General features: G+C 54.8%; 40 protein-coding genes and 1 rRNA gene (1 of these 41 running past the window's edge). 1 reads left to right on the plus strand and 40 read right to left on the minus strand.

Going from position 1 to position 57671, the window contains the following annotated elements:
• The 34 genes from DFP98_RS24115 to DFP98_RS24280 all read right to left on the minus strand — a co-directional run.
• Window positions 1-98: ribosomal RNA gene (locus tag DFP98_RS24115) — 16S ribosomal RNA — on the minus strand; the annotation flags it as partial.
• A 1196-nt stretch (window positions 99-1294) separates the two neighbouring features.
• Window positions 1295-2815 carry a lysine--tRNA ligase gene (lysS, locus tag DFP98_RS24120; protein WP_116063312.1) on the minus strand — a complete coding sequence of 507 codons (1521 nt, stop codon included), beginning with the start codon at window positions 2813-2815 and terminating at the stop codon, window positions 1295-1297.
• Between the two features lie 175 nt (window positions 2816-2990).
• Window positions 2991-3467: a transcription elongation factor GreA gene (gene greA / locus DFP98_RS24125; protein ID WP_116063186.1), complete on the minus strand. Its 477-nt coding sequence runs from the start codon at window positions 3465-3467 to the stop codon at window positions 2991-2993.
• 205 nt (window positions 3468-3672) lie between these two features.
• The gene (gene dusB, locus DFP98_RS24130; RefSeq protein ID WP_116063187.1) at window positions 3673-4701 is read right to left on the minus strand and encodes a tRNA dihydrouridine synthase DusB; all 1029 of its coding nucleotides are present in this window, start codon (window positions 4699-4701) and stop codon (window positions 3673-3675) included.
• Window positions 4695-5213, minus strand: coding sequence for a 2-amino-4-hydroxy-6-hydroxymethyldihydropteridine diphosphokinase (gene folK / locus DFP98_RS24135; RefSeq protein ID WP_116063188.1), 519 nt, complete (start codon window positions 5211-5213; stop codon window positions 4695-4697). Before folK ends, dusB begins: the two co-directional genes overlap by 7 nt.
• Window positions 5214-5219: 6 nt before the next feature.
• Window positions 5220-5612, minus strand: coding sequence for a dihydroneopterin aldolase (gene folB / locus DFP98_RS24140; RefSeq protein ID WP_116063189.1), 393 nt, complete (start codon window positions 5610-5612; stop codon window positions 5220-5222).
• Complete coding sequence (gene folP / locus DFP98_RS24145) at window positions 5605-6468, minus strand: dihydropteroate synthase (protein ID WP_116063190.1); 864 nt, start codon at window positions 6466-6468, stop codon at window positions 5605-5607. Before folP ends, folB begins: the two co-directional genes overlap by 8 nt.
• Window positions 6465-7346 carry an aminodeoxychorismate lyase gene (gene pabC, locus DFP98_RS24150; protein WP_116063191.1) on the minus strand — a complete coding sequence of 294 codons (882 nt, stop codon included), beginning with the start codon at window positions 7344-7346 and terminating at the stop codon, window positions 6465-6467. The genes folP and pabC overlap by 4 nt, the downstream gene beginning before the upstream one ends.
• On the minus strand, window positions 7343-7924 hold the full coding sequence (gene pabA, locus DFP98_RS24155) for an aminodeoxychorismate/anthranilate synthase component II (protein WP_116063192.1): 582 nt from the start codon (window positions 7922-7924) through the stop codon (window positions 7343-7345). Before pabA ends, pabC begins: the two co-directional genes overlap by 4 nt.
• Window positions 7921-9522, minus strand: coding sequence for an anthranilate synthase component I family protein (locus tag DFP98_RS24160; RefSeq protein ID WP_246016674.1), 1602 nt, complete (start codon window positions 9520-9522; stop codon window positions 7921-7923). The genes pabA and DFP98_RS24160 overlap by 4 nt, the downstream gene beginning before the upstream one ends.
• Before the next feature lie 233 nt (window positions 9523-9755).
• Window positions 9756-10019 (minus strand): hypothetical protein, encoded by a 264-nt coding sequence (locus DFP98_RS24165; RefSeq protein ID WP_116063193.1) that lies wholly within the window; start codon window positions 10017-10019, stop codon window positions 9756-9758.
• A gap of 147 nt (window positions 10020-10166) precedes the next feature.
• Window positions 10167-12221, minus strand: coding sequence for a hypothetical protein (locus tag DFP98_RS24170; protein ID WP_116063194.1), 2055 nt, complete (start codon window positions 12219-12221; stop codon window positions 10167-10169).
• 150 nt (window positions 12222-12371) lie between these two features.
• Window positions 12372-18548, minus strand: coding sequence for a DUF4838 domain-containing protein (locus DFP98_RS24175; RefSeq protein ID WP_116063195.1), 6177 nt, complete (start codon window positions 18546-18548; stop codon window positions 12372-12374).
• 87 nt (window positions 18549-18635) lie between these two features.
• Complete coding sequence (locus DFP98_RS24180; RefSeq protein WP_116063196.1) at window positions 18636-20618, minus strand: hypothetical protein; 1983 nt, start codon at window positions 20616-20618, stop codon at window positions 18636-18638.
• Window positions 20619-20638: 20 nt separating this feature from the next.
• A complete protein-coding gene (locus DFP98_RS24185) occupies window positions 20639-21526 on the minus strand; it encodes a carbohydrate ABC transporter permease (protein ID WP_116063197.1) in 888 nt (295 codons plus the stop codon).
• A 14-nt stretch (window positions 21527-21540) separates the two neighbouring features.
• Window positions 21541-22398, minus strand: coding sequence for an ABC transporter permease (locus DFP98_RS24190; RefSeq protein ID WP_116063198.1), 858 nt, complete (start codon window positions 22396-22398; stop codon window positions 21541-21543).
• Between the two features lie 105 nt (window positions 22399-22503).
• Window positions 22504-24192, minus strand: coding sequence for an extracellular solute-binding protein (locus DFP98_RS24195; RefSeq protein WP_116063199.1), 1689 nt, complete (start codon window positions 24190-24192; stop codon window positions 22504-22506).
• A 167-nt stretch (window positions 24193-24359) separates the two neighbouring features.
• Window positions 24360-26021 carry a response regulator gene (locus tag DFP98_RS24200; RefSeq protein WP_116063200.1) on the minus strand — a complete coding sequence of 554 codons (1662 nt, stop codon included), beginning with the start codon at window positions 26019-26021 and terminating at the stop codon, window positions 24360-24362.
• Entirely contained in the window at window positions 25996-27780 is a 1785-nt protein-coding gene (locus DFP98_RS24205; RefSeq protein ID WP_181917916.1) for a sensor histidine kinase, read from the minus strand. Before DFP98_RS24205 ends, DFP98_RS24200 begins: the two co-directional genes overlap by 26 nt.
• Before the next feature lie 238 nt (window positions 27781-28018).
• Window positions 28019-29038 carry an RpnC/YadD family protein gene (locus tag DFP98_RS39835; RefSeq protein ID WP_116063202.1) on the minus strand — a complete coding sequence of 340 codons (1020 nt, stop codon included), beginning with the start codon at window positions 29036-29038 and terminating at the stop codon, window positions 28019-28021.
• 155 nt (window positions 29039-29193) lie between these two features.
• Window positions 29194-32811, minus strand: a complete 3618-nt coding sequence (locus DFP98_RS24215; RefSeq protein ID WP_116063203.1) for a DUF4855 domain-containing protein — start codon at window positions 32809-32811, stop codon at window positions 29194-29196.
• A 37-nt stretch (window positions 32812-32848) separates the two neighbouring features.
• Entirely contained in the window at window positions 32849-37186 is a 4338-nt protein-coding gene (locus DFP98_RS24220) for an S-layer homology domain-containing protein (protein WP_116063204.1), read from the minus strand.
• A 239-nt stretch (window positions 37187-37425) separates the two neighbouring features.
• A complete protein-coding gene (gene cysK / locus DFP98_RS24225) occupies window positions 37426-38367 on the minus strand; it encodes a cysteine synthase A (protein ID WP_116063205.1) in 942 nt (313 codons plus the stop codon).
• 198 nt (window positions 38368-38565) lie between these two features.
• Window positions 38566-39513 (minus strand): peptidylprolyl isomerase, encoded by a 948-nt coding sequence (locus DFP98_RS24230; protein WP_116063206.1) that lies wholly within the window; start codon window positions 39511-39513, stop codon window positions 38566-38568.
• A gap of 17 nt (window positions 39514-39530) precedes the next feature.
• Window positions 39531-40418 (minus strand): Hsp33 family molecular chaperone HslO, encoded by an 888-nt coding sequence (gene hslO, locus DFP98_RS24235; RefSeq protein WP_116063207.1) that lies wholly within the window; start codon window positions 40416-40418, stop codon window positions 39531-39533.
• A gap of 51 nt (window positions 40419-40469) precedes the next feature.
• The gene (locus DFP98_RS24240; protein ID WP_116063208.1) at window positions 40470-41234 is read right to left on the minus strand and encodes a type III pantothenate kinase; all 765 of its coding nucleotides are present in this window, start codon (window positions 41232-41234) and stop codon (window positions 40470-40472) included.
• Window positions 41231-42130 (minus strand): carboxylating nicotinate-nucleotide diphosphorylase, encoded by a 900-nt coding sequence (nadC, locus tag DFP98_RS24245; RefSeq protein ID WP_116063209.1) that lies wholly within the window; start codon window positions 42128-42130, stop codon window positions 41231-41233. Before nadC ends, DFP98_RS24240 begins: the two co-directional genes overlap by 4 nt.
• On the minus strand, window positions 42123-43739 hold the full coding sequence (gene nadB / locus DFP98_RS24250; protein WP_116063314.1) for an L-aspartate oxidase: 1617 nt from the start codon (window positions 43737-43739) through the stop codon (window positions 42123-42125). The genes nadC and nadB overlap by 8 nt, the downstream gene beginning before the upstream one ends.
• 52 nt (window positions 43740-43791) lie before the next feature.
• Entirely contained in the window at window positions 43792-44730 is a 939-nt protein-coding gene (gene nadA / locus DFP98_RS24255) for a quinolinate synthase NadA (protein WP_116063210.1), read from the minus strand.
• 215 nt (window positions 44731-44945) lie between these two features.
• Window positions 44946-46949 carry an ATP-dependent zinc metalloprotease FtsH gene (gene ftsH / locus DFP98_RS24260; protein ID WP_116063211.1) on the minus strand — a complete coding sequence of 668 codons (2004 nt, stop codon included), beginning with the start codon at window positions 46947-46949 and terminating at the stop codon, window positions 44946-44948.
• 88 nt (window positions 46950-47037) lie between these two features.
• Window positions 47038-47577 (minus strand): hypoxanthine phosphoribosyltransferase, encoded by a 540-nt coding sequence (gene hpt, locus DFP98_RS24265; protein ID WP_116063212.1) that lies wholly within the window; start codon window positions 47575-47577, stop codon window positions 47038-47040.
• A gap of 59 nt (window positions 47578-47636) precedes the next feature.
• Window positions 47637-49052 carry a tRNA lysidine(34) synthetase TilS gene (gene tilS, locus DFP98_RS24270; protein ID WP_220377162.1) on the minus strand — a complete coding sequence of 472 codons (1416 nt, stop codon included), beginning with the start codon at window positions 49050-49052 and terminating at the stop codon, window positions 47637-47639.
• A gap of 14 nt (window positions 49053-49066) precedes the next feature.
• Complete coding sequence (locus tag DFP98_RS39510) at window positions 49067-49990, minus strand: serine/threonine protein kinase (RefSeq protein ID WP_246016675.1); 924 nt, start codon at window positions 49988-49990, stop codon at window positions 49067-49069.
• Window positions 49974-50729: a vWA domain-containing protein gene (locus DFP98_RS24280; protein ID WP_116063316.1), complete on the minus strand. Its 756-nt coding sequence runs from the start codon at window positions 50727-50729 to the stop codon at window positions 49974-49976. Before DFP98_RS24280 ends, DFP98_RS39510 begins: the two co-directional genes overlap by 17 nt.
• A 312-nt stretch (window positions 50730-51041) precedes the next feature.
• Between DFP98_RS24280 and DFP98_RS24285 the strand changes: the two genes are divergently transcribed.
• Window positions 51042-51410, plus strand: a complete 369-nt coding sequence (locus tag DFP98_RS24285; protein WP_116063214.1) for a hypothetical protein — start codon at window positions 51042-51044, stop codon at window positions 51408-51410.
• 253 nt (window positions 51411-51663) lie between these two features.
• Here the strand turns inward: DFP98_RS24285 and spoIIE are convergent, their stop codons facing one another.
• The 6 genes from spoIIE to DFP98_RS24320 form a co-directional block, all read right to left on the minus strand.
• Window positions 51664-54210, minus strand: a complete 2547-nt coding sequence (spoIIE, locus tag DFP98_RS24290; protein ID WP_116063215.1) for a stage II sporulation protein E — start codon at window positions 54208-54210, stop codon at window positions 51664-51666.
• Between the two features lie 420 nt (window positions 54211-54630).
• Window positions 54631-55077 (minus strand): S1 domain-containing RNA-binding protein, encoded by a 447-nt coding sequence (locus DFP98_RS24300; protein ID WP_116063217.1) that lies wholly within the window; start codon window positions 55075-55077, stop codon window positions 54631-54633.
• Between the two features lie 138 nt (window positions 55078-55215).
• Window positions 55216-55524, minus strand: coding sequence for an FtsB family cell division protein (locus tag DFP98_RS24305; RefSeq protein WP_181917919.1), 309 nt, complete (start codon window positions 55522-55524; stop codon window positions 55216-55218).
• Between the two features lie 151 nt (window positions 55525-55675).
• Window positions 55676-56269, minus strand: a complete 594-nt coding sequence (gene yabQ / locus DFP98_RS24310; protein WP_116063219.1) for a spore cortex biosynthesis protein YabQ — start codon at window positions 56267-56269, stop codon at window positions 55676-55678.
• The gene (gene yabP / locus DFP98_RS24315; protein WP_116063220.1) at window positions 56266-56550 is read right to left on the minus strand and encodes a sporulation protein YabP; all 285 of its coding nucleotides are present in this window, start codon (window positions 56548-56550) and stop codon (window positions 56266-56268) included. The genes yabQ and yabP overlap by 4 nt, the downstream gene beginning before the upstream one ends.
• A gap of 247 nt (window positions 56551-56797) precedes the next feature.
• Window positions 56798-57671, minus strand: the 3' portion of a protein-coding gene (locus tag DFP98_RS24320; protein WP_116063221.1) for a lactonase family protein. The gene runs 200 nt beyond the window's last position; only the last 874 of its 1074 coding nucleotides appear in the window; its start codon lies beyond the right edge, outside the window — the gene reads right to left on this strand; it ends in the stop codon at window positions 56798-56800.

Raw genomic sequence — 57671 nt, forward strand, 5'->3', positions numbered from 1 at the left:
CCTCATCAGGAGCAAGCTCCATCAGAGATCCGCTCGACTTGCATGTATTAGGCACGCCGCCAGCGTTCGTCCTGAGCCAGGATCAAACTCTCCATGAAAGGAGCTTTCACGGCAGGGCTTCCAGAGGAAGTCCCGAGAGTGAAAGTCTCCAACGCACAGAGCCTTTGAGGCTCATTCACTGCTGGTTTGCCTTCCGACGACCGAAGCCGTCTTCCGACGTTTTTGTTTCTTACGCTCAATGTTCAGTTTTCAAAGAACAATCGGTGTTTCTTTTTTCAGTGCCGCTCGAGGCGACTTAAATAATATAGCACAGCCCACAAACACTTGCAACCCCTTTTTCATATGAATTTTTCAGATTATCAAAAGATATTTCCGACACCCCTCAGAAGACCCATTCACTAATAATGCGATAAAGGAAACAACGCAAGCAAAATGCCGAAAACCTGCAAATCGACTGCGTCCAATTAGAACCGAGAAAGGGTTGTAAAGAAGATGTTCTCGTACGAGTAGGTTTTATGTGCTCTCAACCGGTTTGAATTCTAGCTGCAATGTTCTCCTGAGTTAGTTTATGTGAGAAAAAAAGGCGGCGCGAGAGCCAAGAAGGTACTTCAGCTGGACCGAGGCCGGGACGCGGAGGCCAAGAAAGTACCTTGGCGAGACCTAATAGAGCGATCCCGAAATAATGTAATGTATTCAGCTGACGATGTGTAAGACGACTGGACAAGCTTAGAGCGTCCAACCGCGATATCAAGTGGCTGCAAGCGTGCTGGACAAGCTTAGAGCGCCCAACCGCGACATCGAACGGCCGCAAGCGTGCTGGACAAGCTTAGAGCGTCCAACCGCAACATTAAGCGGCTGCAAGCGTGCTGGACAAGCTTAGAGCGCCCAACCGCGATATCGAACGGCCGCAAGCGTGCTGGACAAGCTTAGAGCATCCAACCGCAACATTAAGCGGCTGCAAGCGTGCTGGACAAGCTTAGAGCGCCCAACCGCGATATCGAACGGCCGCAAGCGTGCTGGACAAGCTTAGAGCATCCAACCGCAACATTAAGCGGCTGCAAGCGTGCTGGACAAGCTTAGAGCGTCCAACCGCGATATCGAACGGCCGCAAGCGTGGTGGACAAGCTTAAAGCGTCTTCGTTAAGTTATTTCCGAAGCCACGTACTAGGCCGGGGCGCGAAGACCAAGAAGGTGCCTTGGCGAGACCGAGAGCATCGCATCGCTATCCACCCCTAAGCGCAACAAAAAGCCGGCTGCCCGCCCATAAGGCGAACAACCGGCTCTTAACTACCTCTTATCCGTCGGAACGCTCCCGCATATGAGGGAACAGCAGAACGTCGCGGATCGACGGCGCATCTGTCAGCAGCATAACCAGACGGTCGACGCCGATGCCGAGTCCGCCCGTCGGCGGCATACCGTGCTCAAGAGCGCGGATGAAATCGTCGTCCATCTCGTGCGCTTCGTCGTTGCCCGCTTCCTTCTCTTCAAGCTGCGATTCAAAACGCTCCCGTTGATCGATCGGATCGTTCAGCTCGGTGAAGGCGTTGGCGTGCTCTCGGGCGACGATGAACAGCTCAAAACGGTCCGTAAACCGAGGATCGGCCTCGTTCTTCTTCGCCAGAGGAGAGATCGCCACCGGATGCCCTGTAACGAAAGTAGGCTGAATCAGCGTATGCTCGCAGAACGTCTCGAAGAAGGCGTTGACGATGTGGCCGAACGTCATATGCTTTTCGACCGGAACCTTATGCTCCTTGGCCAGCGCATGAGCATCCTCATCCGTCATCTGAGCCGTAAAGTCCACGCCTACCGTCTCGCGAATCAGCTCAGTCATCGAAACTCTGCGCCACGACGGAGTCAGGTCCACTTCCTGCCCTTGATAGGTGATCTTCGTCGTACCAAGTACCTCTTGAGCGATATGAGCAATCAACGACTCGGTCAGACGCATGATGTCTTCATAATCGGCATAAGCTTCGTACAGCTCGATCATCGTGAACTCGGGATTATGGCGCGTCGAGATGCCTTCATTCCGATAAACGCGTCCGATCTCGTACACCTTCTCCAATCCGCCGACGATCAGCCGCTTCAGATGAAGCTCAATCGCGATACGCATATAAAGCTGCATATCGAGCGCATTGTGGTGCGTAATGAAAGGACGAGCAGCAGCTCCGCCCGCAATCGAATGCAGCGTAGGCGTTTCGACTTCCAAATACCCGCGGTCGTCCAAATAGCGGCGCATCGACTGAATAATACGCGAGCGCGTAATGAACGTCTTCTGCACGTCCGGGTTAACGATCAAATCCACATAGCGCTGGCGATAGCGAGTCTCCACGTCCTTCAGGCCATGGAACTTGTCCGGCAGCGGAAGCAGCGACTTGGTCAGCACTTCAAGCTCCAGCACCTTGATCGACAGCTCGCCCGTTTTCGTTTTGAACAGAGTGCCCTTCACGCCGATCATATCGCCGATGTCAAGCAGGTCAAACGCCTTATACTTCTGCTCGGACAGAGCGTCCTGGCGAACGTAGATCTGAATTTTGCCGCTCAAATCTTGCAGATTGGCAAACGCAGCCTTGCCCATCCCCCGCTTCGTCATAATCCGGCCTGCTACGCTGACCGCAATCTCCTGCGCTTCCAGCTCTTCCTTCGATAGCTCCGAATAATTCGAAGCAAGATCGCCGGCATGATGAGTGCGTGCGAACTTAACGCCGAACGGATCGACGCCAAGCGCTCTCAGCTCGTCCAATTTTGCTCTGCGGATCTGTAGCAGTTCGCCTAATTCCGCCGCGTCCGTCTGATGCTCCTGCTCTGTGTGCTCCATAAATGTGTGCTCCTTCGCTCGTTCTGATTTATGCCGCTCGAACCGACGCAATTCAGGCAAACGTCCGCTAACAGGCAAAAAAGCTTCCGAAGGAAGCTTTTTTCTATCCCAGTCAATCGGCTTCTCCATCCTCCCGGACGGCGACTAACGTCTGAAATGCGGCAGGCCGCTTTTGCTACATTTTGATATCGACTATTTTGTATTGAATGATGCCCGCAGGAACGCTTACTTCAACGACAGTGCCTTTCTTTTTGCCGATGATTGCTTTGCCTACCGGACTTTCATTGGAGATTTTGTTGTTCAGCGGATCCGATTCGGCCGTTCCGACGATTGTATATTCCATCGTATCGCCATATTCCAAATCCTCTACGACAACCGTAGAACCGATGCTCACCGTCTCCAGATCGATTTCTTCGTGGTTGATGATCCGCGCGTTGCGGAGCATCTTCTCCAGCGTAATGATCCGGCCTTCGATGAAAGCCTGCTCGTTCTTAGCGTCCTCGTATTCCGAGTTCTCGCTGATGTCGCCGTATCCGATGGCTACTTTGATTCGTTCCGCGACTTCGCGGCGTTTGACGGATTTAAGGTTTTCGAGTTCATCTTCAAGCCTCTTAAGCCCATCTTGGGTTAGAAGCACTTCTTTGTCGCTCATCTCACCGATCTCCTGTCATGGAAAAGATTTTCGAGGTTGCTAACCAATATATGGTCGGTCATCGCCGTCATGACATCTTTATTCGATGTTACTCCTGCGATTTTCCTGATGCTTGGGCGAATATTGGTACGATTATATTGCAACCCCTTGAAAATGTCAATTCGCGGAAAGCACCCGGTAAAACGCCGGATGAAATCGCTTCCTTCTAGTGTACGAGGCTTTCGCCGGATTCAGAAGCTTGAGCGGCATCCCGCGCCAGCATTTCGTCGACCCGACTTACATATTCCTCGAGCACCGTCACGACTTCCGCCCGGGACTGCAGCTCCATGACCAAGTTTTTGGCGGCAGCGGAATCGGGAAGTCCTTTGAGGTACCATGCCAGATGCTTTCGCATCTCCCGCACGGCAACCCGCTCTCCTCTTAACTCGGCCAGACGATCCATATGCAGCATTGCGATCCGAATTTTCTCCTTTGGAGAAGGATCGGGCAGCAAATCTCCAGTCGTCAAGAAATGCACGGTACGGTAAAGCATCCAAGGGTTGCCCAGAGCTCCACGTCCGATCATTACGCCGTCGCAATTCGTATGCTCCAGCAAACGTTTAGCGTCCTCCGGAGTGAACACGTCGCCGTTGCCGATGACCGGAATGTTCACCGCCTGCTTCACGTCGCGCAGAATATCCCAATTGGCTTTGCCCGTATACAGCTGCTCCCGCGTTCTTCCGTGCACGCTGACGGCGGCGCCGCCGGCGCGCTCCACCGCCTGGGCGTTCTCCACCGCATAGATATGCTCGTCGTCCCAGCCGATGCGCATCTTGACCGTTACCGGCTTCTTGGCCGCATCCGCAGCGTAAGAGACCATCTCGTAAATTTTCTTCGGATCGAGCAGCCATCTGGCGCCCGCGTCGCATTTCGTCACCTTCGGCACGGGACAACCCATATTGATGTCGATAATGTCCGCATTCGTGTTCTGATCGACGAACTTTACGGCTTCGACGAGAGACTCCTTGTCCCCACCGAAAATTTGCAGGCTCAGCGGCTTCTCCCGTTCATCCACGAACAGCATTTCAAGCGTACGCTGGTTGCCGTGAAGAATCGCTTTATCGCTTACCATCTCCGCGCACACGAGTCCGCAGCCGAATTCCTTCGCAATCAATCGAAAAGCCGGATTGCAGACTCCCGCCATCGGAGCCAGCACGACATTGTTGTTCATTGTTACGTTGCCGATCTTCAGCATTTGTATTGCTCCTTCCCTGACTCTGCGCCTTCCCACTCCGCGAAGCGCGAGATGCCTTCTTCCCGCAACGACATCCCCGACAGCTGCTCCTCCCACGGAAAAGGAAGCTCCTCCGGCCAGATGTCCTTCAGCGGAACCAATACGAACGCCCGCTGTCCCATTCGGGGATGCGGGAGCGTCAATTCCGGCGTATCCATCTCAACCCCGTCGTACGCGAGCAGATCCAAATCGATGTTGCGCGGTCCGTTTCTGATGTTCCTTACTCGCCCCATTTCCAGTTCGATCGCAAGCAGGCGACGGAGCAGCTCCTCGGGTCCGAGCGACGTTTGCAACCCAATCGTCATATTGAGAAAAGATGGCTGGTCCGCATAGCCCACCGGGGCCGTCTCATAAACTGGGGAGATACGGCGCAGCTCCAGCTCGGGTTCCGACTGCAGCCTTCGTATCGCTTCCTTCAGCGAAGCTTCCCGGTCTCCCAGGTTGGCGCCTAGCGCCACGTATGCGTCTTGCACTCTAATTCAGTCCTCTGCAGGGACGATGCGTCCGTTCGGTCCTCGTTGTCTGGACAGCTCTACGGTCACGCCGTCAAAAGTAATGTCGAACGGCGGATTCGGCTTCGTCACCGACACCGTTGCTTTATGGATAATAGTATACGTACCGAGTACGGCAGAAGCAATGTTTGCGGCCAGCGTCTCGATCAGCTTGACCGGCGGCCCCTCCACGATCTGCTTGAGCAACGCGTGAATCTCCGCATAATTCACCGTATCCTCTACGTCGTCGCTAAGCGCGGCCTTTGCCAAATCTAGACGGAGATCAAGATCCACGTAATATTTTTGTCCGAGCCTATTTTCCTCCGGAATCACGCCATGATACCCGTAAAACACCATTCGCTTCAGCAGCATTCTATCCATTTGCAGCCTCCTCTGATCTCCGCCGGTACACGACCGCGTCCGCCATCGCCGCCACACGCTTCGACAGCAGGATGTCGTGCACTCTGACAATCTGACAGCCCTGGGCAATGCCGAGAGCCGTCGTGGTTCCCGTGCCTTCCGCCGCTTCGCTTGCCGTGACGCCGAGCGTCTGTTGAATGAACCGTTTGCGAGAGGCGGCCAGCAAAACCGGATAGCCGAGTCCGGCCAGCTCTCCCAAGCGGCCCATGATCTCCAAATTCTCTTCATAATCCTTGGCGAAACCCAGCCCCGGATCGAGCCAGATTCGATCCTTCCGCACTCCCCCGGCCAGGGCAATGTCGATACTCTCCCGCACATCGTTCAGGACGTCGGCCATAAAGCACCGATAGTCGCGATTGTCGCGATTATGCATCAGTATGACCGGACAGTTATACTTCGCCGCCACGCCGGCCATATCCGGGTCGCGTTTAAAGCCCCATATGTCATTGATGATGTGAGCGCCCGCCTCAAGCGCCTGTCTCGCCGTCTCCGCCTTATACGTATCGACGCTGATCGGCAGCTTGACCCGCTCCTTGACCGCCCGAATAATCGGCAGAATACGCGCCAGCTCCTCTTCGACCGAAACCGGAGCATGTCCCGGCCTCGTCGATTCGCCGCCGATGTCGATCAGATCGGTCCCTTCTTCGGCCATCTGCTCCGCTCGCGCGACCGCTGCCCCAACCTCGTTGTAGCGTCCCCCGTCCGAGAAAGAATCGGGAGTCGCGTTAAGTATGCCCATGATCAAAGTTCGCTGCCCCAGCTCCAGCGTTAATCCGTCGCGAAACGTATAGCTTCTCCGGTAAAAAGTCGGGTTCATCCGTTGTCGTTCCTTTCCGCAGCGTCCCGGTACAATCGCATCAAACGAAGCGTAAGCGTTCCCGCTCCTCCATCCCACGATTTCACAGTTTGGCCCTGATCATCCTCCAACCGCGCAATCGGCACGATTTCCTGGATCGAATTAGTCACAAAAATCTCGTCGGCCTCCCGCAGCGCCTCCCAACCGTAAAGGCCCTCCTCTGCAGGAATGCCCTTGGTGCGCGCCAGCCGCAAAACATAGTCCCGCGTGATGCCCTCCAACAGGCCGGTGTCGGAGGATGGCGTATACAGCTTGCCCTCATGCAGCCAGAAGACGTTGCTGACCATGCCCTCTGCGACGTATCCGGCTCCGTCGAGGAACAGCCCTTCCGTACCTGGAGCAGCTCCGACGGCTCCCAGTTCTCTCTTGGCTACGATATTATTCATATAATGAAAAGATTTTAATCGAAAGGCTCCCTCCGGCGTGCTCCGTCGCACCTTGAGCAGCCGCAGCGTCTTGCCTGCGCGGGTGTTCGGCTCATCCCCGGGGAGCGCTTTGGCATAGACGATCTCGTGCGGACGTTCATAGTCCCCCGGAGGCAGACCGATCTCGCCCTCTCCGGCCGATACCGACCAGCGGATATAGCCGTCGCTTAGTCCATTGGCCGTTAGCAAGTCCGCAATGCAGCGCTTCATCCGCCCGGCGTCCAGCTCGTAACGGATACCGAGCATATCGCAGCCTTTCGCCAGCCGCTCGACATGCTCCTCCAACAACCATGGCCGCCCCCCATAAGTGCGGAATGTCTCGAATAGACCGATCCCGTACAAAAAGCCGTGATCGAAGGCCGAGATCACGGCTTCGTCGCGGCTGGTCATTTGTCCGTCAAGCAAAATCTTCATGCTCTTACGCCCGATTTCAGATCGAGGAAATTGCGGAGCATCTGCAGCCCATGGTCGGTCATGATCGATTCCGGGTGGAATTGCACGCCTTCCACGGCGTATTCCTTGTGCCTCAGGCCCATAATCATACCGTCCTCCGTCTCCGCGCTAATCTCCAAACAATCCGGGAGCGTGTCTCTCTTCACGATCAGAGAATGATAGCGAGTCGCCGTGAACGGCGAAGGAAGGCCGGAGAAAACCGTCTTGCCGTCGTGCTTGATTTCGGAGGTTTTGCCGTGCATCAGTTCGCCGGCGCGAATGACCTCTCCTCCAAACGCTTGTCCGATCGACTGGTGGCCCAAGCAGACGCCGAGAATCGGGATTTCGCCTTTGAAGCGCTCGATCAGAGCTAGGCTGACACCGGCCTCGTTCGGCGTACACGGTCCCGGAGAAATAAGAATATGGTCGGGCGCAAGCTGAGCAATACCGTCCAGATCAATCTCGTCATTGCGGCGCACGACGATCTCCTCGCCAAGCTCTCCTAAATATTGCACGAGGTTATACGTGAAAGAATCGTAGTTATCGATCACCAGAATCATGTCGGTTCAACCTGCCCTTCGCTGTACTGCACCGCTTTCCATAGCGCCTTGGCCTTGTTCAGGGATTCGTAAAACTCCCGTTCCGGCACGGAGTCGATGACGATTCCCGCTCCGGCTTGAATATGGCAGACCCCGTCCTGTACGGCGATCGTACGAATAATTATATTAAATTCCATATTTCCGCTGTAGTCAATCCATCCGATTGAACCGGTATACGGCCCGCGCCGGGTCGGCTCAAGCTCCTCGATAATTTCCATCGTGCGGATTTTCGGCGCTCCGGTAATCGTTCCGCCCGGGAAGGTCGCGGCAAGCACGTCAAGCGCGTCCCTGCCTTCCGCCAGCGTTCCCTCTACCTGCGATACGAGATGCATCACATGGGAATATCGTTCAACCGTCAACAACTCCGGCACCTTCACCGTGCCGTATTTAGCAACCCGGCCCAGGTCGTTGCGCTCCAGATCGACGAGCATGACATGCTCGGCCCGTTCCTTCTCGCTTCCAAGCAGTTCATCCTCCAGAGCACGATCCTCTTCCGGCGTTCGCCCTCTGCGCCGAGTTCCCGCAATCGGCCGCGTGGACAAGCGCCGTCCGTCCAGCTTCACGAGCAATTCAGGCGAAGCGCTGACGAGCGCAAAGGATGGCGTTCGCAGCATGCCCATATAAGGAGACGGGTTCACGACGCGCAGCCATTCGTACAGCTCCTCGGGAGCGGCGGTCACAGATCGGCTCTGGCGCAGCGCCAAGTTCACCTGAAACACGTCTCCCTGCCCGATATACCGTTGAATCCGGCGTACCGCTTCCTCATACTCCGCTTTGTTCATCGAAGTCGACAGGCCGGGCAGCCCCTCGATGTCGATTTCCAGCCGATCTCCGGCCATCCTCTCGCGCATGCGGACCGAACGCTCCCGGTTCTCCGCGCTATCTCCATCGGACAGCCAACTCAACCACTGCCGCTCCATCTCGTCGGCGCGCTCCTGCGCAGCACAGTACAGCCCGTCCAACTCCGCGGAGGCCATGCCCGGTTCAACTCTGACATGTATGGCCATATATACCGCCTGCTCCGCGTGATCCGCAATCCATAGCTCCTCGAACCGCTGAAACACGTATTCCGGTACACCCAAGTCGTCCCTTGCGATCTCCGGCAGCCTCTCCAGGCTTCGCACAACATCATAGCTCCAGTAGCCGATGATTCCGCCAATACAGTCCGGAACGCCTTCAGGGCGCGGAGCTCGCCACGGACGCAGCCATTCTCTCAGCACGTCCAGCGGCTTGCCTTCTGCCCTACCGGTCCCCGTCCACTCCGATCCGGCCTGGCCCATGACGGGCTCCAACAGATCAGCTCCCGTGGCGTTGCCTACTATGGACGACACCGGGTGAAGTCCGACAATCGTATATCGCCCGCCTTTACCGCTCTCCAGCAGACTTGCATAGGCGAAGGCTTCCGTCCAGGCTTGATCCCAGAACGCGGGGAGCAGGCTCTGCCGCTCGGATAGATTGATTTTCCGAACATACGGCAGCAGCGTATACCCTTCGCCCGATCCGTGCCAGCTCCGCCATTGCTCGAACTGCTCAATTTCGATCACTTCTACGCCGCCCACTCTGTCCGCCCCTTTTGCCGATCAATCTCTGTCTTTTTTAGAAGGATACCATATGTCGCGATAATTCGCACATACGAAAAAAGCACACCCCGAGCACCTTGCCGCACTACTCGGAGTGTGCTTCACTCATCTCTATTTCGTTCGATTGTTTCATGCTCTTTTATTTAGACCCTCCACTTCCTTCTGAGACAGCCCCGTTGCCTCCGCTATCGTACCAATTTCCACTCCCAGCTTTAGCAGATTGCACGCCACTGCGATTTTGCCTTCCTCCATACCTCTTTGCAAACCCTTCTGCAGCCCTTCTTCCGCCCCTTCTCCAACACTTCAGGGTCGATCAGCGTTTTGAACATCTTGCTTACCTCCTTCTCCGTTTGTTCATATTCTCCGTAATGACTGTATAAGTAGTTCATGATATTCCCCAACACTTGCAAAATCTTTTCCATGTCTCCAAACTTCAGTTGCCGCTTCTCGATGAATCCGTCTCCTTCATTATACACCACTTCCCCTCTGGGCCGCGATCATCCGCCAACGCCAAAAAGCACACCCCAAATGCGCTGCCGCGCTAATCGGAGTGTGCTTCACTCGTCGTTTGATGACTTATTGGAAACAATTATACCAAACAAATGTTCCCGTGAAAAACAGTCTCAAAACGCCCTATTGCTCAATCGCAAAACAAGCGGTTGAAGCGTAGAGAACGCTCCCTGAACCTTCAGCATAACCTTATCCTTCGACAGCTCGTTACCTGTCTGATCCAACAGCATCCAGCCCCCGTCGTCTTGCAGGCGGTAGGCATAGGACTTACTCCAGCCGGCATCGACCGCCAGCGTGACTTGCTCTAGAGGGTCCAGGCTCAGATTATATACAGCGATCAGTTTGTCGCCGTTTTCCGGGTTTTCCCGAGCGCTGACGAACACATTAGGGTCTTTGACGGCGTACACTGGCAGATTGCTCCGTCCCAACCATTCCGTAATGCCTCTGATTTGCTCCTTGCGCTTGTAATTGTAAATAGAAGCCGACGTATTCTGTCGCAAGTTATACGCCATCACCGCAACCCGGCCGCCCAAGCTGTTCTCGTAGAGCGTGACGGCCGGAGCGACCGCTTCTTCCCGGTCGCTCCAGAACTCGGACATCACGCGAACCTCCGAATGCTTCGGATGAATATGGAACACGCTCGAATACTGCTGAACAGCCAGCGCCAGATTGACAAAATACATCCTCGCTCCGGACTCCGGATCCGTCCACTCATCCAGCACGGTCAGCCGTTCGCTAACAAACGTATCGCAAAGCGCGGCATCCATCTCTGTCACTTCGGCGCCGATCAGATCCCCGTATCCTCGGCGGCAGGCATACATCGCGGCAAGCCCGTCCAGAAATACGCCCGAGCCCAGCAGCTCGCGCAGCTCCGCGTCCGACAGCTCCAAAATATCTTCGCCGCAGATCATGGCCGGACCCGACCCACTCCCGGCGGTATAAGGAATCCCCATCTTGCCCAACACCGATGCCCATGCCGACGTCACAATTACAGTGGGCTGGTTTCCGACAATAGGCCGGTGCGCATGAGCATTGGGCATGTACAGCACCCGCGGCCCCGCCATACGGAAGCCTTCCACAGAGCGCTTCAGCTCGGTAAAAAACGGCTTGTTGCGCGCGATCATCCGGAAGTAGGCCTCATCCTCCAGAGGTCCGTCCGTATATTGCGTGACATAGGACTGGGAACCGTCAAACCCGTAAAACAACGCCAACGAAATAAGCGCGCGCAGCTTGGCCGCTGAGAAGAAGAAACGAGAATGCGGAAACGGATCGGATTCGTGGATCAGCTCGAATTCGTCGCCCAGCGTCGTCTTGGCATGAAGCATATGGAAGGTGAGCGATGCAAAATGATCCGCCTGGTCGCTGCTATAATCGCTGCCGAACAGGCGCACGAGCGGCTTCGTCCCCCCTGCGAGCGCTTTGGCTACGCCCTCCGTAAAATCGCCGTCCAAATCGCAGACGAAAGACTGACACAAGGCCATGCGCGTTTCCGGCGCTACTCCGTCCACCGCTCTTCGCATGCTGCCCGCCAGCCCCACAAGCGAATCCTTCATCAAGCCCGCCCATACTTTCCGGTATGCCACAGCCTGATCTCCGCCTGACTGGAACAGCGTCTCCAGTTCCTCTCTGGAAACCTCTCGACCGACAAGCTCGGAGAAACGCTTCAGGTGCAGCGGACAGAAGCAGCCGAATCGGACCACGTCGTGATTGCTCATTTCATAATCGTCTTCGAAGAAAATATACGGCGGTCTGCCCCGCTCCACAACCGTTTGCATATACGTGCCCATCGAGGCGATGAATCGTTCGTCCAGCGGACAATAGGCTCCTTGGGACACAGCCCCATCGATGCCTACTACTTTCTGTGCCGGTGCCTCCCCCTCCGACGGCAGCGGATCGATCGACAAGCTCGGCGCGCACCACCATCCGACTTCAATGCTGTCTGCCGCTACTTGCCGTCCTACCTCGCCAAGAAGATCGCCGAACGCCTCGAACGCTTGCTGAATGGTGGCTCCTTTCGCCTCCCCGTCCCATGTCGGAAAAACGAGAATGAATCTGCGCAGCCCCGCTTCCCGGTTCAGCTTTCTCATCGCTTCTATCATTTTTTCTTTCTTGTCTTTGATAAATAAGAACGGAACGATCGGATCAAACAAATCATTCTTCATCGTCAAAACGTAACACCCTTTCTAAGATGGAAGCCTTGTACCGCTCGGTCAGGGGCTGTCCCCTAGGTAAAAGAGTCGTACCGCATTGATAATCTTGTACGATCCTACTTATGGAACAGCCCCCATCCAAGCTACATCCATTTACTTCCTATCGCTTCACTGTTTATTCAATGTAACATCGTCCAGATAGACGCTTTCGCCTGCCCCAAAGCCCAAAATCGTAAATCCGATCATCGCTTTGACGACCTGCTTTCCGTTAAATTGCTCCGGAATGTTCACCGTCCATTTGATCTCCTGCCACTCGCCGTTACTGACGGTCGCCGACACAGGCGTTCCATAGAACTCAGGCTCATCCAATGTCGAGCCGTCTGCCGCCATCGGGAGAACTAGCATCTGAATTGTCCCGCCTGTCGTCGATCCTGCCGGTGTATACAAGTGCATCGTGTATTCATACTGTCCGGAACCGTTCAACTCGACGGTCTGGAGCGGCCAGATCGGCCCGGGCACTCCCGACAGCTTCAGACTGTAGTGTCCGGTTTTAGCTTGCTCATCGCTCCTGACGGTGACACAGGTTGCCGGCTGACCACCGCACCCATACGCCCATGGTCGAGCATGTGTGTCCTCTCCGTACCCAAATTCAAAGGATGCATTTTTCAGCGCAGAGGCCTGAGGATCGGCTGCAATGGCAATTTCCGCACTCAACAGCGTGTCCTCGCCTTTGTACGTCACCCTGTATTTCACCGTTTGCCCCACATTTGCCGGCGTTACGCTCTGTACGGCGAGCGTTGCCGTATGCGTTGCCGAATCCCAACTGATAGCAGTTGGCTGCTCCGCCATCGCTTCCTGGCCGTCAACAATCGCTTGCACGGTGAAGTCCGCCGCAGCAGGGGCTTCCTCCGGAGACTTGTTGAAAAGAGCCTGCACCGTTCCGTTCTCCACGGTCACTGCCGTCATCGTCAGATCGGCAACCGATAATGGCTTCAATGTAACATCGTCCAGATAGACAGTCTCGCCTGCCGCAAAGCCCATAACCGTAAACCCGACCATCGCTTTGACGACTGGCTTTCCGTTAAATTGCTCCGGTATGTTCACCGTCCATTTCATCTTATGCCAATCGCCGTTGCTTACGGTCGCCGATACAGGCGTTCCATAAAACTCAGGCTCATCCAATGTCGAGCCGTCTGCCGCCATCGGAATGACCAGCATTTGGACTGTCCCGCTTGTCGTCGTGCCTTGCGGCTTATAAAGATAAGCGCTGTATTCATACTGTCCGAAACCGTTCAACTCGACGGTCTGGAGCGGCCAGATCGGCCCGGGCACTCCCGACAGCTTCAAGCTGTATTGTCCGGTTCGCGCTTGCTCGTCGCTTCTCACGGTGACACAGGTTCCCGGCTGACCGCCGCACCCATACGCCCATGGCCGGGCATGCGTATCCTCTCCGTACCCGATTTCGAAGGAAGTATTCTTCAGCGCGGAGGCTTGGGGATCGGCCACAATGGCAATTGCCGAACTCAACAGCGTATCCTCGCCTTTGTACGTCACTCGATATTTCACCGTTTGCGCCATGTTAGCCGGCGTTACGCTCTGCACGTCGAGCGTAGCCGTATGCGTAGCCGAATCCCAATTGATAGCCGTTGGCTGCTCCGCCACCGCTTCCTGGCCGTCAACATTCGCTTGCACGGTGAAGTCTGCTGCAATAGGGGCTTCCTCCGGAGACTTGTTGAAGACAGCCCGCACCGTTCCGTTCTCCCCGGTTACTGTCGTTAAAGACAAGTAATCAGCCGGCAATTCCGTTAAGGTAAAGTCATCTGCATATACCCAGCCTGCACCGGCCGCCTTGTAAATGACGATCGTCACATGAGAGAAGCCTTCCGGAGGCGTAAATGTGATCGAGTATTTCTTATACGCTTCCGAATCAACCGTCACATGAGCGCCCGTCAGTCCAACTCCGGGGACGTCCCAGAAGTTTATCCCGAGCAGGTTCTGTTCCCGCGCTCCAGAAACTTTCGCATAGAAGGTAAGCTTATAGGTTTTTCCGCTTTCAACGAATACGTCCTGCTCAACGCTGCTCGCGTTGACCATCACTGCCTTGCTGCCAGAGTTTGCGTCACTCGTCAGATTAGCAACCGTGTCGGAGAAATTAAACCACTCCTGCAGTCCGTCTTCAAAGCCCGGGTTCTTGACAACGGTTCCTTCGACCGATAGCAAGATTAACTTCATTGCATTCCGGACGGTTGAGGATGTCGATTGCTCTGCCAGTTGTTCAATACGAGCTGCGGTCGTGCTATTCGGATGAGCCTTGATCCAGCTCGAAAGCGCCATTGTCTCTTTACTCGAAACCGTAGCCCAGGTGAGCGGGCCTTTATATTGGTAATACAGGGAATGGAAATCCGAAAACTCCGCAAGGAGCGCCTTCCTTTGATCCATCTTGACGTTTCTATTCAGAATATCGTTCAGGATGGCCGACGCTTCGGCATCATTAGTCGGCGCGGCAACCGCGGCGCTCATGTCCACATAGCTCAACTTCGACAGCTCATAAAATTCAAACATACGCAGCAAGTCTTGCGCTCGTTTCTTCTGTTGCTGCGTCTGAGCCTTGGCAATGACGGACTCAAGAAGCTGTCTGCCGTCGACCATATCCTGCAGAGATACGTCTCTTAAATAATCCGGGGAGAGCAGCTGCATATAGTTCATTCTTTCAGGATCATTCTTCCACAATTGATACCATTGCGTATCGAAAATATCCTGCTCCCAAAATTGCTGCCATTTCTGATAGTAAGCCTTAAGGTCTGCGGCCGCTTCAGGCCCAACGGCCCGCTCATACCAGTCGTCGAGCAACGCTTCTACATCCTGCTGCGGGTCCCACTTCAGTTTGGCTGACAAGTAAGGCTTGGGCCCCTCTCCGAAGTTGGCATAAAGCTCGCTGTAGTAAGCATTTACTCCGATGGATTCCGCGTAACGGTATTCGTCCGCCATAAGCTGGAAGGCCGTTCTTGGCAGCACGTATGGCGTACCGAACAAGTAATCATAGAAAGCTACCGTTGCTCCAACTTGCGTCCATGCTTCCGATAAAGCGTGCCCTATCTGCCGCATATCCGGGTCTCCCCATGCCATCCGCTCATCGGTAATATAAATAACGACTCTCGGATCAAGGGTCACGTTAGTTGGCGGATCGGTAATATTGAGATAGGCATACGCGCCAAGATACTTGTCAGGATGCTGAGCGAACACACCTCTCGACACTTTATCCACCCAATCGAAATAACTGTCGGACATGTCGATCAAGCCTAGAGAATTTCGTTTCCCCAACGGGTCCGCTCCGCAAAAAACCAACGTATCATTTATCCCTAGAGAGTAGGAGGTGGCATCTGGATTTTCATCAAAGTAAGTGTTAATAATGCGAATCGATTCTTCGACGATCCCTTCCGACTGGAAGCATGGATTGTCGGATTCGAAGCCCAAATCCGGCGTTCCCTCCTCGTAAAATTGCGGATATTTACTCACTGGGAGCATTCGATACAAATTGTGCGTGAACGTTATTTTATCGTGTATGCGCAGATTTCTCGCCCAATCGAAAAGGGCTGGCCTTTGCGGCAGTTGCTCTTCGAACGCACGCGAGAAAAATGCCGGCTCCTGCTTAACCTCATCGCCGACCGGCACGGACAGAGCTGCCGTCTGCGGCACATCCTCCCAATCCTCTCCGGGCATTAACCAGCGCACGCCGACATAACGCTCCAGAAATTCATTGACGCCAAATTCCGTTCCCCATGATGTCGGACCGGCAATCGTTATGCGTTTGCCATTTTGATGCATCACAAATCCATCCGCATCCATTGCACTGCCCAGCAGCTCGGAGCGCTCCTGTGCGGTCAATCCGTTTTTGCCCAAATATATCTGAATGCCGTCGTATTGCTCCGGCAGGGTCTGTTCAACCGTATCTTGGTTGTCATTCACGGGAGAATCCGCATCGATTGCATTCACCTTGACTAACGTAGCGTCATCCAGATAAGCAGTCTCTCCGGCCGCAAAGTCCTTAAACGTAAACCCGACGAGCGCTTTGACAACGTTTTTCCCGTTTACGATTGCCGGCATGTTTACCGTCCATTTTAACTGCTGCCACCCGCCGTTGCTGATGGTCGCTTGCGTGTTCGGTCCATAATACTGAGGTTCATCTATTTGCGTGTTGTCCTCCGTAATAGGAAGGGCGAGCATATAGATTATCCCGTTTGTCGTCGAGCCTGCCGGCGTATAAATATAGGCGGTGTATTCATATTCTCCGGAACCGTTCAACTCGACGGTCTGGAGCGGCCAGATCGGCGAGGTTGCCCCGGACACCTTCAAACTGTATTTTCCGGTTTTGGCTTGTTCGGCGCTTCTCTCCACGAGACAGGTTAGCGGATTGCCGCCGCACCCATACTCCCAAGGTCGAGCAGGGAGCCCCTGATAACCGGCTTCGAAAGAAGAATTTTTGAGCAATGACCCCTTCGGATTGGCCGGAATATTCAATTGCGGACTGGAAAATGCATCCTGTTCTCTGTATCTAATTTGATATTTCACAGATTGCTGCACGGTCGACTTTTCGACGCGCATAACGGTTAATGTCACCGTCTTCGTTGCCTCGTCCCAGATTGCTCTGGACGGTGTCTCGCTTAATGTCGCTTTTCCATCAATAATCGCCTGAACCTTGAAATCTGCCGCAACAGGCGGAGCGACCGGCAGATTGACAAACTCCACTTGGATCGTCCCATTCTCCGCCGTCACTGTGTCTGAATTGAGGCGGTCAACGAACAACGGCAGCTCGACGCCTGTCGCTTTCTTGACATACTTAATTAGCTTGCGGGCGGCCTCTTGCGTCTGATCGTCGGCTGTGCCGTTGATGACCACCGCCGCCTTGGCGCTTCCCTCATCTACGATTTTCAGTTCAGTATCCGGTTCCGGAGTTGGTTCCGGGCTAGGGCTCGGACTTGGACTCGGCTCCGGACTTGGACTCGAGCTTGGGCTCGAACCTGTAGGAGCAGTGCCCGAACCGGATGAGCCTTCAGGCGGGGCCTTGTCTACAAGCTTTCCTGCGACCGTCACTGTAATCTGGCTGCCGAAGTTCACTTTATCCGGCCACTTATTCAAATTGGAACCGCTAACAAGAATCTGCGCAATACGAATCGTTCCATCACCCGTTACGATAGCGATCGCGTCAAATATAAACGTCTCTACAACCGTGCCCGTTTTCAACAATACACTGACACTGACGCCTACCTGACGAATTTGCCCGAACCGACCAACTAAAATCACTTCCCGCGACTGGGCGGATGCGTCAATGTTCACATCTACATTTTTAAAGCCTTCCTCCGCGCCGGTCAGTTCCCCTTCCTCCAGGATGCCCCCGCTAAGCATAAGAACGTTGCCTACATGGGTTGTACCGGAGACGACGATCCGAACCGGTCCTTCCGGCTTGTTCACAACAAGCGTTCCCGCCAGTTGAGAGTTCTTGATCTTCACACTGTTACTCCCGCCGCCGAAGACATACGTCTTCCCTTTGACAGTTACGCCATCCAGCAAAATATCCCCTTCACCAACACCCTGTGTAATATAGAGGTCACCGGCAATTACAAGGTTTTTCAACTCCACGCCGGCGGTGTTCACGGCTACGTTGCCTGCATAATCCCGCTCGTAAGTTCCTTTGCTCGCAATAAGAGATCCCATCACGTTGTCAATCAATTGCACGACTTCGGCTCTGGAAATACGCTCTTTTGGAGCAAAGCGGTTGCCTCCCCTGCCGCTAACGTATTGGCGGCTTTGCAGCGCGGCAACGGCCTCGGACGCATATGCGGATATGCTCGCTGCATCGCTGAACGCGGCCCCTGCCTTTGCCGACGCGGTATCCTCTAACTGAAAAGCACGCGCAATAATAACAGTCGCATCCTGCCTCGTAATAGCAGCTTCCGGATCAAACTTGCCTTTGCCCATGCCTTGAATCATACCGGCGGCATACACATTGGCAATAGCGGCGGCGTACCACGCGCCGCTATTTACATCCGCGAAGGGTCTGACGTCTGACGCTTGGTCAGGCAGATTAAATGAACGATCGATGAGTGCTGCGAACTCGGCCCGCGATATTGCATCGTTCGGACGATAACGACCTGCACCGTCTCCATTTAGCAGGCCGCTCTTCGCCCATCGTGTCATCATATCCTCCGCCCAATGGCCCGTTAGATCCGATTGAACGGTTACTTCTTCGCTTGCTGCCGCACGAGCTGGGACCTGTCCCCACAGCGACGCGAACAGGCTCATCGCGAGAGCAACCGGCAACAACCGCCGACTAGCCGACTTTTTCATTCGTATACAACCCCCCGTCAAAATTGAAATGCTGCTTATCGTTACTCTAACTCGAACAAGCAAGGAATCACTTTCTTGACAGGATCGCTACATCAACGTCGTCAATACGATAAAATCCCAGGGCTCGATATTATCGATCGTCACGATCGTTTTCCCCTTCTCCTTGGTTATGCGATCGTCCGGCACAACCGTTGCTGCTCTGCTGTGGTCCAGCGTATACAAACGGTCGAGAGGAATGGCCATTTCCGCCTCGAAAATCCCTGTCGGGTCGTAATTCGCGTTAACAAGCACGATCATTACGTCCTTCCCGTCTTCGGACACCTTCACAAAAGGAACAATTTTCGCGCCTCTCTTGAACGCCGTAACAGACAGCGCATCGCGACATACCCATTGCAATGCATGATGCAGCTGCTGTCGTTTGGCCTCTGAGTACAGGCTCATCCACGGCGCATAACCGTGTACTGCCACACGTCCGCCCAGACGGTTCTCATACAGTGTGAAGGTAGCGCCCAGCTCGATCTCCGTGTAACTAATCAACTCGCTCAGCACCTGTACGTCGGCTCCAGGCAGCGGCTCAAGCACGTAGCCCGAATCGCGATAAACCGTAATTCTCGCATCGCGCTGCTCGCCCGCATAAGCACCGTTGATCGGATGGTCGGTAAATTGTTCGAACACACCGTTGTCATAAGCCTTCGCGATCGTTACGCCGCAATATTCGCCCAGCCCCATCTCGATCAGCGTTTCCAGCGTTAGACCGTCCATCAGCACAGGCCCGGCAAGCATATCCAGCAGTTGCTCCCTCGTATACCCCTGCGCCATTTCTCTGCTTAGAATGACGCCGCAGGCCGCTTCGGGATTCATCGACAGCGGAAACCCGATTTCGTGCAGCACATTGGCCCGTTGCGCGTCCTGCGGGACGCCGAACCAGCCGCGCTCGCCAACCTTGCGCTTCGCCTCGAATTTAGCCGACATGGCAGGATAGAGCCCGCGATTCGGCCAAGCCCCCGCAATGCGATCCATTGCAGCCCAAAGCGGCTTCATCGCGACCATCGCCTGAAGCCAATCCTCGTATTCGCCGATTGCGCCCTTCTCCAGCTTGAGCGTATGCGCAGCAATGCCATTCATCCCGCATGCGATCATAATCGTGTTCTCGGTCATCATGACGCGAATCGACTTCTTCAGCCGCTGCTGCGGAAAAGTCTCCAGCTCGTATTGCACATCTGTCACATAGTCCGGGTAAAGAGCTGCTTGTCTAGCGCATTCCAACCCTTTATCCAATACCGAAGCCGGTGCTCTATCATCGTAAAAACCGCCGCCCGGCCTTCCTCTCACCGCTTCGAGCGCCCTCATCCATCGGTCAAAAGCGGCGCCAGAGTAAGTGCGCCATTCCAGTCCCCCTGTCATCAACCCAAGCTCGATGCCCGGATCGACGCCATGAACCGCCTGCCTTATCGCCGTCAGCATTCTTTCCAGCGTCTCGATATTATGCTCGACCCATTGCTCTCGTTCGACTGCGCCCTCCGGCGAATCAAGTAGAGCAACCAACCGCTGACGATCATACGCAGTTCCATGCTTTGCATTATAGATGCCCAGACAAGTTTCGCAGAAACAAGGGCAATCGGCCGGCTGATGATGGTGAATGCGCGCATCGTCATCCACCCAGATGAAATCAAGCCCCGACTCGGCCAGCAAACGATATTTGTCCATGATGTAACGCTTGAACGATTCCGAGTTTGGACAGAACGAGCCATTCGCTCGCTGTCCGTCATGGCCTACCATCGGCTCTCCCTGAAAAGCCGGCTCCCAATCCCAGGCATCGTCCAAATGACCGATACTGATTGAATTGACCCCAACGCGGAACCCGTCCTGTTGCAATTGCCGCACCCTTGGAGCCAGCCAACCGCACCTGTTTGCAAATTCGTCTAAAGGCGTATATCCGCTCATTCGCGACTCGACGATCAGCGCCAGCTCGTCCACCGCTCCCCGATAAGGCAACAACAGGTCGCGAAGCTGCGCGAATTCGCGATCCTCCTGAAACCGAGCTGGCCAAATCCGCAGTGATAATTTCATAGATGGTTTTCTCCCTCCAGCTACTCCTTAACGCTTCCCATCACGATGCCTTTCATGAAGAAACGCTGCAAGAACGGATAAGCGAGCAAGATCGGAAGCGCCGCAACGAAGATTTGGGCAGCTCGACCTGTCCGGTCGTTCACGCGTAAAAACTTCTCAACCTCTTGCGCCGTCATTTCCGCCAAACCCTTCGAGACGATGCTCGTTTGCAGAAACGTCTGCAACGGATAGTTTTCAGGCTGATTCATGTAAATTAGTCCGTCAAACCAGCTGTTCCAGTGACCGATGACGGTGAACAACAGCACGGTAGCAAGTGCAGGCAGCGATACCGGCACATAGATGCGCCATAGAATGGTCCAATGATTGGCGCCGTCCAGCCTAGCAGACTCCTCCAACTCCTTCGGAAGGTTCCGGAAAAAGTTAAGCAGCAGCACCACATTAAACACGGGAACCGCCGACGGAATCACTAACGCCCAGATCGAATCAATCAGACCCGTGTCCTTTACGACCATATAGCTGGGGATGAGACCGCCGCCGAAAATAATTGTGAACACGAAAAACCAGGAGTACACCGTGCGAAACCGAAACTGCTTGCTGTCTTTGGATAGCGGATACGCCAGCAGCGTAATGAGAAGCATGCTGATCGTCGTCCCGAGAAAGGTACGCTGCAAGGTTACCCCGAACGATTGCAGGAACGCTTTCTTAGCAAACACAGCTTCATAGGACGCAAGCGTAAAATCGACCGGCCACAGCTTAACCGCCCCGGCCGATACGGCTTGAGCCGAGCTTAGCGAAACCGAGAACACGTGAATAAGCGGAAACAGGCAAGTAAAGGCCAACAACGTCAGGAAGACCATGTTGCCTATCGTAAACAGCCGGTAGCCGATACTTTGTCGATACGACGGCATGACGATCACCTTCCTTAAAAAATTCTGTAGTTGGCCAACCGATATGCCAGGAAATACGACAACGAGATCAGCACAAACGAAATAACCGACTTAAACAAACCAACGGCAGTAGCTACGCCGTACTGGAACTGCTGAATGCCAAGGCGATAGACAAACGTGTCGATAATATCTCCCGACTCGTACACCTGCGGACTGTAAAGATTGAAAATTTGATCGAATCCGGCATTGAGCACATTCCCAAGACTGAGCACGGCCATCAGTACGATGATCGGAGTCATGCCAGGCAGAGATATGTGCCAGATTTGACGCCATCGCCCCGCGCCGTCCGCTTCCGCCGCTTCGTACAGCGTTGGACTGATCCCCGTCAGCGCCGCCAAGTACACAATCGTCCCGAAACCGAACTCTTTCCAGACGTCGGACAGGACGACTGTGAATTGAAACCAGCGATTGTCTCCAAGAAAATAAATCGGCTTGAAGCCGAGCCAGCCGAGAAATTGATTCACAATTCCCGATGTCGGGGACAAAATATCGATCAGGATGCCGCTCAAGATGACCCAGGATAGAAAATGCGGCAAATAGACGAGCGTCTGGAACGTCCTGCGAAATAAGGCTTGCCGAACTTCGTTGAGTAAAATTGCCGCCGTAATCGGCACAATGAGACCCAGCCCCATCTTCATGACCGCGATGGTGATCGTATTGGCGATAATACGCGGCGTATCCGGCATAAGCAGAATATATTGAAAGTTATCCCACCCGATCCACGGCGAATTGAAAATGCCCTTCGCGGGCAGGAACTTCTTGAACGCAATGACAGAGCCCGCCATCGGTCCATAGCTGTAGATCAGAACAATGATCAAGCTGGGGAGGACCATCAGATGCAGCAGCCGGTTTTGTCTCCACTCTTTTCGTAACAGTCTGCTCTCCTCCTTATAAGGAAGGGAGAAGGCTATGAACTTCCCCTTCTCCCCCCATCCCTCTTATTGTTGCGCTTTGTACCATTCGTTTACTTCAGCCGTAATTTGATCGCCGCCGAGCTTTTTCCATTCAGCAATGAAATTATCGTATTCGTCCACAGACGAAGCGCCCATAATAATTTTGGTCCTCACTTCGTCCTCTTTCGCCTTCAACACGCTCATCTTATCGCCCATCGTCGGAGTCGGCGCACCGTAGAATTCGTCAAATAGGAACAAATCCTTCTTATACGCATCGTACATCAGAGACATACTGCCGCCTTCGCCGGCAATCATAACCTGAAGCCAGTTTGCGAAGGAGACCTCTCCATCCAAGTATTTCTTGACCGCTTCGTATCTGGAATTCCGGTCGACATCAACGCCAAGCAGCGACGTATCGCCGGTTTGCAGAGCCCGCGGGATTAAATCTCCCGATTGAACAATAGCATCTTGCGAGAATACGACAAGCGGGTTAATCTCCCAGAAAAACTTACCGGTGTCCTTATGCGCCTGACCGAACACGAGCACATTTTTCTCTTCATTCGGATGCAGCGAGTAGTCGATCCACAGGTTTAACAGCTTGATAACCGCTTCCGGATTTTTCGCGTTCTTGTTAATGACGTAATAGTCGCTTACGGCTGCCGTCGTCGCGCTGAGCGCAGGAGCGTCATCGACGGACGGGGCCGGATACACGCCCCAATCCTGCACAAGCTTGCCATCCTTCACGGCGCTATCGAAAGCAGCGCTATGCCAGAATGCGCCGTATAGCAAACCAACGCGGTCGTTTGCAATCATTTCGAGCTCTTTGTTATCGTCCTTGACGCCGAACTCGGGATCGATCTGTCCCGCCTTGAACAAGTCTTGCAGCTGTTGCAGCGCGGCCTTCATGTTCGGATCGAGACTGCCGTACATCAGGTTGCCCGAGGCATCCTTCACCCAACGACCCGGATACAGGTGGTAGCCCGCGAAGTATCCCGACAGATTCAGCGATTTGGATAAGGATAAACCGTACGCCTTGCCTTTGCCTCCGGTATCGCGTTTGGAAAACGCTTCCGAAATTGCGAGCAGATCCTTCATCGTTTTCGGTTCCGGCAAGTTCAATTCTTTCAGCCAATCCTTGCGAACCCATACATAGTTCATGTTGTTGTACGGTCCGTTCGTCACCGGAATCGCCATCAGCTTGCCGCCGATGGTGGCGGTCTTCATCTGACGTCCGCCGTCCTTCGTCATCTCGCTCTTCGTATCCTCCGAAGCGGCTTTATCCCATAACTCCGTGATATCCATGATCATGTCGTTTTCAATCAGCGTAGGCAGATCGGCAGCGCTGACTTTATAGAAATCCGGAAGATCGTTCGAGGCTATTGCAATTTTCAGCTTCGAATTGTATTCGTTATTTACCGTCCACTTGTTCTTGATCTTAATGCCGAGCTTTTGCTCGTAATAGTCGTAAATAATATTTTTGTCGATATTCTCGCCCGGATCGTACACTTGCTCTGCGCCAATGCTGCGAACCGTGGTCAGCTCGATCGGCGGATCGTACTTGCCGAGCGGGTCGAACGCTTCCGGGCTCGCCGCCTCGCTTGAAGTTGCGCTGGCGGAAGGCGAAGCGGAAGATTCCGAAGAATTTGCCGCTTCCTTGTTGCCGCTGCATGCGGTCACGGTGAGCAGCATTGCGGCTAACAATGCAGCTAGTCCGCTTTTGGCATAACGTTTCATAGATACTCCCCCTGGTTGCGTAGTGATTTCCTTGAGCTGCTGTCTCTGCTGTCGAGGGCTTCTTCCCCTCTGACACAAGTATATAAATCTCCGTATGTCCGCAACCAGATTCACCTGTTGACATCCCGTTACATTCCTTGACTACTTCGCGCCAAATGTCGATACGGCTACGAATCCCGATACTCCTGCGGCGTCATCCCCATGTTCGTTTTGAAGAAACGGATAAACGACAAGCGCGAATCATAGCCGACCATTGCGGAAATTTCGTAGATTTTATAAGCGGAATGCTTCAGCAATTCCTTCGCTTTCTCCGTCCGCGCCATATTGATATACTCGGACAAGCCGATTCCCGCCGTTCTTTTGTACAACCTTGACAGGTACGAAGGGTTGAGGTGAACGATGCCCGCCAGTTTGGCCAGAGAAACATCTTCCGCCAAATGAGTGTCGATGTACTCGTTAATGCGGAGCACGACAATATGCTCGTCCTGGGCGGCCGGCTGATCGCGATTGTCGAACAGCAGCTCCGCCAGCTTACGAAAATAGGAGCGAAGCTCCTCCCACGAAAGATTAACGTCGGCATGCGACAGACGGTCCAGACCGATCTGTGCGGCCAGCTTCCCGTCCGGCGGGTATTGATTGAGGTAAGAGAGGAAAACGGAAGCCAGGCTATGATACACTTCCAGCTTGACGAAGCCGGAACGGTTCTCGTCCGCCGCATGGTCGATAATCTCGTCCAGCAGGCTGTCGAAATCCGCTTTTTCGCCATTCTCCAAGTAGTGGCCGAGCAAGCCGATTTTTTTCATTTTGCGGTTAGCCAGCTTTGTCTTGGCCGCTTCCAGCGACGAGCGCGGGGCGCCCAGCCGGGTAAGGCCTCTCAACCTTACCTCGCTTCCTGTCCCCTGTTCTCCCCACAGCAGCGATAACAACTCGTCATAGGCTTCTGGGAGCGAATCCCAACGTACGACGGCGGGGCCGATCGCAAATGACACCTCCAAGCCGACCGCCTCGCGGCAATTGGCCTGAATCGCATCCAACTCTTCATAAACCCATTCGAACCAATTTTTCTCCGCTTCGTTTGGCGAATTTTCGCCCTTCTCCAAGTTGGGATCGGTCGGCTGCAGCAGCCATGCCACATTCCAGCCGTCTACCTCCGACGACGCCAGCCTGACCTTCAATCGCAGCGTCTCCGCGACGATGTTCTGAACGGCATACAGCATCAGTTTGCGCCCTTCGAGCGTTCCTTTTCCGCCCCAAGAGTCGATGCGCCCAAGCAGCACATACACAGGCAGCTCCGCCGACAAGCTCATCTCCAGCTCGCGAATTCTAGTCCGTACGGAAGATTCCGCCAGCGACGCCTTCCCTCTGAGCAATTCGTTCACATATTGCTGCTGCAAAAGCGAGATCGCCTTCCTGCTGCGGAAATTCGCCTCGAGCAGCTTCCGGTTCGCTTCGGCTTGCGCGTCCAGCTCGGCAATGGCTTTATCTATGGACCGAATGATCTCATCATCGCTCTCGGTCTTTAACAGATAATCGAAGCCGCCTCCTGAAATCGCATCTTTAATATAATGAAAATCATCGAAGCTGGTTAGGAAGATCACTTTGCATAAGGGCCATTGACGCTTAATTTCAGGAAGCAGCTCCGTTCCTTCCATTCCAGGCATCCGAATGTCGGATAAGACGATATCAATCCTCGTCCGGTTAAGCACTTCCAACGCTTGGTGCGCCGAATAGGCCTGATACAGCTCCAGCTCCGGCTTCCTCTTGCCGAACATCTTCACTAGCCCTTCCACGATTACCGGCAGATCATCCACGATCAGCATTCGATACATCTGTCTCCGCCTTTCCGCTTCCGTCCTGTTTTAGCCGAATTTCTACGCACAAACCGCCGAGCTGCGACCTCGTCAGCGACAAGCCGCTGCCGCTGCCGAACATCAGTTCAATTCTGCGGTGGACGTTGATAACGCCGGTCGTCTCCTCCATAAAATCGCCGCTTCCCAACAATTTCGATGCCAGTTCAGCCAATCGGGCATCCGTCAGCTCTTCGCCGTTATCCTCGATCCAGACGGAAAAATAACCGTCAGACTCGGAGGTATGCACCCACAGCTCCCCTTTCAGAACTAGCGGCCCAAGAGCGTACTTGTATGCATTCTCCAGTATAGGTTGCACAATTTGGCGGGGTACGAGTAGATCGCCATATGCATCGGCAAGCGGTTCGAATTCGACGTCGATACAATCTCCGTAAATGATCGACTGCATGCCCACGAACACTTGAGCGTGCTTCATCTCTTCCCTAAGCGGAATCCGATCGTCCGCATTGCGAGTGATAAATCGGAAATACTCGCCCAAATACAAGGTAAAACGATAGGCGCGTTCGTTGGCGCCCTCTTGAATCAAGCGGTTCAGGCTGAATAGACAATTGTACATAAAATGCGGATTGATCTGCGATTGCAGCCGTTTAAGCTCGGAGCGCTGGCTGAGAATCTCCTTCTTGTACACTTCGCTGATGAGCGCATCCAGCCTGGCTACCATGCTGTTAAAGCGATGGTATAAATATTGAAACTCGTCGCGCCTCGCGCCGACCTCGACCGGAAGAAGCTTGCCGTCCTCCACTTTGCGAAAAGCGACGACAAGCCGGCGCAGCGGATGGTGGATGATACGGTAAATGGAAATCGACAGCAGGAAAGCGATGCATAACGAGAAACCAAGCAGCACCCAGATCCATCGTTCGTAACGGTGCAACGAGCCGAGAATGTTCCCCTCCGGGACGTAAACAAGCAGAACCGTGTTCAGAACGTCCGATTTTCGGTAGGAGACCAAGTACGGCGCACTCTCGAGTACAGTGGGGACCATGCCAATCGCCGCATCTCCCTGCAATTGCCGCTCCGCAAACGTCCTCATCGTTCGGGCGAACTCTTCGTCGCGCTCATTCGTAATCTCCCAGTTCTCGTCGATATGAAATAAAATCGAATCTCCCTGATCCGGATTGACAATGTTTTGTAGACTTTCGCGCAGCTTGTCCGCCGACAGCTCGACGACCACGATGAAAACAGGCTTCCTTCCAGAAGCGCTTAGAGGAAATCGCATACTCATAAATAACCGATCCCCAATGGCCATGACCCTGCTCGGGTCCACATTATCGGCCAGTTTCGCATACTCGTCTGGGGGGATTTCGGACAAATAATCATCCGAAGCAATCGTTCGACCGCTGAACGGGAGGAACACCTTTGCCTCGGCAATATACGTACTGGAGGCCTTCAGCATATGCAGCCGCTTCTGAATGACAAGCACCTGGTTCATGCGTTCGAAGCTCGTAATCGGCTCCTCCGAGATTCCAATCTCCATGAGTTCTTTATCGATGACAAACTCGAACATCAACTGGCTGATGCCTTTAAGCGCATTCTCCAGCGATTGGATATAGAACGCGTCTCTGCTCTGGACGGACTTGGATATTTCTTCATAAATCGTCCCGCTCCCCTGCCGATTCAACAGGAGAGTCATCACCGACAGCGGCACTAGAACAGCCAGCAGCGCTGTAATCAGTTTGGCGGAAATCGTAAATCTCATTCGTTTGATCGGCAAGGTGAACATTAGTCCCGCCCCCTCCTGATTCCATTGTATGAAGTGTGTCCAGGACATCCAAGTTACATCTATTTACATCCCGTTACTTCTGTTGACTCGTCGCTCCCTACCGGACATCTTATCATCGATCGCCCAAGCCCGCTAATTCCTTCGCAATCCCCGCTAACGCGAAAAAGCACACCCCCAAGCGCGTTGCCGCGCTAAACGGAGTGTGCTTCACTCACCTCTATTATGCTCAATGATCGATTCATGTTCTTCTGTTCGTGCCTGTCACTTTCTCTGATGTCAGTCCTGTAGCTTCGACGATTGTTCCAATGTCGACTCCGAGCTTTAGCAAATTACGAGCTACCGTGATTTTACCTTCCTCCACCCCCTTCTGCATTCCTTCCTGCAGTCCCTTTTTCCTTCCTTTCTCCAACACTTCCGGGTCTATAAGCGTCTTGAACATCTCGCTTACCTCCTTTTCCGTTTGTTTATATTCTCCGTAATGACGGTATAAGTAGTTCATAATATTTCCCAGCACCTGCAAAATCTTTTCCATGTCTCCAAATTGCAGTTGCCGCTTCTCGTGTAACTCTCGAATTACGTCCACCGTTTCTTCAATTGTCCCTTTCAGCCGTTCAAACTCTCGGGCGAACAATCTTCCCTTCTCGTCCTCCGTCCTACGGCTTTTAGCAATGCGGCGCATCCGCTTGCGCGAGCGGAACACTTGCAGAGGCAACAATGCGAACAAGTTTTGCTCCTGTAGGTCGCGGGGTGTCAACGTCCAGAGCTTCAGCACCGGCACCGCATACATCGTCTCTGTTCCATCCGGCAAACGGATTCGGAAACTCAGCTCATCGCCGATCGCCTTGTTCTCCTCCAGGAAAATGACGATTTGCTTCGGAAATACGATCAACTGCACACCGTCCTCCGCTTCTCCTTCAGCCAGTTCCAACGCTTTCTCAAAGCCATAGCGGAACATACGGATGATCATCGTCCGGTCGTTCAACGTCTGGAACTCGACATGGTAGTGAAAAGCGCCGCGGTTCGTCCTCAGCTTCATAAACAGGTCGCCAATGATACGATTGTAGACGTCCGAATCAAACTTGGCGTTACCGTAGTGAATCGTCTTTACGTCGGTAATGGCAAAATGCTCCCCGAACAGTCCGTTGATCAGTTGCAGCCTCAGCCGCTTCGAGAGTCGAAACAACACACTCATCATCTGATCAAGCTTCAGCCGCCCTTTCTCATGCCGATTCTTCTTCTGGGGATCCGATGCTTTCATTATACACCACTTCCTCTCTGCTTCGCGATTATCCGTCAACGCAAAAAAAGCACACCCCCAAGCGCGTTGCCGCGCTAAACGGAGTGTGCTTCACTCATCGCATTAATAGCTTTATTACTATAAATAATACCAAACACACATTCCCCTGTCTATATTCACTTCTTTCCCTCGACTAACTGAAGAGCGCGGTACAGGAACGTCGCCGCTTCCGCTCTGCTGGTCATGCTCTTCGGCTTCATGTAGCCGTTGGAGCCCGTGACCAGTCCATGCTCGAGCATCGTTGCCGCGCTGTCCGCAGCATATGGAGCGATCTGGCTCGCATCGCGGTAGCCTTCAAGCGCCGAATCCGATGTTGACGGTTTGATGATCCCCTTCATTTGCAGCGCTCTAGTCAGCATTACCATGACGTCCTGACGGCTGATCGGATCGCGAGGAGCAAAATTGATGCCATTCACTCCCGAAACGATACCCAGCTGTTTGGCGATGGAGACCGCATCGTAGTAATAGTCCTTCGGCTGCACATCTGCGAACGTCGAGGCAAACTCGGCGCGCAGATTAAGCATATTGACTAGCATTAGAATGAAATCCGCCCGCGTTACCGGGCTTGCAGGGCTGAAAGTGCCCTTTTCGATCGAGGTGCCTTTGATGACGCCTTTCTCCGCCAGCTTCTCGATTGCCTCTCGCGCCCATTCATGCTTGCCGAGGTCGGTGAATGCAGCAGGCTTTGTACCGCCTCCACCGTTGCCGTTGCCGTTGCCATTGTTTCCATTATTGCCATTGCCGTTGTTTCCATTACTGCCGTTGTTTCCGTTACCATTACCGCCATTGCCTCCGCCATTACCGCCATTGCCCCCGCCGTTGCCATTGCCTCCGTTACCATTGCCATTGGTAGGCGGCTTACGATATTCGAAGGTGGCCGGCTCGGGAGTCGTCATGTCGTCGGTTTCCAGCTCAACCGTATAAACTCCTTGCGCTTCTCCGGTCAGTGTAAAGGCGATCCGGAAGCTGCCGTCATCCTCAGTGGTCGTCTGGCCGGTATATTGAATACCGCCGCTCGGATCGAGCACTTTTACATACACTTGCTCCTTCTTGCCGTTCATGACCAAGCCGTCGATCGTGACGTTTTTCGCGGGAACATCCACTGCGGCTTGGATACCGTCCAACGTCTTCAGCTCTTGCTGCAAGGCAAGATCATATACGCCGAATTCGTAGAAGGAGTAGCCGTACCCGGTAGCCCGATTAATCCCTTCAAACTTGATATATCTTGCTGTAGTCGCCGGAAATACCAATGTGTTCTTTCCGTCCGTCGCTTTAACTACGCCATTGTTGCCGACGTTCAAAGGATGCCAGTTCTGTTTATCGTCCGATACGGTCAAACGGTACTGATCCGCGCGGGCGAGCTCCCAATCGATGCGAATCGTATCGAAGGTTTGCTGGCTCTCCAGATCGGCCTGGAACCAAGCCGTCTCGCGTACCTCGCTCGCCCAACGGGTGGCCGGTGCACTGTCCAGCGCCTTAGAAGGCTCCAGACCTGCCGCTTCCGTAGAGGACGCCTCTGCTTGTTTGTCCTGCGCGATGCTTCCAATCTCGTAATATACGCCTTCCTTCAGTTCCGTATAGGCGCTCTCCGCTACGTAACCACGATCTTTCGCTTCTTCCAGCTTTGCATTGAAAGCCTTCAAATAACGCTTGGCTTGCTCAGGATCGCTCGCTTGCGTGCGCTTCATCATGATCAAGGCGTTGCGCATAGCGCGATTGGTGTCGGCATTGCTCAACTGATTGTTTTCCGCGTACTTGTCAACAAGGGCCAACAGGCCGTCAGCGCCCAAACGCGCCTCTACTACGAACTTAACCGTCTTGGACTTGGCAGCTGCTACCGTCAGTTCCAGCACATGCTTGCCCGGCTTCCCCGTCAGATCCACTTCGGTTCCTTGCACATAAGGCTTGCCGTCATATTTGGCCGTGACTTTGACGATCCCGCTGCCGTCATCTCCCGGAATGGTCCAGGTGAAAGCCGCTTTCGTCGAGTCGGGCACGATCGCATGCTCCGACATCGGCTGCCCGTTCATCAGCGCCACCACATCAGGCGGAACGGCGTCCTGCTTCTGATAAGTACCTTTCGCGAATTGGTACAGCCAATCGTAGAGCACGCGTGTGGCCGGGTCCGCGCTCACCGCCGCATTGTAAACGGCGTTGTTGCCTTGATAGAAAGCTTTATAGCCTTGCTGCATCAGCCCCGTATCCACACCGCTGTTCAAATACTCGATAAACCGCTCGCGGAAAACGGCGTCGTTGATCATCCGGTCGTCGAACTCCAATTCCAGCGACATGCCGTACCGTTTCGCCATATCCGCAGTATCGTCCAGGCGCGAAGGGTCCAACTGCTCAAAGAAATAGTTCGGCTGCAGTGAGACGGCATCAATGCCGACATCCTTCCACATGAATGCCTTGTAGGCCAAGAAATGAGGAATCCAGAACATCTTCAAGCCGGCGGCATGCACGATGTCGCTCGCCCTCTTGACCATCTCCGGTCCGGTCGGGTGCGTACTGATCTGTTCCTCCAGCCAATACATGCCGACGAGCTCCAGGTTGGAGTAGTTGGCCGCCGCCCATCTGGCTTGCACTTCATCGACCCACCACTGAATCGCTTTGGCCCGATTGTTCAGCGATACGGCGCTGCCGACAGTACCGACATTGAAGTCCAGATTTTCTCCGTTAAGGCTGCCGAAATCGGACTGATACTCGCCCGGTTCGGGAATCATCAGAATAACTTTGGTCTTATGATTCGTCTGGCCGAGCTTCGCGCCCGCCTCAGCCGTCGCTTCGTTCAAAGCGCTCATATCTCCGCCGGTATTAAACGTCTTGTTCAGGTACCAGTCCCATTCCGCTTTCCTGGCTTTGCCGGCCGCGTCCGTCGCTCCGAAGCCTCTGCCGTTATCCGACGTCAGGCCCAAATACAGCACGCCGTCGAACAACCAATCGGTCGGCTCCCCCTGTTTGTTTACATAGCTGATATTTGGAATAACCCGTTCCTTCGTCCAAGTTCCTGTGCCATCCGCATAGTGCCCGTTATATAGCAAGCCCAGGTTTTGGATTCCGCCGGTAGCTTCGCCTGGTTGCAGGAGGGCGTAAGGGGTAGGCTGCACCGGCTGGGCTCCTGCGAGAAGGCCGTCAGCGCCATTAATCGTCACCTCGTCGATCATGCTCCATGCCTTGGAATGCATGGAGAAGACAACCTTTACAAACCGTGCATACACGAGCCCTTCGGCATAATCGCCGCGTTTGACAACACCAGTCTCCGCGCTGCCGTCCCATGTATAGGTCTCCGTATTGGTTTGGTCGCCCCATAACAATTTAGTCGCATTATGAGACAATACGCCCCAGTTGACCTGATCATCCGACACGTAGAAGGAAACGGTGAGCGGTACGAGCGTTTCGTTGTTCGGCCAATCATGCAAGAAACGCGCGCTCACCTCCTGAATCGTCTTTTGCTCGCCTAGATCAAATACTACCGAACGAGATTGCTTGCTGCGATGGCCCACCCAATTGCCGCTGTCGCGCGACGGATCGGCGGCATTGCCGTCCGTCAGCTTCGTCCCGTCATCCGGGAAAGCTTCCTCCGGCTGTTCCGACCAGGTGTATGTTTTCCCTTGAGCAAGATTATAGAAACCGGCACTTCCTCCGCCTGACTCCTCCGCGAACGCGGAGGATAGCAACGATAACAGCATAACCGGGACTAGCAGCAAAGCTGTCAAACCTCTTCTTGTTCTCATCGCAAGCTCAACTCTCTTTCCAGGTAAAATAAATTTTCTATTCCTGTGCCTTCATCTTTGCAAGCGCATCAAGCATGTTCAGAATGACAACGGCAGCCTCCGCTCGCGTTGCCGAAACGGCCGGCGCAAACCGGTTGTCTCCGCGTCCGCTCATTACTCCCGCCTCCTGGGCCGCTGCCACGTACGGCTTCGCCCAAGCCGGAATTTGATCCGCGTCTGCGTAAGAGAGCTCCGGACCTTCCGCAGGCTTCAAGCCCAAGCCGCGAACGATCATCGTAGCCAGCTCCGCGCGGCTGATCGAGGCTTTCGGACGGAAAGTCCGGTCCGCGTAGCCGCTAATCAGGCCGGATTCCAAGGCTTGCGCGATATACGGTTTTGCCCAGTTCTGAATCGAGCCGGAGTCCGCGAAGTCCAGCGAACCTTCCGCTCCTTGCAGCTTCAGCGCTTTGACCAGCATGGCGACGAATTCGTCCCTGCTCACCTTCTGATTCGGTTTGAACGATCCGTCGGTATAGCCGGCCACGAATCCAAGCTCGACGGCCCGCTTGATCGACGTTTCGGCCCAATGGCTTGAAATATCGTTTAGCCGCACCGCGGTTGACCCGCCAGACTCCGTACCATTGCCGCCGCCATTTCCGTTGCCGTTGCCGTTTTCACTACCATTGCTATTGCCCTGATCTCCGCCGCCCGAATTCGAACCACCGTTTTGTTCGCCTCCGGAACCCGGATTGACCGGACTCGGATACCATCCCCCGCCGCCGGAGCTCGGCAGCGCTTTGATCATGACCTTAAACGTTTTGTCCGCCGAAGCGCTTCCCTTGCTGATCGTCGCGGTCAGCACGACCTCCACGTCGCTTGAACCGCCGGACGGACGCTTCAGCAGTTGACCGTTGGCATTTAAGTAGTCGGGCTTCGAGCTGCTCCAGACAATGCGCGTACCCTGCTGTCCTTTTTGCGGAAGATAGAGGTTGGAGGCTATGCTTGCGTTCACGTTAAGCTGGATCAAGCCCATCACGTCTTCGATCGTCAGACGATCGCGCGCAACGCTCAGCCCGGCATACGCCTGTTCGACTTCAGGACGAGACAGCTGCGCGCTCTGAATAGCCGCCACCGCTTGGCCCATCGCTTGCTGAAGCTGCAACCAGCCCTCAGGAGAATAATTGGCTTCCACAAGCCTATCGGCTTCGATAGCCGTCAGCAGGCCGATAATCGGTCCGATGTTGCCGAGCTTGTATTGCTCGCCGTACACTTCGAATTCCTCAAAGGAATAGCCGAATATGGTCGCTCTCGACACGCCTACGAACTTCACGTATCTGGCCGGCGTACTGGCGAAAGTTGTGACGACCCGGCCCTGCTTGCCGTTAATCTCGCCGTTGTTGTCCTTCACGACATTCGTCCAGTTCACCTTGTCCTCGGATACGTAGAGGCGGTATTTCGAGCCGTAAGCCGTCTGCCACAGAATGGACACGGCATCGATGGTCTTCACTTCGCCGAGGTCCACCATGAACCACGTATCGTCCACCCAATCGCTGGACCATCTGGTATCGCCCTTGCCGTCCACCGCCTTGTCCGCCGTGTAGGACGAGGATTCCGGCTGCGAGGATTCAGCCTGCATGTGCAGCGCCAGGTTTCCATGCAGGTCCGTATAGGTGTTCCGCACGACAAGCTCGTCAATCAGGCCTTTGAAGGCATTCGTTGCGCTGCCGATTTTCGCGACAGGCAGAACGAACGTTTCCAGCTTGGAGCCGTCTTTTAACGTTGCCGTATACTCGCTGCCGTTAATAAAGATCGAGGTCCCCGTATCGTCGCCGGTCAGAATGACTTGCGTCCAGCGATCGGTCGGCAGCTTGTAATTGAATTCGCTTACATAATTTTCCTTCGTGATAGCGATTTTGCCGCTGCCGCCAATGTTGTACTTCAACTGTCCGTCCAGCGATTCCAGCAGCACAGCCCCTTGCGGGCTGTCGGCATCCGGCTTGAGCCACATGGACATCGTCCATCCGAATCCTAGCGTGCGCAGCGGGGTTTCCACGTAGCTGGCGCCGCCGTTCAGCTTTAACGCCTGCCCGAAAATCCCTTTCGCCAAGTCGGCATTTACCGCGTTACCGTCATAGCCGTTGCCGGAATGATCCGCAAACCCTTCGTCGAACGTGTAGTTTAACACGTTATGGCTCGCGTTTTCGACCTGCAGCTTATGAGATAGATGTACATTGGGCGGATCCACGTAACGCGCGGCGTCTGCCTGGAAGCTCGCGAAGTCCCGGTCGATGCGGTTTCCTCTCCACAGCTTCTCTGCCAAAGCTTGCATGGAAGGCAGAATTCGTTGATGCGAGTCCGCCATGGAAACTCCTTTTTCCACGGATACATCGTTCCAGAGCGCGAACATGCCGCCTTTTACCTGTGGATGCGCGTAAGGAAGCTTGGTTTCCAGCCAATCGTTAGGCTCCCATTCGTTATAGATGAAATCGTAATTCAGATAGTTGCGGTACAGCTGCGGAACGATGTAGAGCAAGTTCGTGTTAGTGTTGATAATGTCGTAGCCGAGCTCAACTGCCTGCTTGGCGCTGCCGTATGGCTCGTACCAGATGTCCATCGTGGCATTGCTGCTGACCGGCGTCGTACCGTTGTAGGCGGACAGGCTGCCCCACAGACGGGCTCGCTTGCCTTTACCGCTAATATGATTAAGAAGCATGTCCGTGTAACTGCGGAAAGCCTCCTTGTTGCTGCCGAAATATTCATCCGTACCGACGTGTACGTCCGGGCCGACGAAGGTCGGATTGGGACCGTCCAAATACTCGTCAAAGAGCGCCTTAATAAAGTCGATCGTCTCAGGCCGCGTAACATCCAATTGGTTGCTGCTGCCCAACCGCGGATCGTAGGCGATGAACGCCCCGGAGTGGCCTGGAGTATCGATTTCCGGTACGACGTTTACGCCGTACTCCATCCCGAGCAGCTGCAGATCCCTGAACTGCTGCTTCGTATAGAATCCGTCCGCGCTCGTAATTCCCGGGAAATTTTCGCTCTCCAGACGAAATTTCCCGACATCGCCGATATCGTCGTTCAAGTGAATTTGGAACCGGTTCATCTTGTAATAGGACATCAGCTTCACATAGTCCTGCAAAAACTCGATCGTGTAAAACTTACGGGCCACATCCAGCATAAAGCCCCGATCAGGGTACTTCGGATAATCGCGCGTCTGCCCTTGAGGCATCGCCTTATGATCGGGTGCATGATCGAGCAGCTGCAATACTGTCCTTGTGCCGAACATGACCCCCGTTTGAGCGGAGGAGGCAATAGAAGCATATTCGCCGATATTCAGCGCATACCCTTCCTTCCCTAAGCCCGCTTGCGCGGCATCCAGCGCCAAATAGAGGTCTCCCGCCTGAGGCGCGCCGACAGTCACCGGAAGCGATAGCTTCGTTAACTCCAACAGGTCCTGCTGCAAAATGTCGGCTGTCCGCCGCAGAGCCGCTTCATCCTCCGCGCGGATGACGATTCTTGAACTGTCCGTCAAGCGATACTCGCCGGTTGCGCCCAGCCATTCGCGCAGAGACGGTATGACGCGCGGCTCGGGATTTCGATCGCTCGTCTGCTGGAAGAGACCGGGCACGGTGACTAGCACATTATCCGTTAACAGATACGTTGGATCGCTGACGCTCTGGATTTGCAGCAGCAGCTGAACCTGCGTATCGACAAGCGGTGCATGAATATTTCCCTGCGCATCGATCACCGGCAGACTGTCTGTATTCACCAGCTCCAGCGTAAAATCGGCCGGCACAGCGGGCAGGCTCAGTTGGGTATCTCCTTCGGAGACGACGATGCTGTTTTTGACAGCCTCCATCATAGGCGGCAGCAGCGGTCTTCCCTTGTATACCTCAAACTCCCAGAAGGAGTATCCATAAATAATTCCATCGATGGGACGCCGCGTCACTCCCTGGAACTTAACGTATCGCGCAACGGTGGGCTCGAAATCGATCGTATCGATGATCGTATCTCTACCCTCGGGAGCGACGAGCACGCGATTGTCCGCAAATACGTTGCGCCAGGATGACGCATCGTCAGACACGAAAATTTGATACTTGTCCGCAGGAGTCTGCCAGTTGATGACCACTCTTCCGATTTCTTCAGGCCCGCCCAGATCGACGTAAAACCATTGGTCGTCCGTTCTGAGCGATGACCATCGGCTTGCATCTTTGGTGCCGCTATCCACCGCTTTCTCAGGCCCGAAAAAATCCACTTCGTTCGATGACGAATAAGCGGTCTTCCCTAGAGCCAAATTCCCTGCTGCCGCACTGGTCTTCTCTGAAGGAATGCCAGCAATAATGAAAGCGGTAACAATTAATGTTAAAAAAATAAACCGATTCCGTAAACGCACTAAGATACCTCCTCGTTGTATTCAAACTGAGTTAACAAGCTTACCGCATTACCTCCCACTGCCCATTTAGCAGTGGCAATTTCATTATAAGTAGGGAGCATTCACGCATCGATATACTTGTGTTTACATTCCATATACAAATATGGACTTCCGGCCACTTCGACGTGACCCAACGCACAAAAAAAAGACTCTTTATCCCAAGATTGGATAAAGAGTCGTCTATTTGTCGCGTATGGCAATTAGTTCTCGAAATTGAACAGAGGCGTGCTCAGATAGCGTTCGCCGTTGGACGGAACAACCGCGACAACGCGCTTGCCTTCGCCCAGCTCCTTAGCGATCTTGAGAGCCGCGAAGATCGATGCGCCGGAGGAGATACCGACCAGCAGACCTTCCTTCTTGGCGACCGTACGAGCCGTCTCGAACGCTTCGTCGTTTTCAACCGTAATAACCTCGTCGTACACTTCGCGATTAAGAATCTCGGGAATAAAGTTCGCTCCGATTCCTTGAATCTTATGCGGGCCTGGGCCGCCGCCGGACAACAGCGGGGAGCCGGCAGGCTCTACTGCGTAGATTTTAATATTCGGGAAGTTCTCCTTCAGAACTTCGCCTGCGCCCGAAATCGTACCGCCCGTACCGATCCCGGCTACGAAAGCATCGATCTTGCCGTCGTAAGAATTGATCGCTTCGACGATCTCCGGACCTGTCGTCTCGCGGTGGATTTTCACGTTAGCCTGATTCTTGAATTGCTGAGGAATGAAGTAATCCGCATTTTCCTTCACGATCTCTTCGGCTTTCTTGACCGCTCCGTTCATGCCTTCCGATCCCGGAGTCAGCACAAGCTCAGCTCCATAAGCGCGAAGCAGGTTGCGGCGCTCCAAGCTCATCGTCTCAGGCATAACGAGAATGGCGCGATAGCCTTTCGCTGCGGCGACCATTGCCAAGCCGATTCCGGTGTTGCCGCTCGTCGGCTCGACGATCGTGCTGACGCCCGGCTTGATCAGGCCTTGCTTCTCCGCTTCCTCGACCATGCTGATCGCAATGCGGTCCTTAACGCTGGAGCCCGGGTTCTGATACTCAAGCTTCACGTAGATTTCCGCGCTTCCTTCCGGTACGATGCGGTTCAAGCGTACAAGCGGCGTATCGCCGATAAGCTGAGTCACGTTCTGAACAATCTTGGCCATTAGAGTTGTTCCCTCCTACAGAATAGTGGCTATATTAGTTGAACCGATGAAGAGGAAGTCCATTGCAATCTCTGATTCAACTGTTATAGATGCTTTATTTTCTATTCCGACTAAATCGGTCGGCTTTCATTCTGTTCTCATCTTAGCAGACGACCAAGAGGATTGTCAATAGCTGGTTAACCCCGAACGGAAAATTCGTTAGGGCCTTAGCGCTTGATCCTGTATGATTGCGCCGTATTTTTCGAGCATCGCGCGCTCCATATCATCTGCCGGAACGGCTTTGCCCAATGCGATCTGTTTCCTCACTTCTTGGCGGATGTCTCCCTCGGAACGGGTTTGAACTTCGCTGACGCCGTCCAGCCGAACAATCACGAAGCCTTGATCGGTTACAACCGGACCGGCGATGTCCCCGGTTTGCATCGCGGAGGCCTGATCCAGCACCTCAGGAGCCTCGAATGGATCATGCGACTCGATCCAGCCCGCATCTCCGCCCTGATCGGCAGTGAACTCATCGATGGAATACGTTCGCGCCAGCTCTGCAAAATCGTCTCCCTGACCCAGCTTGTCCAGAAGCCCTCTTGCCAATTCATCCGTCTGCACCACGATTTTAAATATGCGATATTGTCTGATCGGTTGAAATTCCGCCCAATGCTCATTTAAGTAATGATCGATTTCTTCAGAGGACACCTGGACGTTGTAGATCGACAGCTTCTCCAGCAAAAGTCGGTAGTGCGCGTCTTCCCGGACCTCCTGCCTGTTCATCCCCAGTTGCTCTTCCATAGAGCGGTAGAAATCGGCTTCGTCCTCGTAGCCTTGGCTCATCCACCTTAGCTCTTTTTCCATTTCCTCATCCGTCACTTCGATGTGCAGAGACTTCGCTTCTTCCTTTACAGCTTCCGCGAGCATCATGCTTCTCAGCGTCTGGGAACCATAAGAAGCCAACAGTTTGTCCATCAGCTGTTGGCGAGAAATGGAGAACCCCCCTACCGTGGCCACAACATCGTCTTCCCCGGCTGCCGACTCCGACGGTTCATGTTCGTCCGGAGCAAGTATAGCGCCGTCCCTAGTGCAGCCTGATGCGAGCATTAGCGTCGCTAAGAGGGCCATCAGTACGAGCGGCGGCATGCGCCGTATCGTCTCCCTCATTGGAGATCATCCCTTCTTTAATCCCGGTCTGCAAGGCGATACAGAGCTTCCAGCTCTTCGCCGTCGAACAAGTATTTCTCATTGCAGAAATGGCAGTGCGTCTCCGCCTGGCCATCTTCGTCGATCAGACTTCTCAGTTCCCGCTTGCCGATCGTAATCAGCGCCCTCTCGAATCGCTCCCGCGAGCAATAACACTGGAATACCGGCTCAAGGGTCTGGTGAATCGTCAGATCGTCTCCCACCAGAAAACGAAGCACCCCTTCCGGAGTCTCCCCCTGATCCAACAGCGCCGTCACATGCGGCATCGCCGAGATCGCTTGCTCCAGACGAACGAGTCGTTCCTCCGGAAGGCCGGGCATTACTTGAACGATAAATCCGCCTGCGTGAAGAACCGAATTGTCCGTCTCCACTAGCACGCCAAGTCCTACCGCCGAAGGCGTCTGCTCCGACTCGGCGAAATACAGCGTAAAATCTTCGGCTATCTCGCCGGAAATGATCGGTACGCTGCCTCTGTAAGGATCTTTAAGACCCAAGTCCTTCGTGACGTGCAATTGCCCCGTTCGTCCGACAACGCCGGCGACGTCCAGCTTTCCCTGGCTGTTGCTCGGCACATGGACGTGCGGATGGTCGACGTAACCTCTTACTTGGCCGTCGGCATTGGCGTCCACGACGATTTGCCCGATCGGACCGTCGCCCTTCACCTGAACGGTCAGCTTCTCCTGCCCTTTTAGCATAAACCCCATCATGGCCGCAGCCGTCGCCGTTCTCCCTAGAGCCGCAGTCGCCGTTGGAAACGTATCCTGTCTGCGCTGCAGCTCCGATACGAGCGCCGTCGTGCGCGCGGCGAATACCCGCAAACCGCCGTCCCATGCCGTACCGCGAATAATCTCATCCTTCAAAGTCATATTCTCAACCTCCCTCGGCGGAAAAGAGTCGTTCCGTCCGACAATCTATTGTTACCTATTGCGCTCGTATACAATTCGCAAACCTTCCAGAGTCAGCAGCGGATCAACCGTCTCGATCGTCTCCGATTCACCGGCGATCAGATCGGCCATTCCTCCAGTCGCGATTACTCTAGGTTGTACGCCGAACTCTTGGCGAATACGCTTGACGATGCCGTCGACTTGCCCGGCATAGCCGTATATAATCCCGGACTGCATCGCTGCAACCGTGTTGCGTCCGATGACCGTCTTGGGCTTGGACAGCTCGATCCGCGGCAGCTTCGCCGCCCGTTGATACAGCGCTTCGGCGGAAATACCGATACCCGGCACGATTGCGCCTCCGAGATAGGCGCCGGACGCATCGATATAATCGAACGTCGTTGCCGTCCCGAAATCCACGACGACAAGCGGCGTACCATATTGCTCGATACCCGCGACCGCATTCACAATCCGGTCCGCCCCGACCTCACGAGGGTTTTCGTACCGGATATTAAGCCCCGTCTTGATGCCCGGCCCGACAACAAGCGCTTGCTTGCCTACGTAAGCTTCAAACAATCTCTCTAATGTATTCATAATCGGAGGAACGACGCAGGAGAGGATGACACCCTCAATCTGTTCTGCCCGCACTCCCGCAAGCTGGAACAAATTGTGAATCATCACGCCGTATTCGTCCACCGTAGCGGAGCGATTCGTGCTCAGGCGCCAGTGGTGCCTCAAGCTTTGTCCTTCGTACAGTCCCAGCACGATGTTCGTGTTGCCGACATCGACGACGAGAATCATAGCGCGCCTCCCGTCTTCTTCTCATTCAGATCAAGGCTGATATCGAGCGCTTGAAAAGAATGCGTCAGGCTGCCGACGGAGATGACATCGACTCCGCAGCGGGCAATCTCAGCCACTCGCTCGGGGGTAATGCCTCCCGATGCCTCGAGCACAACATGAGGAGCAATCTCTCTGATTACTTTGACCGTCTCCGTCATAGCCGACGTGCCCATGTTGTCGAGCATGACAATGTGGGCGCCCGCCCGCGCCGCCTCTTCGGCCTGTTCAAGCGACTCCGCCTCGGCCTCGATCATCATCGTGTGGGGAATGCGAGCTTTAGCTCTCTGAATGGCTGCCGTAATCCCGCCAGCCGCTTTGATATGATTGTCCTTAATCATAACGGCATCGTACAAACCGAACCGATGGTTTGAACCGCCGCCGACCCGAACCGCATACTTCTCCAACGTACGGTGACCCGGAGTCGTTTTACGCGTATCGGCAACCCGGACGGACGTCCCCTGCGCTCCGGCGACATACTCGCTCGTCTTTGTGGCAATGCCGGACAATCGCTGCAGCAGGTTGAGGGCCAGTCTCTCCCCCGTCAGAATACTGTGCGACGAACCCTCGACGACTGCAAGCACCGTTCCTCGTTCCACTTGGGCTCCATCCGTCGCCAGCGCTTCAAACTTCAAGGTCGGATCGACCGTCTCGAAGACGAGACGCGCCAGAGGAATGCCTGCCAGCACACCGGCCTGTTTGGCATGAATGATGCCCTTCGATTGATGACCCGCCGGCACCGTCGCCATCGTGGTCACATCGCCCGAACCGATATCCTCGGACAGCCAGGCGCGAAGCTGCCCCTTCACCGCTTCAACGGCCGGACCGCCGACCGCCCAATCGCTTTCCCGTTCAAACATATTCGTCGACCCTTTCTGTACGAATCCCTTTTTCCCGATGCAAAATCGTATGTACGCGCCAGCTCTGATCATCCTTCTGCGGATAATCCTCGCGATAGTGTCCGCCTCGGCTCTCCTCACGATGCAAGGCCCCTTCGGCGACAAGCAGCGCGCAGGTCAGCAAGTTCGCATACTCCAGCTCTTCTCGCTTCGTTAGATTCATCTGAAACAGCGGCAGCTGTTTTCTTAAATCCTCGAGTCCTCTCAACAGGCCGGCGCGGTTTCGGCGCAAACCCACATCGCGAACCATCGTCTTCTGCAGCTTCAGCCTTCTCTCGATCAGCGTTCCGTTCAGCACCGCATGCCGATCCGAGTCCGGACCGTTGTCCGCGGCGGCCGATTGTTGCGGCAGCTTATTGATCGCGTCCACGATTCGCTGACCGAACACAATCGCCTCCGACAGCGAGTTGCTGGCCAGGCGGTTAGCGCCGTGCACGCCCGTCGACGAGGCTTCTCCGCAAGCGTAGAGGCGGCGAATGCTCGTCTCCCCGTACAGATCCGTCTTGACGCCTCCCATCATATAATGCGCCGCAGGAGCGACTGGAATCCAGTCGGTCGTCATATCAAGCCCGAACTTCAGGCAGTATTCGTGAATCGTCGGAAATCGATGACGAATGAGCTCCGGAGATTCATGTGTAATATCGATATAAACGTAGGTCGACTTGGTCGCTTCCATCTCGCTGACGATCGCTCTCGCCACGACATCTCTCGGAGCCAGCTCAAGCTGCGGATGATAATTTTCCATAAACCGCTCTCCGCGAATGTTGCGCAAATAAGCGCCTTCGCCTCTAACGGCTTCCGAGATCAGGAATCTCGGAGCGCCCGGATAGCAGAGCGACGTCGGATGAAACTGATTAAATTCCATATCGCGAATATCGGCCCCCGCACGGTAAGCCATAGCTACGCCATCCCCGGTCGCGACATCGGGATTGGTCGTGTATCGATACAGCTGACCCGTCCCGCCCGTGCACAGAATCGTCGCCTTGCCGAACACCGCGACGCGCGAACCGTCGGGCTTCTGCACGAGGGCGCCTCGGCATTCGCCGTTTTCCGTCAGCAGGTCCAGTACGAAATGATCGTCCCACAGCTCGATGCCGGGGCTGCTCTTCACTCTCTCCGCCAACGCCCTTACGATCTCATAGCCGGTCGCATCCCCATTCGCATGCAGAATGCGCCGCTGGCTGTGCGCGCCTTCCTTCGTCAGGGCGTAGTGCCCGTTCTCTTCGTCGAACATCGTTCCATAGCGAATTAACTCCTGCACCCCATGCGGACCTTCGTGCACTAGGACGTCCACGGCTGCAGTCTCGCATAAGCCGGCTCCGGCAATCAATGTGTCCTGAGCCAGAAATTCGGGAGAATCATCGTCCGACATGACTGCGGCGATACCGCCTTGAGCATAACGGGTATTGCTGTCAAACAAGGATTTCTTCGTAATCATGAGAACTCGCTGCGTCTCGCTGGATTTAAGCGCCGTAAAAAGGCCGGCGATGCCGGCCCCGATCACGATGACGTCCGTCTCTATGCGAGGAAGCTTGTCTAGATCAAAATCGACAACGTATCGTGGAATCATCATGTTTTTTGTCTCCCACTTCGACAATAGAGTAGCGCAAGCGGCCGGTCAATTACTTGACCAGCAGCATGCGCTCCAGCGATAAACGCGCTTTATCCGCAACGTCCTGCGGTACGTAAATTTCCGGCTTCATCGTCTCCAAAGCTTTAACAACCTTCTTCAGGTTGTTAACCTTCATGTTCGGACAAACCAGGAATTTGGAGGCGAAATGGAACTTCTTGTCCGGGCTGTCGAGCCGCAACTGATATCCCGTACCGTCTTCCGTTCCGACGATAAATTCGTCATGGCTCGATTCGCGGCAATACTTCAGAATGCCGGTCGTACTGCCTACGAAGTCGGCCATCTCGACCACTTCCGGACGGCATTCCGGGTGTACGACGAACTGCGCGTTCGGATACTTCGCGCGCATCTCTTCGACATCCTTAATCGTCAGCATGTCGTGAGTATTGCAGTAGCCTTCCCAGATGATCATCTTCTTGTCGGTGTGCTGGGAGACATAATGACCCAGGTTTTTGTCCGGGCACCAAATAACTTCGTCCGCATCAACCGAGTTGACGACCTTGACCGCATTGGCCGAGGTGCAGCAAATATCGGTCTCAGCCTTAACATCGGCAGAGGAGTTGATGTATGTGACGACCTTCGCGTTCGGGTGCTTTGCTTTAAGCTCTCTCAAGCCGATCGGATTGACCATATCGGCCATCGGACAGCCCGCGCGCTCGTCGGGTACGAGTACAGTCTTGTGAGGAGCAAGAATTTTGGCGCTCTCGCCCATGAAATGAACCCCGCAAAATACAATCACATCGGCATCCGTAGACGCGGCTTTCTGTGCGAGAAGGAATGAGTCCCCTCTGAAGTCCGCGACCTCTTGTATTTCATCTCGCTGATAATAATGTGCGAGTATAATGGCATTGCGTTCCTTCTTAAGCTGCATCAGCCGTTCGCGCAGTTCGCGGTTCTGCTCGGCTTTACGCTCCAAGGCCAAGGCCTCCATGCGAAATCTCCTCCCTTAGCTCCTGATGTTTGTGAATCCATGCACAAACATGGCGGGAATGCTGTCTTTATTGTGGACGAAAAGCTCTTCGTTCATTAACACTTAATTTACACTTGCGGGATAGGACTGTCAATTCATCTGTAAAGGTTTTTTCACAAAAAAACGGGATGCTCCCTCGCGCTGCCGCACGCGGTGCATCCCGTCTTCCTATGCGATTATTTCGGCTCCTCGGAGCCGCCGTCTCCCTTGCGCAAATCCAGCCCCGACGGGTAAGGGTCTCCGTCCTCGCGGGTTTGAATCCGCACTTTGACGTTGCCCATCGTGTCGACAGTAGGTTCCGCGTGAGACTCTGCAGATCCCGATCCGCCTTCACCGCCGTCCTCGACGATTATGCCCTTCTCGATCAGAGACTTGATCTGATCCAGATCAAGCGTCTCTACTTCCAGAAGAGTCTTGGCGATCAGATGCATTTCGGCGCTTCTTTCGGTGAGCAATTGCTTGGCTCGCTCGTAGCATTCGCGCGTAATGTTCTGCATCTCCTGGTCGATCTCATAAGCGATCTTGTCGGAATAGTTCTGCTCGTGCCCGATGTCGCGGCCCAGGAACACTTGTCCTTGGGAGTTACCGAACTGCATCGTGCCAAGCTTCTCGCTCATTCCGTATTCCATGATCATCGCGCGAACGATACTCGTCGCTTGCTTGAAGTCGCTGTAAGCGCCAGTACCGATCTCGCCGATGAAGATTTCCTCGGCCGCGCGTCCGGCGAGCAAGCCCGTAACTTTATCGAGCAGCTCTTGCTTGGTGACGAGCATCCGATCTTCCTTCGGCAGCATGATGACGTATCCGCCCGCTTTGCCCCTCGGAATAATCGTAACCTTGTGCACCGTGTCAGCATGCTCCAGGAAGAAGCCCGCGATCGTATGACCTGCTTCATGATAAGCGACAATGCGTTTCTCGCGGTCGCTGATGACGCGGCTCTTCTTCTCGGTACCGACAACGACGCGATCGATCGCTTCATCGACCTCAATCATGGCGATGTCTTTCTTATTGCGACGAGCGGCCAGCAACGCCGCTTCGTTCAGCAAGTTCTCCAGATCGGCGCCGGTAAATCCGGTCGTCCGCTTGGCGATCGTGCCGAGCTTGACGTCTTTGCTGAGCGGCTTGTTGCGGGCATGTACTTTCAGCACCGCTTCGCGGCCTTTCACATCCGGGCGATCAACCGTGATCTGACGGTCGAAACGGCCTGGACGGAGCAAGGCAGGGTCCAGAATGTCAGGGCGGTTGGTCGCGGCCACGATGATGATGCCTTCGTTGGCGCCAAAGCCGTCCATCTCGACGAGCAATTGGTTCAACGTCTGCTCGCGCTCGTCATGTCCGCCGCCGAGGCCTGCGCCCCGCTGACGACCGACGGCGTCGATCTCGTCGATGAAAATAATACATGGCGAATTTTTCTTCGCGTTCTCGAACAAATCCCGTACGCGGGACGCACCCACGCCTACGAACATCTCCACGAAGTCTGAACCGGAGATCGTGAAGAACGGCACGCCGGCTTCACCCGCTACCGCGCGGGCCAGCAACGTTTTACCCGTACCCGGAGGTCCGACGAGCAGTACGCCCTTCGGAATGCGCGCGCCGACCGCCGCGAATTTGCGAGGGTCCTTCAGGAATTCGACAACCTCGACGAGTTCCTGCTTCTCTTCATCCGCTCCGGCGACGTCCTCGAACGTAACCCGCTTTTTCTCTTCATTATAAAGACGGGCGCGGCTCTTGCCGAAGTTCATCACCTTGCCGCCGCCGCCCTGCGCCTGATTGATCAGGAAGAAGAACAGAACGAACATGATGATAAACGGAATGATGGAAGTCAAGAACGTCAGCCAGAAGCTCTGTCCCGGCATTTTCTTAGATAAGACCTCAAAGTTCTTCTCGATCCCGAGGTTGGTAAACAGCTCCGGTACGTAGTCAGCCAGAGGAGCTCTGCCCGTGAAGGCTTCGCCCTTGTCCTGCCCGGCTTTCGGTTTGAATTCGCCGGCGACGAGGTAGGTTCCGTTCTGAACCTGCAAAGTCAGCGACTGTACGTTGCCTTGCTGCGCTGCCGCGACGAGTTCGTTGTAGCTCAGTTCCTTTGTCGTATCCTGCTTGCCGATAAAAAATTGAACGATCCCGACAGTCACCAAAAAAATAAGTAAGTAAAAGCCTGTGTTCCGGATGAACCGATTCATCCCCGACCTCCTCTCGACACGCTCACATCATTTTACCATAGCCTGTCTTGCCAATCCAAGTAAGATAAGATGGCTTCCGCGCTATGGGTCAGTTCGAATATATTTCCGGCTTCAATACGCCGACATATGGCAAATTGCGGTATTTCTCCGCGTAGTCCAGCCCATAGCCGACGACGAAGGCGTCCGGTATCGTAAAGCCGGTGTAATCCGCGTTCAAATCGACCGTCCGCCGGCCCGGTTTATCGAACAGGGCGACGACGTTGACGGACAGCGCGTTCCGGCGTTCCAGCACGTCGATCAAATAGCTTAAGGTTAAGCCGCTGTCGATAATATCTTCGACGATAAGTACATCGCGGCCTTCCACGGATACGTCCAGATCCTTGACGATTCTGACTTCGCCCGACGATCTGGTGGAGTTGCCATAGCTGGAAACGGCCATAAAGTCCAGTTCGATCGGAATCGAGATATTTTTGGACAAGTCCGCCATAAAAATAAAAGCGCCCTTCAATACGCAAATCACGAGCGGATTGCGTCCTTCATAATCGCGGCTGATCGCCGCGCCAAGCTCCTGTACCTTCTGCTGAAGCGTTTCTTGCGAGTAAAGAACTTCTTGAATGTCGTTTTGCAAAGAAGGTGCCTCCCAGTGAGATTTATTACACGGTATGATGGCTTTACTCCGATCATGCCCTAGTTTTCCGCTTCGTACGTCGCGCGAAGCGTTATTCGAGTATCCTCGCGGACAAGAGCGTGATCCGATCGCCGCAATCCGGGAATCCACAGAACGCGGCCGTCGTCGTCCGCCAGCAGCGGAACCTGATCGCGCCGCGAGCGCGGCACTTTGGCATCGACGAACATATCTTGCACTTTTTTGGTGCCGTTTAGTCCGTAGGGCCGCATCGCGTCGCCTGCCAGTCGGCTGCGGACAAGAAGCGGATAGCTCAGCTCCTCCGCATCGAAGCACGCTTCGTTGCGATTGCCGGGCAGCCCCTGTACGGCGCCTTCCAGCCGCTCCAGACGAAGACGTCCTCCCGTCTCCGGGATGGCTATCTCAGTCGTGTTCTCGTCGGCGGAATACGCGAAACCGCTCGTCTCGAACCGTTCGGGCCCGATATAGGTAACGTCGTATTCCCTACTCAGCACCCAACCGTCCCCGATGTCCACCCGAACCGTTGTCGGGCGTTCTTGCGACAGCAGCTCCAAAATCTCCTCCACAAGGCGAAAATCCAGCATTTGGCGCGGGTTCGCGGAACAGTTTAATATTAATTTAATCACTCTGCGTTGTAAAGCGACGTGAAGGCTGCGGAACCGTCGTCGCTCCAACCGGAAGCCGTCTCCGGACGGAGTCGCCGCTTCGCGGAAAATGCGCGCGGCCTGCTCTTCCATATAATTATCGTCTGCCGCCGCCATTTCGGATAGTCTGGCCAGCGAATCTCTCAGTCGCGGATTGTACCGCTCCAGCGCCGGCAGCACGTCTAGCCGAATGACGTTGCGAAAATAATGCCGGTCGGCATTGCTGCTGTCAACCGCGTAAGGCACCCCGTTTCGCTTACAATACTCCAGAAGCTCACATTTGGTTATACGCAACAGAGGGCGAATCAGTTCCAAATGATCTTCCCGCCTCCGATAAGAAATGCCGGCAAGCCCTCCGATTCCGGTTCCCCGGATCATTCTCATCAACACCGTCTCGGCCTGGTCGTCGGCATGATGAGCAGTCAATAGATAAGAGCTGCCATATTTATCGGCGATCCCGCGCAGGAAGGCATACCGCTTTTCTCTAGACGCGCTTTGGGCGTTCAACCCTGTCTCCTCGATATAGTCGGGCATTCCTAGCGACGTCGACTCGAAGGCAACCCCCCAATCGCTCGCCGCCCGACGCACCAGCTCCCCTTCCGCATCGGACTCGGCGCCCCGAAACTGATGATTCGCATGGGCCGCAACGACGCGCAGCGACTCCGTCTCCGCCATCTCCTTCAGAAGATGCAGCAGCGCCATCGAGTCTGGGCCTCCGGAGACGGCGGCTACGACCGTTCCGCCCGCGCGCAGCCATCCGGCTTCGCGCCCCAGCGCTTTGACGTCCTCTATCCAGGTTTCATGCTGTCGCACCGCCATGTCTCCTTTCAATCCAAGAGCCAGATCGCCGCCAACGTCAGGCTGAGCACGATCGCGGCTCCGAGCAACCCCGCCATCCACCCCGGAACCCGGTCTCCCGCCGGCTTCGGCTGCTGCGAGACGCGTACGGCTTCCCGCCATTCGCGGCTCGATTCGCGGGCATTGGCGAACCGGCCGTTAAGCGCCTTCTCCATCCACTCCTCTACCGGTTGAAGCCGGGGATTGCTTTTGACGAGCTTCATCAGTTCGCTAGGATGGCGGTTCTGCGGAATCAACGTGCGGGTAAGCTGAACAAGCCTCTTCCCGTCCAGCGCATGCAGCCAGAGAATTCCGACCGCGAACAGATCGTAAGCCGGGTCCGCTACGCGGCTCCCGGCGGACCAATATCCTCGATCGTAGATTTCCGTAAACTGACGCACGCTGCGTCCGATTGCCGAAGCGCCGCCATAATCGACAAGCTCTACTTTTCCGTATTCTCCGACCAATATGTTATCGCTCTTAATGTCGCCGAACACCCAACCGGATTCATGCAAGCGAGACAATCGCTCCAATAGGCGATAGCCGATTACGCCCATCCAGTGAGCCCCCTGCTCCTTTAGATAGGTTCTCAGAGGGATTCCGGCAACGTATCTCATCACATAGAACGGAACCTTTCTTCCGTCGATGATTGCATCGTCGACATCAAGCAGAAAGGGCTGCTTCTCTTTGGCGGAGTGATCCAGCGAAGTTAAAATGTTCACTTCTCCTTGAAGCTCCGCCGCTTCATGGCCGATCTTGATCGCGCAATGCGTTCGCGGACTCGCGAAAGCCAAATAGACTTGGCCGTTGGAGCCCCGTCCGAGCAGCCGTTCCAAGCGATAGCTTTTCCCGTTCCATTTGCCGCGTATTTCCGTGCCCTTGGCCAGTGTCTCTATTTCAGACGACGTAGTCACTCCGCACCTCGCTCGAACCGCCGCCCGAAACGCGCGGCTCGTCTATAAGCTCTATTTTGCTTATTCTACCACAAGTCTCGCGGATATAATCAACCACCTGCAGCAAAGCGGGGCCTGTCGGAGTCGTTCCTCGCATGCGAATCTTGCCGAACAGGGAACCGAGATTGGAAGCGTTGGAATGCCAACCGGCGTCCATCACGCAGTAGGAGTATTGGGAATCTCCCGGAAAATGAAACACGGACACCCGGCTTCCGCCCGTTCGGGCCTGCAGGCTCAGCGTCAAGTCCCGGATCGCCTCCTCTACGGCGTGCAGCTTCGGCTTCATGCTGGCGCTGGCGTCGATCAACAGCGCAACGGAGAGAGACATCGTCTCTTCCATCTCTTCCATTACTTTGACGACCTCGCCCCGTTTAGTCGGAGGCAGCGACCCGACGTCGTTCACTCCGAACAGCTGGCGAAGCTCCTGATTAACCGCCTGCCGGATCGTGCCCGCTACCGTCTGACGCGTCATCATCTGCACCGTTTTGGACAGCTGCGGACTCGTAACGATCTGGCTGATTCCTCCGCCGGCCCGCGCAATCTCGGCAATCTCCGCCGCGCCGTATTCGCCGATCGTCCCTTCGTCCACCACGCCCGCCACGTTAACCGTAATCCCTTCCGCGTACGCCTGCGCCGCCGCCGTCACCGGACTTTCCCCGACATTAGAACCTCCGTCCGTAATCAGCAAGATTTGTTTCATCATCGCGTCACTCCTCCTAATTCGTTTAAAGCGATTCGGAACATCTCGATTGCAATTGCCGTTGAATCGCTCTATTAGCATTTAGTAGAAGTGTCGCCCAAAAATGCGAGATTTAATCTTTATTGAGCCGCAAAGTCTTTTACAGACAATTGCCATAGAGTTCCAGGGGCGAGGTGATATACTATTAAAGAAGACAGTATTGATCGGGATAGCAACGGCTTTAATTTGGCGAAAATGCGACTAAGGGAGGGGTATGAGGGGCTCTGAGGAAAATGAGCTTGGCCGATATTCAAGAGCAGAAGCGCAGATGCGATGCCGCGGTTCGGGGTTCCAGCGATTATTCCATTCACTTGTTCCGCGCGCGCTGAAACCCAGGAAGATCGCCCCGCACGAGAAGCGAATGAAGCTCTCGAATGTCTTGCGATGAAGGATAAGTTTGAAAAGATGCTTCATGCGGCGGCTATTATGACGGATATTCTCATGCAGCAAAACATTAAACCGATTATCCAGTGGTTAGAGCATGACCTAAAGGAAAAATCGATCGTTAAAAAACTCCGATCGCCCCTGATGATACAGAGGCTTTCGGAGTTTCTTCGTCTCAATGCCCCGTCGGTACGTAGCGCCAAGGCACTTTCTTGGCCTCCTCTCCTCAGCTTGGCTAGCGCCAAGGCACTTTCTTAGCCTTCTCTCCTCGGCTCCGCTAGCGCCAAGGCACTTTCTTAGCCTTCTCTCCTCGGCCTGGGTCCGCTACTAAAACACAACCCATTCGCCTGGATTGCGGAGCGACAAATTTTAACTTTAACCTGTCATCATTGGCCCTCCTCCCCCACTACACTTCAAGCTGCTTTGAGCCCCCGTTATGCCCGACGATGAATCGAGCTCCACAGCATAAGTGCATGCATCAGCGAACGACAAAGTTATGCCTGATCCTTACTCAGCTCACCGTCCTTGGCCGCTCCATGCGGGAAAGTCCCGGCCAGCGGAAGGAAGCCCATTCCGGACGGTGACGCGATATGCGCGTAACGACAACGGTCATATCGTCCTTAATGCCGCCGGGGTATTGGCGCAGCGCCATGTCGAGCAGCGAATCCGCAATCTCCTGAGGATCGTCCTCATCCAGCTCCTGCAGCACCCTCTTCATCCACTGTTCCTTGTTGACCGCATGACCCGGCGCGTCCAGAATGCCGTCCGTCATCATGATCAGCGTATCCCCGGGCTGCAGTTGGACCCGCAGCAGATCGATCTCGATATCGTGCAGAATGCCGATCGGCAAATTGTTCGCCGCAATCGGAATAATCTCCCGCCCCCTTCGAATAAAGCTCGGCGTCGAACCGATTTTGAGCATCGTCGCATGCGCCGTGTACAGATCGATTAAAGCCAAATCCACCGTTGCGAACATCTCGTCCGGCGAACGAAGCAGCAGAATCGAATTAACCGACTTCACCGCCAGCCGCTCATCGATTCCCGATTGCAGCAGCTGCTCCAGCATCGACAGCGCCGCGCTGCTCTCCGTCCGTGCCCTAACGCCGTTACCCATGCCGTCGCTCAGCGCCACCGCAAACTTGCCGTTGCCAAGCTCTACCATGCTGAAGCTGTCTCCCGACAGCAAATCGCCGTCCTTTGCGGCTCCCGCCACCCCCGTCTCCACCTCGTATAGCTTGGCCGAAGAGAACGACACCGTGCTCAAATGAGCGGCCGGCTCACCCGTTCTCTCGCTGCTTACCGTCACCGTCTCTCCTAGAATCTCCGTCAGGAGCGGCGCAATCATTTTGCGACACTCGTCGTACCCGGTGCGGAAAGCGTGCGTCATCTCAATTTCGATATGTCCCTCCTCCAGACTCAAAATATCTATACTCTGAATCGCCAGCCCCAGATGGTCGAGGGCATCCCGGATTTGCCTCTCTTGGGCTTCCATCTGTTTGGCTTCGCGACGAATTTCTTTGACGAGGTCATCCATGACCTGGGAAACTCCGGACAGCTGGTCGGCCACGAGAAAACGGCTATCCTGCAGCTGCTGTCGCCAATGCAAGTCATGGCGATAAATTTCATACTGCCGCTTCATCACGTCGAGCACGAGCGGCGTTTTGATGCATACCCGATTCCAGGACTTAGGAAGCTGTGCCGCCATCAGATCGGGATTGTGCTCCACCGCGGTCATCATATCGGTCATCAGCTTATACGTCTGAATAAACTGGCTGTCCCAGCACATGTTCCGACGATGGCAGCCGGCGCAGGCTCGCTCGTGCACCTCATTGACAAAGTGGTCGAAATCGCGGTTTTGCGCGGGAGCGTCCCCCGCTTGCGTCATTTGGCGGAAGCTGCGAGACAGCTGACGGAACACTTCGGAAAATTTCTCTACCCGCTCGGCCGTCAAATCTCTGACTTTCTGGGCATATTCCTGCTGGTGCTGAGCATAGGTTGTAGTACCCGGAACGAATCGGGACAAAGACTCCGTGACCGATCGGGAAGTGAACAGCAGCAGAACGGATGCCGCTACCGTCGCCCATGTCGAGGCCATCGTATCGGCTGCAGTCGCTCCGAACAAAGCGAATACCGATGTGCCGAGCAGCAAGCCAAACACTGACGCGGCTTTGCCTCCTTCGCGCAGCAGGCCGGCCATTAACCCGCCGAAAGCAAGCAGGCCGATGTCCGCCGTCGCTCCCAAATTGGACAAGCTCAGGATCATGCCGGAGATGACGCCAGCCGACGTTCCCAGCGCGGCTCCGCCGACATAAGCGCTTACCGCTACGAAATATCTGGATAGTATCCCGGCCAAAGCGACTCCGTAAATCTCCCAGCCGGTCAATCCCGTAAGCAGACAGGCGAGCAAAATCGCCGCACCAATCCATTCTTCATGCCGCAGCTCGGACGTCTTCCTCGTCCGTGTCAGTACAGGCAAAGCATGAACGAATAATAGAGTAAGCACAAAAGCGAGCGCCGCCTCGACAAGAGTCAGCAAGTAAGGCATCCACCCGGCGCTCTCGGCGAGCAATACGGCAAACGTCTTAACGATCAACGTGGACGCGAATACGACAACAGGCGCTTGGGACAGTTCGGCTTTCTCATACAGCGCCAAAGCGCGATATAGAAGATAGATGACGCCGATCTCCGCGCAGATCGCCGCCGGCATCGGATCGAGCGACCAGAAGCTGCCGGCCGTCAAGGAAAGCATCGCCCAGAAAGCCATATCCCTCCGCAAGTAGATCACAACTCCGAAGAAAGCCGCCGCGAACGGCGCGATCCCCTCCAGCATGGACGCCCTTCCTAGCAGAAAACCCGCCGCGATAATCAGAAGCACCCATTGCCGCTCTTTGACGGCCTCCATCCACCTGAGCAGCAGAGCTGACCTCTGAGTTGCTCCTTCGGAAGCTTGCGCGGAACGTTTCCGCTTTTTGAACCAACTGTTGCGCCCTTGATCCGGAGCAATCGACGGTCCGGTCCCGATACGAGGGACGAAAGGAACGACAGACGGCTTGTCCATGATGCACACCCCATTTACAAGATTGAATTGTGTCCTTAATTATAGGCGGGGGGTTTCATGAAGTTTGTCAGAAACAGTTGCCGGATAAAAAGTTTTTTCCGACAGAATCGGTGGGGCTTGGGCGACGGTCTGCGCGAATCGGCGAAACCTTCGGCGCTCATGGGCTTGTCCGCGATTTCCGCGAGCTGCCGTCCCGGTATTCCTTTGATTTGCGACAGCGAAAAAATGCGCTCATCCGACGGGGAATGGCGCTCCGCGCGATCCATCTCCGCCGCAAAACCGCGCGGCCTTGCCGGATGATCGCGAAGGGTGCGGACACAGAACGACGCAAGCCGGTCGCCCTCCCTCGCATCTCGAATAACACAGCAAAGCCGGACCCACGAGGGTCCGGCTAAAATAGTTTTCGGCATAGCTTATATCTTACGAACGACGTCCTCCGCGTCCGCCACGTTTGGATTCGGTGCTTTTCTTAAGAGTAGAAATTCGTTCTTCGCTATCCTTGAGGAAGCGAGACAATTTGTCATCAAAAGAGGGAGACCTTCCGAAACCGCCTGGTTTGGAGGGACGACCGCCGCGATCACGGGGTCCGCGTTGTTGCGTTTGTTGCGAGTACTGCTGCTGTTCCGGCGGTTTGTCCACGGCTTGACGAATGGACAGACCGATCTTGCCGTCTTTGTCCACATTAATGACCTTGACCTTAACCATGTCATTAATCTTCAAATGCTCGTGAACGTCTTTCACATAGCTGTCCGCAATCTCCGAGATGTGAACGAGTCCCGTCACGCCGCCCGTCAGATCGACGAACGCTCCGAAATGCGTAATGCCGGTAACCTTGCCCTCCAGTTTGGTTCCCACTTCGATGGCCATAAAAACCGATGTTCCTCCCTGAACCTGAGTATGCCCGGACGTGATATGTCCAGTTATGAAAATTATAAACGACAAGCGGAAGCAAGGTCAACAGACATTAGACTACCCGTCCGGCTAGCCCTGATGTTTGCCCTGATGTTACTTCGTCTTGATCGGCACTTCTCCCGGCAATCCGAGTCCGTGCTCTTTGCGGGCAAGCTGCCCGATATATTCGTCATCGTTCAAACGCGCAATCTGTAACTGCAGTTCCTCATTCTTCGCTTGGGCGTCGGTAAGCTTGAGATTGACTTCTTCCAACTGACTTGCACGATCGTCAATCTGTCCGGATTGAACAATCAGCACGTAGCCGGCCCAACTGAGAAATAAAACAACGACAAACAGCAGCAATTTCAACCTTCTGCGTGCGCCCGCTACTGCAGGGGTCGCGGTCATAGTTTGCGAAGCCAACCCAACGCCTCCTTCCCAAGCATGCTTGCGCTCTCTGGAGAGCGCGACGCGAACATTATAGCACATTATCGCTACGGAGAAATATCCACCTTCGGATGCAATTGCGGCAAGAACGATGTCGAACTAAAGGAACACGAACGTCATGCGAACACTAATTTTTTTTGCGGAAAATATCCCTGATCTGCCTAATACGCTCGCGAAATCGGACGTAGGCGCGCACGACGGGAGCCAGCTTCTTCCTTACCGGGAGAAGCTTGACCCACAGCCAAGCGCCAAGCCCGGCCAACGGTTTGAACAGCAGCTTCCCCGTCCATAACAGCACAGCCGCCGTTACGACGAATACAATATCCAACAGCTTGGCCAACAATCGGACAACCCAAAGCAAGGGAACGATCAACAGCGCTCGCACGAGCCGCCATAGGAACAGCAACAGCGATTTGATGATGTCGATCAGCCTGCCCGTAAGCCGAACCATCCACGAGCTCAGCAGTCCGAAGTAACCGGTCACGCCGATTCCGAGTCCGAGAAAAACGTACATCCGGACTTCTCCTTGATTGCTGGCGAGCAGCACCGCGAACACGCCCAAGGTGGCGGCCGCCCAGTAAGCCGCATCCAGAGCGGGAAGAAGCCAGCGCGCGACGTGGAACCGATGGGAAGCGACGCGGTAGACGTCGAAGACCAGTCCCATAGCCAGACCGCAGAGCATCATGGTGGCAATCGTCATGCCTTGAGACGCCGCGTTCACTTGAACAACTTCCCGAACAGACCCTTGGATTTCGCTCCCGCCGTGCTGCCGTCCAGGTAGACGAGCGAATGGATCGTTCCTTCAATCGACACGAGCCCTTGGTCCAGGCTTAAGTTCTTCATATGCAGGTTCTGCCCGCGAACGGTCAAAAAGCCGCATTCCGTCTCGAGCAGAAACTCCTCGTTGTCGAAGCTGTCCACGTTGCTGACGCCCGTCAGATCGAGCGTTTTGCGATTCAGCATCCGAACTTCCTGGTGCTTGGCACCCTTCGCATGTTCCATGGAGCTCCCCTCCCCTGCTAGCGGTAGTTCAAAAAGTCCAATTTTGATCACGAAGCATCCCAAGAAGCAGACTCGACATCGAATCTTGAATTCAGCCGGATCTTCCGGTGCTCACGTAGCCTCTACTACGCTCCGCTCCTCATACCCGGTCTTCATCCAACCTTCTTGGTGCTGAAAACCGAACTTTTTGAACACATATTTAAGACTAGCCTATGGGGAAGGGAGCTAAATTAGAACCGGACTCGACCTAGCGAATGACGACGCACACCGGCTTGCTGACAGTCAGCTCGGCTCCGGCGAAAACGGGCAAGCCCGACTGAGGCTCGATACGGAACAGGACGACCGAGTCCGAGTTCTGATTCGCCGCGATCAGCCATTGTCCGTCCGGAGACAGCGCGAAGTGTCGCGGAAACTTGCCGCGCGTCGAGACGTAGCCGGCAGGGCTCAGCTTGCCCGACTCGTCGACCGCGAGAACGCCAATACTGTCGTGTCCGCGATTGGAGACGTATAGGAAACGTCCGTCCGGCGATACGGCGATCTCGGCGCACCAGCTCTCTCCCGCGAAAGATGACGGCAGCGTGGAAATCGTCTCCTCTCGAGTCAGCTTGCCCTCTTCGTAGGCGAAATGGGTCACGGTGCTGTTGAGCTCGTTAACGGCGTACAGGGCTTTGCCCGACGGATGAAAAACAAGATGGCGCGGGCCTGCGCCCGCCTCGAGAGAAGTCGCGTCATGCGCCACCCACTGGCTTCCCTCCGTATCCCGGGCATAGGTCATGATCTTGTCCATGCCAAGATCCGCAACGAACAAATACTGCCCGTCCGGGCTGAAGGTGGCGGAATGCGGATGGGGTGCTTGCTGCCGATCGGCATCCGGGCCCGATCCGGTATGACGGAAGCGAATCGACGGAGGCCCCGGACGCTCATCCGCACGTACCGGATACAGCATGACGGATTCCCCGCTATAGTTGGCGACGGCCAGCCAATCCTCCTCAGGCGTGAGCGACAAATGGCAGGGATGAGCGCCATGAGTCGGATGGTATTGGCCCGGCCCCAGCTTGCGCGTCTCCGCATCAATCGGGAAGGAAGCCAGCTGTCCTCCCTCCGCTTTGTCGCCGTCAACG

Origin of the sequence: Cohnella phaseoli, from assembly GCF_003386235.1 — a bacterium.
Taxonomy (GTDB): domain Bacteria; phylum Bacillota; class Bacilli; order Paenibacillales; family Paenibacillaceae; genus Cohnella; species Cohnella phaseoli.

Bases quoted from the DNA above. Each gene is read 5' to 3' on its own strand.
- lysS (WP_116063312.1), bottom strand. From the start codon at position 2,815: ATGGAGCACACAGAGCAGGAGCATCAGACGGACGCGGCGGAATTAGGC.
- greA (WP_116063186.1), bottom strand. From the start codon at position 3,467: ATGAGCGACAAAGAAGTGCTTCTAACCCAAGATGGGCTTAAGAGGCTT.
- dusB (WP_116063187.1), bottom strand. From the start codon at position 4,701: ATGCTGAAGATCGGCAACGTAACAATGAACAACAATGTCGTGCTGGCT.
- folB (WP_116063189.1), bottom strand. From the start codon at position 5,612: ATGGATAGAATGCTGCTGAAGCGAATGGTGTTTTACGGGTATCATGGC.
- folP (WP_116063190.1), bottom strand. From the start codon at position 6,468: ATGAACCCGACTTTTTACCGGAGAAGCTATACGTTTCGCGACGGATTA.
- pabC (WP_116063191.1), bottom strand. From the start codon at position 7,346: ATGAAGATTTTGCTTGACGGACAAATGACCAGCCGCGACGAAGCCGTG.
- pabA (WP_116063192.1), bottom strand. From the start codon at position 7,924: ATGATTCTGGTGATCGATAACTACGATTCTTTCACGTATAACCTCGTG.
- DFP98_RS24175 (WP_116063195.1), bottom strand. From the start codon at position 18,548: ATGAAAAAGTCGGCTAGTCGGCGGTTGTTGCCGGTTGCTCTCGCGATG.
- DFP98_RS24180 (WP_116063196.1), bottom strand. From the start codon at position 20,618: ATGAAATTATCACTGCGGATTTGGCCAGCTCGGTTTCAGGAGGATCGC.
- DFP98_RS24185 (WP_116063197.1), bottom strand. From the start codon at position 21,526: ATGCCGTCGTATCGACAAAGTATCGGCTACCGGCTGTTTACGATAGGC.
- DFP98_RS24190 (WP_116063198.1), bottom strand. From the start codon at position 22,398: ATGGTCCTCCCCAGCTTGATCATTGTTCTGATCTACAGCTATGGACCG.
- DFP98_RS24195 (WP_116063199.1), bottom strand. From the start codon at position 24,192: ATGAAACGTTATGCCAAAAGCGGACTAGCTGCATTGTTAGCCGCAATG.
- DFP98_RS24200 (WP_116063200.1), bottom strand. From the start codon at position 26,021: ATGTATCGAATGCTGATCGTGGATGATCTGCCGGTAATCGTGGAAGGG.
- DFP98_RS24205 (WP_181917916.1), bottom strand. From the start codon at position 27,780: ATGTTCACCTTGCCGATCAAACGAATGAGATTTACGATTTCCGCCAAA.
- DFP98_RS39835 (WP_116063202.1), bottom strand. From the start codon at position 29,038: ATGAAAGCATCGGATCCCCAGAAGAAGAATCGGCATGAGAAAGGGCGG.
- DFP98_RS24215 (WP_116063203.1), bottom strand. From the start codon at position 32,811: ATGAGAACAAGAAGAGGTTTGACAGCTTTGCTGCTAGTCCCGGTTATG.
- cysK (WP_116063205.1), bottom strand. From the start codon at position 38,367: ATGGCCAAGATTGTTCAGAACGTGACTCAGCTTATCGGCGATACGCCG.
- DFP98_RS24230 (WP_116063206.1), bottom strand. From the start codon at position 39,513: ATGAGGGAGACGATACGGCGCATGCCGCCGCTCGTACTGATGGCCCTC.
- hslO (WP_116063207.1), bottom strand. From the start codon at position 40,418: ATGACTTTGAAGGATGAGATTATTCGCGGTACGGCATGGGACGGCGGT.
- DFP98_RS24240 (WP_116063208.1), bottom strand. From the start codon at position 41,234: ATGATTCTCGTCGTCGATGTCGGCAACACGAACATCGTGCTGGGACTG.
- nadC (WP_116063209.1), bottom strand. From the start codon at position 42,130: ATGTTTGAACGGGAAAGCGATTGGGCGGTCGGCGGTCCGGCCGTTGAA.
- nadB (WP_116063314.1), bottom strand. From the start codon at position 43,739: ATGATTCCACGATACGTTGTCGATTTTGATCTAGACAAGCTTCCTCGC.
- nadA (WP_116063210.1), bottom strand. From the start codon at position 44,730: ATGGAGGCCTTGGCCTTGGAGCGTAAAGCCGAGCAGAACCGCGAACTG.
- ftsH (WP_116063211.1), bottom strand. From the start codon at position 46,949: ATGAATCGGTTCATCCGGAACACAGGCTTTTACTTACTTATTTTTTTG.
- DFP98_RS24280 (WP_116063316.1), bottom strand. From the start codon at position 50,729: ATGAAACAAATCTTGCTGATTACGGACGGAGGTTCTAATGTCGGGGAA.
- DFP98_RS24285 (WP_116063214.1), top strand. From the start codon at position 51,042: ATGCCGCGGTTCGGGGTTCCAGCGATTATTCCATTCACTTGTTCCGCG.
- spoIIE (WP_116063215.1), bottom strand. From the start codon at position 54,210: ATGGACAAGCCGTCTGTCGTTCCTTTCGTCCCTCGTATCGGGACCGGA.
- DFP98_RS24300 (WP_116063217.1), bottom strand. From the start codon at position 55,077: ATGGCCATCGAAGTGGGAACCAAACTGGAGGGCAAGGTTACCGGCATT.
- yabP (WP_116063220.1), bottom strand. From the start codon at position 56,550: ATGGAACATGCGAAGGGTGCCAAGCACCAGGAAGTTCGGATGCTGAAT.